Annotated in this window: 56 protein-coding genes and 3 pseudogenes (1 of these 59 running past the window's edge); 46 read left to right on the top strand and 13 right to left on the bottom strand. The window is 67.2% G+C overall.

Going from position 1 to position 55,832, the window contains the following annotated elements:
• From ACI3KS_RS08475 to ACI3KS_RS08450, 6 genes are all read left to right on the top strand, one after another.
• Positions 1–437, top strand: partial view of a dipeptide ABC transporter ATP-binding protein gene (locus tag ACI3KS_RS08475; RefSeq protein ID WP_404917273.1) — the 3' end only. 1,243 nt of this gene lie to the left of the window's left edge; the window shows 437 of its 1,680 coding nt (coding positions 1,244–1,680); its start codon lies off the left edge, out of view; its stop codon occupies positions 435–437.
• A 329-nt stretch (positions 438–766) separates the two neighbouring features.
• Positions 767–2,095 (top strand): GAF domain-containing protein, encoded by a 1,329-nt coding sequence (locus ACI3KS_RS08470; RefSeq protein WP_404917178.1) that lies wholly within the window; start codon positions 767–769, stop codon positions 2,093–2,095.
• Between the two features lie 178 nt (positions 2,096–2,273).
• On the top strand, positions 2,274–3,824 hold the full coding sequence (locus tag ACI3KS_RS08465; protein ID WP_404917175.1) for an aldehyde dehydrogenase family protein: 1,551 nt from the start codon (positions 2,274–2,276) through the stop codon (positions 3,822–3,824).
• A 121-nt stretch (positions 3,825–3,945) separates the two neighbouring features.
• Positions 3,946–4,335 carry a DUF779 domain-containing protein gene (locus ACI3KS_RS08460; RefSeq protein WP_404917173.1) on the top strand — a complete coding sequence of 130 codons (390 nt, stop codon included), beginning with the start codon at positions 3,946–3,948 and terminating at the stop codon, positions 4,333–4,335.
• 92 nt (positions 4,336–4,427) lie between these two features.
• A complete protein-coding gene (locus ACI3KS_RS08455) occupies positions 4,428–4,703 on the top strand; it encodes a type II toxin-antitoxin system Phd/YefM family antitoxin (RefSeq protein WP_404917171.1) in 276 nt (91 codons plus the stop codon).
• Positions 4,700–4,981, top strand: coding sequence for a type II toxin-antitoxin system RelE/ParE family toxin (locus ACI3KS_RS08450; protein WP_404917169.1), 282 nt, complete (start codon positions 4,700–4,702; stop codon positions 4,979–4,981). Before ACI3KS_RS08455 ends, ACI3KS_RS08450 begins: the two co-directional genes overlap by 4 nt.
• A gap of 13 nt (positions 4,982–4,994) precedes the next feature.
• On the opposite strand, the gene ACI3KS_RS08445 is transcribed toward ACI3KS_RS08450, so the two are convergent.
• From ACI3KS_RS08445 to ACI3KS_RS08410, 8 genes are all read right to left on the bottom strand, one after another.
• Positions 4,995–5,771, bottom strand: coding sequence for an ABC transporter ATP-binding protein (locus ACI3KS_RS08445; RefSeq protein WP_404917166.1), 777 nt, complete (start codon positions 5,769–5,771; stop codon positions 4,995–4,997).
• The gene (locus ACI3KS_RS08440) at positions 5,771–6,586 is read right to left on the bottom strand and encodes an ATP-binding cassette domain-containing protein (protein ID WP_404917164.1); all 816 of its coding nucleotides are present in this window, start codon (positions 6,584–6,586) and stop codon (positions 5,771–5,773) included. The genes ACI3KS_RS08445 and ACI3KS_RS08440 overlap by 1 nt, the downstream gene beginning before the upstream one ends.
• On the bottom strand, positions 6,583–7,443 hold the full coding sequence (locus ACI3KS_RS08435) for an ABC transporter permease (RefSeq protein WP_404917162.1): 861 nt from the start codon (positions 7,441–7,443) through the stop codon (positions 6,583–6,585). Before ACI3KS_RS08435 ends, ACI3KS_RS08440 begins: the two co-directional genes overlap by 4 nt.
• Positions 7,440–8,402, bottom strand: coding sequence for an ABC transporter permease (locus ACI3KS_RS08430; RefSeq protein WP_404917160.1), 963 nt, complete (start codon positions 8,400–8,402; stop codon positions 7,440–7,442). Before ACI3KS_RS08430 ends, ACI3KS_RS08435 begins: the two co-directional genes overlap by 4 nt.
• Positions 8,403–8,482: 80 nt before the next feature.
• Positions 8,483–9,976, bottom strand: a complete 1,494-nt coding sequence (locus ACI3KS_RS08425; protein WP_404917158.1) for an ABC transporter substrate-binding protein — start codon at positions 9,974–9,976, stop codon at positions 8,483–8,485.
• 27 nt (positions 9,977–10,003) lie between these two features.
• Positions 10,004–10,702 carry a DUF1684 domain-containing protein gene (locus ACI3KS_RS08420; protein WP_404917156.1) on the bottom strand — a complete coding sequence of 233 codons (699 nt, stop codon included), beginning with the start codon at positions 10,700–10,702 and terminating at the stop codon, positions 10,004–10,006.
• A 257-nt stretch (positions 10,703–10,959) separates the two neighbouring features.
• Positions 10,960–12,081 carry a hypothetical protein gene (locus tag ACI3KS_RS08415; protein WP_404917154.1) on the bottom strand — a complete coding sequence of 374 codons (1,122 nt, stop codon included), beginning with the start codon at positions 12,079–12,081 and terminating at the stop codon, positions 10,960–10,962.
• Positions 12,078–13,049, bottom strand: a complete 972-nt coding sequence (locus tag ACI3KS_RS08410; protein ID WP_404917152.1) for a hypothetical protein — start codon at positions 13,047–13,049, stop codon at positions 12,078–12,080. Before ACI3KS_RS08410 ends, ACI3KS_RS08415 begins: the two co-directional genes overlap by 4 nt.
• 113 nt (positions 13,050–13,162) lie before the next feature.
• Between ACI3KS_RS08410 and ACI3KS_RS08405 the strand changes: the two genes are divergently transcribed.
• Together ACI3KS_RS08405 and ACI3KS_RS08400 are read left to right on the top strand one after the other, a co-directional pair.
• Positions 13,163–13,732, top strand: coding sequence for a GNAT family N-acetyltransferase (locus ACI3KS_RS08405; RefSeq protein WP_404917150.1), 570 nt, complete (start codon positions 13,163–13,165; stop codon positions 13,730–13,732).
• 8 nt (positions 13,733–13,740) lie between these two features.
• Complete coding sequence (locus tag ACI3KS_RS08400; protein ID WP_404917148.1) at positions 13,741–14,082, top strand: hypothetical protein; 342 nt, start codon at positions 13,741–13,743, stop codon at positions 14,080–14,082.
• Positions 14,083–14,097: 15 nt separating this feature from the next.
• Here ACI3KS_RS08400 and ACI3KS_RS08395 read toward each other — a convergent pair whose 3' ends face one another.
• A complete protein-coding gene (locus ACI3KS_RS08395) occupies positions 14,098–14,637 on the bottom strand; it encodes an Lrp/AsnC family transcriptional regulator (RefSeq protein ID WP_404917146.1) in 540 nt (179 codons plus the stop codon).
• A gap of 195 nt (positions 14,638–14,832) precedes the next feature.
• Between ACI3KS_RS08395 and ACI3KS_RS08390 the strand changes: the two genes are divergently transcribed.
• From ACI3KS_RS08390 to ACI3KS_RS08370, 5 genes are read left to right on the top strand one after another with little or no spacing between them, the layout of a single operon-like run.
• Positions 14,833–16,419, top strand: coding sequence for an ABC transporter substrate-binding protein (locus tag ACI3KS_RS08390; RefSeq protein ID WP_404917144.1), 1,587 nt, complete (start codon positions 14,833–14,835; stop codon positions 16,417–16,419).
• An 8-nt stretch (positions 16,420–16,427) separates the two neighbouring features.
• Entirely contained in the window at positions 16,428–17,489 is a 1,062-nt protein-coding gene (locus ACI3KS_RS08385; RefSeq protein ID WP_404917142.1) for an ABC transporter permease, read from the top strand.
• Positions 17,486–18,397: an ABC transporter permease gene (locus ACI3KS_RS08380; protein WP_404917140.1), complete on the top strand. Its 912-nt coding sequence runs from the start codon at positions 17,486–17,488 to the stop codon at positions 18,395–18,397. The genes ACI3KS_RS08385 and ACI3KS_RS08380 overlap by 4 nt, the downstream gene beginning before the upstream one ends.
• Positions 18,394–19,212 (top strand): ABC transporter ATP-binding protein, encoded by an 819-nt coding sequence (locus tag ACI3KS_RS08375; RefSeq protein WP_404917138.1) that lies wholly within the window; start codon positions 18,394–18,396, stop codon positions 19,210–19,212. The genes ACI3KS_RS08380 and ACI3KS_RS08375 overlap by 4 nt, the downstream gene beginning before the upstream one ends.
• Positions 19,205–20,044, top strand: a complete 840-nt coding sequence (locus ACI3KS_RS08370) for an ABC transporter ATP-binding protein (RefSeq protein ID WP_404917136.1) — start codon at positions 19,205–19,207, stop codon at positions 20,042–20,044. The genes ACI3KS_RS08375 and ACI3KS_RS08370 overlap by 8 nt, the downstream gene beginning before the upstream one ends.
• A 1-nt stretch (position 20,045) precedes the next feature.
• Here ACI3KS_RS08370 and erm read toward each other — a convergent pair whose 3' ends face one another.
• Entirely contained in the window at positions 20,046–20,804 is a 759-nt protein-coding gene (gene erm, locus ACI3KS_RS08365; RefSeq protein ID WP_404917134.1) for a 23S ribosomal RNA methyltransferase Erm, read from the bottom strand.
• A gap of 339 nt (positions 20,805–21,143) precedes the next feature.
• On the opposite strand from erm, the gene ACI3KS_RS08360 reads away from it, so the two are divergent.
• From ACI3KS_RS08360 to ACI3KS_RS08295, 14 genes are all read left to right on the top strand, one after another.
• On the top strand, positions 21,144–22,310 hold the full coding sequence (locus tag ACI3KS_RS08360; protein ID WP_404917132.1) for a CaiB/BaiF CoA transferase family protein: 1,167 nt from the start codon (positions 21,144–21,146) through the stop codon (positions 22,308–22,310).
• Positions 22,310–23,098, top strand: a complete 789-nt coding sequence (locus ACI3KS_RS08355) for an HpcH/HpaI aldolase/citrate lyase family protein (protein ID WP_404917130.1) — start codon at positions 22,310–22,312, stop codon at positions 23,096–23,098. Before ACI3KS_RS08360 ends, ACI3KS_RS08355 begins: the two co-directional genes overlap by 1 nt.
• 155 nt (positions 23,099–23,253) lie before the next feature.
• On the top strand, positions 23,254–24,276 hold the full coding sequence (locus tag ACI3KS_RS08350) for a LacI family DNA-binding transcriptional regulator (protein ID WP_404917128.1): 1,023 nt from the start codon (positions 23,254–23,256) through the stop codon (positions 24,274–24,276).
• Positions 24,273–25,196: a carbohydrate ABC transporter permease gene (locus ACI3KS_RS08345; protein ID WP_404917126.1), complete on the top strand. Its 924-nt coding sequence runs from the start codon at positions 24,273–24,275 to the stop codon at positions 25,194–25,196. Before ACI3KS_RS08350 ends, ACI3KS_RS08345 begins: the two co-directional genes overlap by 4 nt.
• Entirely contained in the window at positions 25,193–26,101 is a 909-nt protein-coding gene (locus ACI3KS_RS08340; RefSeq protein ID WP_404917124.1) for a carbohydrate ABC transporter permease, read from the top strand. Before ACI3KS_RS08345 ends, ACI3KS_RS08340 begins: the two co-directional genes overlap by 4 nt.
• A 65-nt stretch (positions 26,102–26,166) precedes the next feature.
• Positions 26,167–27,462, top strand: coding sequence for an ABC transporter substrate-binding protein (locus ACI3KS_RS08335; RefSeq protein ID WP_404917122.1), 1,296 nt, complete (start codon positions 26,167–26,169; stop codon positions 27,460–27,462).
• 58 nt (positions 27,463–27,520) lie between these two features.
• Positions 27,521–28,669, top strand: a complete 1,149-nt coding sequence (locus tag ACI3KS_RS08330; RefSeq protein WP_404917120.1) for an ADP-ribosylglycohydrolase family protein — start codon at positions 27,521–27,523, stop codon at positions 28,667–28,669.
• Entirely contained in the window at positions 28,669–30,039 is a 1,371-nt protein-coding gene (locus ACI3KS_RS08325; RefSeq protein WP_404917118.1) for an ADP-ribosylglycohydrolase family protein, read from the top strand. Before ACI3KS_RS08330 ends, ACI3KS_RS08325 begins: the two co-directional genes overlap by 1 nt.
• A 43-nt stretch (positions 30,040–30,082) precedes the next feature.
• Positions 30,083–31,078, top strand: a complete 996-nt coding sequence (locus tag ACI3KS_RS08320; protein ID WP_404917116.1) for an ADP-ribosylglycohydrolase family protein — start codon at positions 30,083–30,085, stop codon at positions 31,076–31,078.
• Positions 31,075–32,070 (top strand): ADP-ribosylglycohydrolase family protein, encoded by a 996-nt coding sequence (locus ACI3KS_RS08315; protein ID WP_404917114.1) that lies wholly within the window; start codon positions 31,075–31,077, stop codon positions 32,068–32,070. Before ACI3KS_RS08320 ends, ACI3KS_RS08315 begins: the two co-directional genes overlap by 4 nt.
• 34 nt (positions 32,071–32,104) lie before the next feature.
• Positions 32,105–33,007 (top strand): ribokinase, encoded by a 903-nt coding sequence (locus tag ACI3KS_RS08310; protein ID WP_404917112.1) that lies wholly within the window; start codon positions 32,105–32,107, stop codon positions 33,005–33,007.
• An 83-nt stretch (positions 33,008–33,090) separates the two neighbouring features.
• Positions 33,091–33,696, top strand: coding sequence for a TetR family transcriptional regulator (locus ACI3KS_RS08305; protein ID WP_404917110.1), 606 nt, complete (start codon positions 33,091–33,093; stop codon positions 33,694–33,696).
• A gap of 94 nt (positions 33,697–33,790) precedes the next feature.
• Entirely contained in the window at positions 33,791–34,552 is a 762-nt protein-coding gene (locus ACI3KS_RS08300; protein ID WP_404917108.1) for an SDR family NAD(P)-dependent oxidoreductase, read from the top strand.
• A gap of 2 nt (positions 34,553–34,554) precedes the next feature.
• On the top strand, positions 34,555–34,803 hold the full coding sequence (locus ACI3KS_RS08295) for a hypothetical protein (protein ID WP_404917106.1): 249 nt from the start codon (positions 34,555–34,557) through the stop codon (positions 34,801–34,803).
• 94 nt (positions 34,804–34,897) lie between these two features.
• Here ACI3KS_RS08295 and ACI3KS_RS08290 read toward each other — a convergent pair whose 3' ends face one another.
• On the bottom strand, positions 34,898–35,611 hold the full coding sequence (locus ACI3KS_RS08290) for a hypothetical protein (RefSeq protein WP_404917104.1): 714 nt from the start codon (positions 35,609–35,611) through the stop codon (positions 34,898–34,900).
• Between the two features lie 247 nt (positions 35,612–35,858).
• Here ACI3KS_RS08290 and rpsF point away from each other — a divergent pair, with 247 nt between their 5' ends.
• The 9 genes from rpsF to ACI3KS_RS08245 all read left to right on the top strand — a co-directional run bounded on the left by rpsF (position 35,859) and on the right by ACI3KS_RS08245 (position 44,214).
• The gene (rpsF, locus tag ACI3KS_RS08285) at positions 35,859–36,227 is read left to right on the top strand and encodes a 30S ribosomal protein S6 (protein WP_404917102.1); all 369 of its coding nucleotides are present in this window, start codon (positions 35,859–35,861) and stop codon (positions 36,225–36,227) included.
• A gap of 5 nt (positions 36,228–36,232) precedes the next feature.
• Positions 36,233–36,757 carry a single-stranded DNA-binding protein gene (locus tag ACI3KS_RS08280; RefSeq protein WP_404917100.1) on the top strand — a complete coding sequence of 175 codons (525 nt, stop codon included), beginning with the start codon at positions 36,233–36,235 and terminating at the stop codon, positions 36,755–36,757.
• 51 nt (positions 36,758–36,808) lie between these two features.
• On the top strand, positions 36,809–37,063 hold the full coding sequence (gene rpsR / locus ACI3KS_RS08275) for a 30S ribosomal protein S18 (RefSeq protein WP_314426118.1): 255 nt from the start codon (positions 36,809–36,811) through the stop codon (positions 37,061–37,063).
• 11 nt (positions 37,064–37,074) lie between these two features.
• Complete coding sequence (gene rplI / locus ACI3KS_RS08270) at positions 37,075–37,527, top strand: 50S ribosomal protein L9 (RefSeq protein WP_404917098.1); 453 nt, start codon at positions 37,075–37,077, stop codon at positions 37,525–37,527.
• A gap of 699 nt (positions 37,528–38,226) precedes the next feature.
• Positions 38,227–39,603, top strand: coding sequence for a replicative DNA helicase (gene dnaB / locus ACI3KS_RS08265; protein ID WP_404917096.1), 1,377 nt, complete (start codon positions 38,227–38,229; stop codon positions 39,601–39,603).
• A 118-nt stretch (positions 39,604–39,721) separates the two neighbouring features.
• Positions 39,722–41,464: a P-loop NTPase fold protein gene (locus ACI3KS_RS08260; RefSeq protein ID WP_404917094.1), complete on the top strand. Its 1,743-nt coding sequence runs from the start codon at positions 39,722–39,724 to the stop codon at positions 41,462–41,464.
• Positions 41,464–42,219 carry a hypothetical protein gene (locus tag ACI3KS_RS08255; RefSeq protein WP_404917092.1) on the top strand — a complete coding sequence of 252 codons (756 nt, stop codon included), beginning with the start codon at positions 41,464–41,466 and terminating at the stop codon, positions 42,217–42,219. Before ACI3KS_RS08260 ends, ACI3KS_RS08255 begins: the two co-directional genes overlap by 1 nt.
• Positions 42,216–43,481, top strand: a complete 1,266-nt coding sequence (locus ACI3KS_RS08250; RefSeq protein ID WP_404917090.1) for a hypothetical protein — start codon at positions 42,216–42,218, stop codon at positions 43,479–43,481. Before ACI3KS_RS08255 ends, ACI3KS_RS08250 begins: the two co-directional genes overlap by 4 nt.
• Positions 43,459–44,214, top strand: a complete 756-nt coding sequence (locus tag ACI3KS_RS08245) for a TatD family hydrolase (RefSeq protein ID WP_404917088.1) — start codon at positions 43,459–43,461, stop codon at positions 44,212–44,214. The genes ACI3KS_RS08250 and ACI3KS_RS08245 overlap by 23 nt, the downstream gene beginning before the upstream one ends.
• 25 nt (positions 44,215–44,239) lie before the next feature.
• Here the strand turns inward: ACI3KS_RS08245 and ACI3KS_RS08240 are convergent, their stop codons facing one another.
• The gene (locus tag ACI3KS_RS08240; protein WP_404917085.1) at positions 44,240–44,524 is read right to left on the bottom strand and encodes a helix-turn-helix domain-containing protein; all 285 of its coding nucleotides are present in this window, start codon (positions 44,522–44,524) and stop codon (positions 44,240–44,242) included.
• 689 nt (positions 44,525–45,213) lie between these two features.
• On the opposite strand from ACI3KS_RS08240, the gene ACI3KS_RS08235 reads away from it, so the two are divergent.
• On the top strand, positions 45,214–45,588 hold the full coding sequence (locus ACI3KS_RS08235) for a hypothetical protein (protein WP_404917083.1): 375 nt from the start codon (positions 45,214–45,216) through the stop codon (positions 45,586–45,588).
• An 11-nt stretch (positions 45,589–45,599) separates the two neighbouring features.
• Here the strand turns inward: ACI3KS_RS08235 and ACI3KS_RS08230 are convergent, their stop codons facing one another.
• The gene (locus tag ACI3KS_RS08230) at positions 45,600–45,881 is read right to left on the bottom strand and encodes a hypothetical protein (RefSeq protein ID WP_404917081.1); all 282 of its coding nucleotides are present in this window, start codon (positions 45,879–45,881) and stop codon (positions 45,600–45,602) included.
• 321 nt (positions 45,882–46,202) lie between these two features.
• On the opposite strand from ACI3KS_RS08230, the gene ACI3KS_RS08225 reads away from it, so the two are divergent.
• The 9 genes and pseudogenes from ACI3KS_RS08225 to ACI3KS_RS08185 form a co-directional block, all read left to right on the top strand.
• Positions 46,203–46,922, top strand: coding sequence for a TnsA-like heteromeric transposase endonuclease subunit (locus ACI3KS_RS08225; RefSeq protein WP_404917271.1), 720 nt, complete (start codon positions 46,203–46,205; stop codon positions 46,920–46,922).
• On the top strand, positions 46,919–49,042 hold the full coding sequence (locus ACI3KS_RS08220; protein ID WP_404917079.1) for an integrase: 2,124 nt from the start codon (positions 46,919–46,921) through the stop codon (positions 49,040–49,042). Before ACI3KS_RS08225 ends, ACI3KS_RS08220 begins: the two co-directional genes overlap by 4 nt.
• Before the next feature lie 95 nt (positions 49,043–49,137).
• Entirely contained in the window at positions 49,138–50,169 is a 1,032-nt protein-coding gene (locus tag ACI3KS_RS08215) for an AAA family ATPase (protein ID WP_404917078.1), read from the top strand.
• Positions 50,166–50,591, top strand: a pseudogene (locus tag ACI3KS_RS08210) (TniQ family protein); the annotation flags it as partial. The gene ACI3KS_RS08215 and the pseudogene ACI3KS_RS08210, both read left to right, overlap by 4 nt.
• Positions 50,592–51,026: 435 nt before the next feature.
• The gene (locus ACI3KS_RS08205; RefSeq protein ID WP_404917277.1) at positions 51,027–52,169 is read left to right on the top strand and encodes a helix-turn-helix domain-containing protein; all 1,143 of its coding nucleotides are present in this window, start codon (positions 51,027–51,029) and stop codon (positions 52,167–52,169) included.
• 103 nt (positions 52,170–52,272) lie between these two features.
• Complete coding sequence (locus ACI3KS_RS08200; protein ID WP_404917076.1) at positions 52,273–52,812, top strand: type I restriction-modification system subunit M N-terminal domain-containing protein; 540 nt, start codon at positions 52,273–52,275, stop codon at positions 52,810–52,812.
• Positions 52,725–53,693, top strand: a pseudogene (locus ACI3KS_RS08195) (class I SAM-dependent DNA methyltransferase). Before ACI3KS_RS08200 ends, ACI3KS_RS08195 begins: the two are co-directional and overlap by 88 nt.
• 47 nt (positions 53,694–53,740) lie before the next feature.
• Complete coding sequence (locus ACI3KS_RS08190; protein WP_404917074.1) at positions 53,741–54,262, top strand: hypothetical protein; 522 nt, start codon at positions 53,741–53,743, stop codon at positions 54,260–54,262.
• A 280-nt stretch (positions 54,263–54,542) separates the two neighbouring features.
• A pseudogene (locus tag ACI3KS_RS08185) lies at positions 54,543–55,551 on the top strand (IS481 family transposase); the annotation flags it as partial.
• Positions 55,552–55,832 lie beyond the last annotated feature (281 nt).

The raw sequence follows: 55,832 nt of genomic DNA, 5'->3' as shown, positions 1-55,832 counted from the left end.
ACGAGCTGCTCGACGCGGTGCGACTGCCGATGAACTTCGGAGACCGGTACCCGCACGAGCTCTCGGGCGGACAGCGCCAGCGGGCCTCGCTGGCGCGGGCGCTCGCGCTCGACCCGAAGCTGCTGATCGCCGACGAGCCGACCAGTGCGCTCGACGTGTCGGTGCAGGCGAAGGTGCTCGACCTGTTCGTGCAGCTGCAGGCCGATCTCGGCTTCGCGTGCCTGTTCATCAGCCACGACCTCGCCGTGATCGACGCGGTCTCGGACCGGATCATCGTGCTGCAGAAGGGCGTGATCCGCGAGCAGGGCACCACAGCGCAGGTGCTCGGTGCGCCGAGCGACGCGTACACGCAGGAACTGCTCGCCGCGCTTCCGGTGCCGGATCCGATCGAACAGCAGGTCCGCCGCGAGCGGTGGGAGCAGGTGCGCCGGCGCTGAGGGGTTCCGGCATCCTGCGTTTCGACATCCTGCGTTTCGACATCCCGCGTTTCGACATCCCGAGAACAGGTCAACCGCGCGAGATCATGACGATATCGGCTGATTCGTCCGTGTTTCGTGCGGTTGACCTGTTCTCGGCAGGACAGTGGCTCCCCTGGCAGGGGGGCGGCGTGATGATGGATCACAAATGCATGCCGGATGCTCTCGCGGGATGCGTTTTTGATCCATCACGCGCTCTGGCAGGGTGCCGCGGCCGGACTGGCCCCTGTTGCCCGCACCCTCGGGCTTCTACACTGAGGAACGCTCCACATCGATGATCGGAGACCGCCGTGGCTGCGTCGTGGAACACGTCGCGTGACACCCGCCCTGGGGCGTCGCGCCTGCTCATCGAGCGCGCCCACGAAGAGCTCATTGCCGGCAACCTCGACGACAGCCGACTGCAGCAGGTCCGTCCGCTCGTGCGGGAGTCCTGGGAGCGGTCGTGGCGCGGCCGGGTCGGACCCGAGAGCGCGCCCCAACTCGAGCTGGCCGAGGATGAACTCGAAAGGTACCGGCTCACGCATCCGCTGGCCTCGGCCATGGACATGATCCGCGCGCTCCTGCTTCCCGGCTCGCCCGAGGATTCGGAGGTCATCATCGCGATCGGCGATCAGGCCGGCCGCCTGCTCTGGGTCGAGGGCGACCACCAACTGCGCTCCCTGTCCGGCGACATGGGCTTCGTCGAAGGCACGAACTGGGCGGAGGATGCTGTCGGCACCAGCGCTCCCGGCACGGCGCTCGCCCTCGCGGAATCGGTGCAGATCCGGGGAGCTGAGCACTACAACCGCCTCGTGCACCCCTGGTCGTGCAGCGCGGCCCCGGTGCGCGATCCCGAGACTCAACAGGTGCTCGGCGTGATCGACATCACCGGCGGCGACGAGGTCGTCTCGTTGCAGGCGCGGATGCTGGTCGACGCCACGGCCCGCGCGGTCGAGTCCGAGCTCCTCGTGGCTCGCCTCCGGGAGAGGCAGCACGTCTCCCGTGCATTCTCGCCGCCGAAGGCGATGGGGTCGGGCACCGTCCGCGCCGTGCTGCACGTGCTCGGCCGGGATCGTGCGCGGCTCGAGACCGAGACGGAACTGGGCGAGAAGGTCGTCGAGCTGAGCGCTCGGCACGCGGCGATCATGCTCATGCTCGCGATCCACCGGCACGGCCTGTCGGCCGAACGCCTCGCCGAGCTCGTCTACGGAGAGGGCGCCTCGCCCGACACGCTGCGGCCCGAGATGGTACGACTGCGCAAGATGCTCGAGGGCACGGCATCCGCCCTGATCCCCGAATCGCGGCCGTATCGGCTGCCGATGATGTTGGAGACGGATGCTCACGACGTGCTGTCGCTTCTCGATCGGGGGGCGCATCGGGTGGCGCTGACGTCGTATCGCGGTGCGGTGCTGCCGGAGTCGACGTCTCCGGGAGTCGAGGAGTTCCGCGAGACGGTGCGGGCGACGCTGCGCGAGGTGATGCTGTCGGAGGCGAGCCTCGACGTGCTGCTCGCGTACGCCGAGATCCCCGAGGGGCAGAACGACATCGAGGCGCTGCGGCTGGCGCTCGGAATGCTGCCCGCGCGCTCGCCGAAGCGCGCGGGCCTCGTCGCGCGGATCGAACGGCTCGAGCAGAACTGAGACCCTTCGTCTCGCTTCCCGGTTCCTGAGCGAGGAGCGCAGCGACGAGACGAAGGGCGCTCAGGGACCGGGATGCAACTCGACGCAACGTTGCGCACCGGGGTGCAACGTGCGGCGGCATACCGTCGGAGCATCAGCCGCAGAGCATCGGAGCCGCGGCCCGTCGGAGGAGTCATCGATGACCATCGTCGAAGAGCACGTGTCCACCGCTTACGTCGCACCAGGGCAGCCCGGCGCCCGTGCGAACTACCGCCCCCGCTACGGCCACTACATCGGCGGCGAGTTCGTCGAACCGGTGAAGGGCCAGTACTTCGAGAACATCAGCCCCGTCAACGGCAAGCCCTTCACCGAGGTCGGCCGCGGCACGAGCGAGGACATCGACCGCGCCGTCGAGGTCGCGTGGAAGGCCTTCGCGTCGTGGGGCAAGACCAGCCCCGCCGAGCGCTCGGTCGTGCTCAACCGCATCGCCGATCGCATCGAACAGCATCTCGAGGAGATCGCGATCGCCGAGACCTGGGAGAACGGCAAGCCGGTGCGCGAGACGCTCGCCGCCGACATCCCGCTCGCGATCGACCACTTCCGGTACTTCGCCGGCGTGCTGCGGGCGCAGGAGGGCGGCATCAGCCAGCTCGACGAGAACACCGTGGCCTATCACTTCCACGAGCCGCTCGGCGTCGTCGGCCAGATCATCCCGTGGAACTTCCCGATCCTCATGGCGGTGTGGAAGCTCGCCCCCGCGCTCGCCGCGGGCAACTGCATCGTGATCAAGCCGGCCGAGCAGACTCCGGCATCCCTGCTCTTCCTCTTCGACATCATCGGCGATCTGCTGCCGGCCGGTGTCGTGAACATCGTGAACGGCTTCGGCATCGAGGCGGGCGCCCCGCTCGCTCAGCACAAGCGCATCCGCAAGGTCGCCTTCACCGGCGAGACCACCACCGGTCGCCTGATCATGCAGTACGCCTCGCAGAATCTCATCCCGGTGACGCTCGAACTCGGAGGCAAGAGCCCGAACGTGTTCTTCGAGGACGTCGCCCGCTCGACGAGCGACCCGTTCTACGACAAGGCACTCGAGGGCTTCACGATGTTCGCGCTGAACCAGGGCGAGGTCTGCACCTGCCCCTCCCGCGCGCTCATCCAGCGCTCGATCTACGACGGCTTCCTCGCCGACGGGCTCGAACGGGTGAAGAAGGTCGTGCAGGGCAACCCGCTCGACCCCGCCACGATGATCGGCGCGCAGGCGTCGAACGACCAGCTGGAGAAGATCCTCAGCTACATCGACATCGGAAAGCAGGGCGGGGCGAAGCTCCTCGTGGGCGGGGAGCGGGCGGACCTCGGCGGCGACCTCAGCGAGGGCTTCTACGTGCAGCCGACCGTGTTCGAGGGCACGAACGACATGCGCATCTTCCAGGAGGAGATCTTCGGCCCGGTGCTGTCGGTCACGAGCTTCGACGGCTTCGACGACGCGATCTCGATCGCCAACGACACGCTGTACGGGCTCGGTGCGGGCGTATGGAGCCGCAGCGGCGACACGGCCTATCGCGCAGGACGGGCGATCGAGGCCGGGCGCGTGTGGACGAACACCTACCATCAATACCCGGCGCACGCCGCCTTCGGCGGGTACAAGCAGTCGGGCGTCGGCCGCGAGAACCACAAGATGATGCTCGACCACTACCAGCAGACCAAGAACCTCCTGGTCTCGTACGCCGAAGGGCCGATGGGCTTCTTCTGAGTCAGACGTCGGGGGCCCTTCGTCTCGTCGCTGGCGCTCCTCGCTCAGGGACCGGTTCACGATCCGGTCCCTGAGCGAGCGGAGCGAGACGAAGGGCGCACAGCTCCCGAAAGGAGTCACCATGGTCGGCATCGGCACCTACCAGCGCATCGACGTGACGGATGCCGCGGCATCCCTCGTCCGTGATCTCACGGCGCAACACGGCCCGCTCATGTTCCACCAGTCGGGCGGATGCTGCGACGGCTCTGCGCCCATGTGCTATCCGGTGGGGATGTTCCTCACCGGTCCGGGCGACGTGCTCCTCGGCACTCTCGATGTGGGGCTCGAGACGCCGGTCGAGATGTACATGTCCGAGTCGCAGTTCGAGTACTGGAAGTACACGCACCTCACGGTCGATGTGGTCCTGGGGCGCGGTGCCGGGTTCAGCGTCGAAGGCCCGACAGGCATGCGATTCCTGATACGGAGTCGGATGCTGAACGACGCGGAGCTGGAGTACTTCGGGCTCGTCTGACCCGCCGTTCGCGTGCGCCTCCCGGGTCGACGTATGCACCTCGCATCGGCGGCAGCCCTTGATCTGGCCAGATTTCAGGCTAGAATTTCCCCATGCAGACTGTTCCGTTGAGTGAAGCGAAGGACCAGCTCTCGCGACTCGTCGATCAGGTGGAGCGCGAGCACGAGACGATCGAGATCACGCGGCACGGGCGCAGCGCCGCGGTTCTGGTCAGTAAGGATGCTCTCGACTCCCTCTACGAGACCCTGTTCTGGTTGTCCCAGCCCGGAACCGCCGAGGACGTCGATGAGGCCCGGACTCAGGATGCAGCAGGCACTCTGCATAGCGCAGAGGAGACGCTGACGCGATACGGGATCCGTCCCCGGTGACCTGGGCCGTCTCGTTCGCGGATTCTGCATGGCGCGACCTCGACCGGCTCCCGCAGAAGATCGCCCAGGCGATCGTCGAGTTCTCCGTCTTCACCCTTCCGGCGAACCCGTTGCGGATGAGCAAGCCGCTGCAGGGGGACTTCGAGGGTCTTCGTTCCGCACGCCGCGGCGACTACCGGGTGCTGTTCTTCCTCGTGGAACCAGACCGGCTGGTCGTGGTGCGCACGCGTCATCGGCGTGACGCCTACCGCCCGCCGGCGCCAGTCGGCTCGCCGTGATCCGGAAGGCGTCTCAGGGCAGCCGCGGGACGGCGTCGACGAGCGCACGCGTGTAGGCCTCGCGCGGGGAATGCAGCACCGACGCGGTCGTGCCCTCCTCGACCACGCGGCCGTTCTGCAGCACCACGGTGCGGTCGCAGGCGGAGGCGATCGCGGTGAGGTCGTGCGAGACCATGATGAGCGACAGCCCGTGGTCGCGTCGCAGCGAGTCCAGCAGCTCGAGCACCTGCACACGGGTCGACACGTCGAGCGCGCTCACCGGCTCATCGGCCAGCAGTACACGCGGGTGTGAGACGACGGCTCGGGCGATCGCGATGCGCTGACGCTGGCCGCCCGAGAACTCGTGCGGATAACGCCGCGCCGTGTCGGCCGGCAGCCCCACCGACTCGAGAGCTGCGGCGATGCGCTGCTGCGCGTCGGCACCGCTCGCGAGCCGCAGCGACCGCAGCGGTTCGCCGATGATCCGGTCGATCCGCTGTCGGGGGTCGAGGGACGAGTAGGGATCCTGGAACACCGGCTGCACGCTCGCGCGGAAGCGCCGCATCAGCACGCGGCGCTTCGGCAGGCTCAGCGACCCAGAGGCGGGGTGCAGCGGCGCGCCGTCGAACAGCACCTCGCCCTCGTCGGGGCGGGCGAGACCCAGCAGCAGCCGCAGGATCGTCGACTTCCCCGCGCCCGACTCGCCGACGAGGCCCAGAGACGAGCCCTCGTCGACCGAGAGCGAGACATCATCGAGCACCCGCTGCGAGCCGTACGAGAACCCTGCTGCGCGCAGTCCCAGCAACGCCATCAGCCGACCTCCCCATCGGAGGCCGACCCCGCCGGCGCGTCGAGGAATCTGTCGAGCGCACGGGCGCTGACCACGAGCATCCGGGTGTAGTCCTCGGTCGGCGACTTCAGCACCTGCGCGACCGGCCCCGACTCCACGACGAGGCCGTCGCGCAGCACGACGATGCGGTCGACCATGCGCGACACGACCGCGAGGTCATGGCTGATGAACAGCAGCGCCATGCCGCGCTCGGCGACGAGGCGCTCCAGCAGGGCCAGCACGCCGGCCTGCACGGTCACGTCGAGGGCCGTGGTCGGCTCGTCGGCGATCAGCAGCCGCGGCTGCGCGGCCAGGGCGATCGCGATCGCGACGCGCTGACGCTGGCCGCCCGACAGCTGATGCGGATACGACGACGAGATCCGCGGTTCCGGAAGCGCCACCTCGTCCAGCGCGGAGGCGACGGCCGAGCGCAGCGCATCGCCCCGCAGCCCGAGATGCCGCCGCAGCGGCTCGGCGATCTGCCGTCCTACCGTCATCAGCGGGTCCAGGGCGGTGAGCGGCTCCTGGAACACGATCTGCGCGACCGGGCCGCGCAGCGGCCGCAGCTCGGCATCGCGTGCGCCGACGACCTGGTGGCCGTCGAGCAGCACCGATCCGGATGCCGTGAGCGAGGGCGGCAGCAGTCCGGTCACCGCGAGCGAGGTGAGCGACTTGCCCGACCCCGACTCGCCGATCAGGCCGAGCCGCTCCCCGGGTGCGACCGTGAACGACACGTCGCGAACCAGGGCGCCCGAGTCGGAACGCACCGTGAGCGCAGAGACCTCGAGGATGCTCATCGTGACCTCCGCCGTGTGGGGTCGGCGAGATCGCGCAGACCGTCGGCGAGGAAGTTCACGCCCACCACGAGCGCGATGATCGCGATGCCGGGGGCGATCGCGCCCACGGGTGCCGCGAGCACGGTCCCCTGAGCCTCCTGCAGCATCCGTCCCCATGACGCGCCGGGCGGCGGCGCGCCCAGGCCGAGGTACGACAGGCTCGCCTCGGCGAGCACCGCCGCGCCGAACTGCAGTGCCAGGCTCACGGCGAGGGTGGGTGCGATGTTGGGCAGCACGTGCAGGCCGATGACGCCGAGCAGCGAGGTGCCGCTCGTGCGGGCGGCCGTGACGTACTGCTCCTGCAGCACTCGCCGGGTGAGGATGCGGGTGAGTCGCGCGACGACGGCCGACATCGCGAGGCCGATAGCGAGGATGGCCGACCACAGTGACGCTCCCTGGATCGCGACGACGAGCATCGCCAGCAGCAGCACGGGGAACGCGATCACGACGTCGAGTCCGGCCGAGAGCGTGTCGTCGATCCAGGGGCGGGCGAACGCGGCGATCAGACCGATGAGGATGCCGAGCACGGCGGCCAGGGCGACCGAGCAGGTTCCGACCACGAGTGCGATGCGCGCCCCGACCATCAGCTGCGACAGCAAGTCGCGGCCGAGCCGATCGGTGCCCAGCGGATGCGCAGCGCTCGGCGTGTCGAGCCGGCCACCGCTGATGTCCGTCAGCGGGTAGGGCAGCCAGAACAGCGAGACCACGGCGATGACGACGATGATCCCGGTGAGCACCAGGCCGATCACGAGGGTCGCCTTCGGACGGCGCCGCGTCGCGGCGGCGTCCGTGATGACCTGTTCGGCGACGCCGCTCATCGGTTCCCCGAGACACTCGTGCGCAACCGCGGATCGATGAGCCGCTGCGCGATGTCGGCGACGAACCCGACGAGCAGCACGAACAGTGTGCTGACGACGAGGACGCCCTGGATGACCTGGAAGTCATGCTGCTCGATGGCCGACAGCAGCAGGCTGCCGAGTCCCGGCAGGGTGAAGACGCTCTCGACGACGACCGCGCCGAGCAGTGTCGTCGACAGCTCGATGCCGAGCACCGCGACCACAGGAACCGCGCCGTTGCGCACGCCATGCCGCAGCAGCGCCTCGGCCATGCCCGAGCCGCCGGCGCGCGCCGTGCGCAGGTAGTCGCTGCCGATCACATCGAGGGTGGCCGAGCGCACGTAGCGGCTCAGTGACGCGCTCATGACGATCACGATCGTGATGACGGGAAGGGTGAGCGAGCGCAGGGCGTCGGCCGGGTCCTCCCAGTCGTCGCGGGGGAAACCGCCCGACGGCAGGATGCCGAGGCCCAGGGCGAAGATCCACACGAGCACGACTCCGACCCAGAAGACCGGCACGGCGACGCCGAGCTGCGCGAAGCCGGAGAGCGCGACCCCGTACCAGCGGTCGGCCTTCACGGCGGCGGTGATGCCGATCACGAGCGACACCAGCAGCGCCCCGAGGAACGCGATGAGGGTGAGCGGCAGCGTGACGGCCAGGCGGTCGGCGATGTCGGGGCCGATCGGCCGGGAGCTGAGGAACGACTCGCCCAGATCGAAGCGGAGCAGTTGGCCGGCCCAGGTCGCGAACTGCTGCAGCAGGGGCTGGTCGGAGCCGACCTGGGCGCGGGCCGCAGCGATCTGCTCCTCAGTGGCGTTGACCGAGAGCAGCGCGTTCGCGGGGTCGCCTGGCAGCAGTCGCAGCAGCACGAAGATCGCGATCATCGCGACCACGAGCGACACCACGAGGAAGCCGAAGCGGCGGAGCAGATAAGCGGGCATGTCTCAGAAAGCGAGGTCGAGGCGAGGTCGGGGAATGACGAAGGGGGATGCCGACTCACGGCATCCCCCTTCGTGCATCGTCAGGACTTGACGATGTCGTAGGCGAAGAACTGCGAGTTCAGCCCGTTGACCGGGTATCCGCTGAGGTCGCTGGAGGCGACCACGATCTGCGGATACAGGTACAACCATACGCTCGCGGCATCCTGCGCGATCTGCTCGTTGACCTTCTTCAGCAGCTCGGTCTGCTCGTCGACCGAGGCGGCCTGCTCGGCCTCCGAGACCCACTGCTGCACGTCGGCGTTGTCATAGCCCCAGTAGAAGTCGGGGTTGCCGTACCAGACCACGTCGCGGTCGTTCACGTGCTCCTGCAGCGTCGCCTCGAAGTCGCGCTCCTTGTAGACCTTCGTGTACCACTCGTCGGCGCTGATCGTGTTGATCTCCACCGTGATGCCGACCTCGGCGAGCTGCGACTGCAGGAACTCGGCGACAGCCGGGTGAGGGTCGTAGCTGGGGGTGTCGAGCGTGAAGGTGAACCCGTCGGCGTAGCCCGCCTCGGCGAGCTGCTGCTTCGCGAGCTCGACGTCGTACGGGTTCACGTCGGTGAGGTCCTCGTACCAGGGGTCGGTCGGCGGCACCATCGAGCCGATGAGCGTGCCGTAGTCGCCCCAGATCGACTCGAGGAGCTTCTTCGTGTCGATTGCGGAGTAGACCGCCTTGCGCACCAGGGCGTTGTCGAAGGGCGCGACGCGGTCGTTGAACGCGAGCAGCTCCTTCGTGGTCGACGTGCCCTCGCTGATCACGTAGTCGTCGCCCGTGAACTGCTCGAGCGAGTCGGGGCTCTGCACGCTCGTGATGACGTCGATCTCACCCGTGAGCAGCGCGTTGTTCTCGGCCGTCGCGTCGGTGAAGTACGTGAAGACGACCTCGGCGTTCTTCGCCGGCTCGCCCCAGTAGTCGTCCCAGCGCTCGAGGGTCAGGGTCGAGCCCTTCTTCCACTCGTCGAGCGTGTACGGGCCGGTGCCGTCCTCGGACTCGGTCAGGTCGGTGGCCTCATCGTTCACGATCCACACGTAGCTGAGGTTGTAGAGGAACGAGATCGAGCGCTCGGAGAGCGTGAACACGACCGTGGAGTCGTCGGGGGTCGCGATGTCGGAGATCACCGAGAAACTCGACTTGCGGGCCGAGACCGAGTCCTCCGAGGTGACCTGCTCGATGCTCGCCTTCACGTCGGCCGAGGTCAGCGGGTCACCCGAGTGGAAGGTCACGTCGTCCCGCAGCGAGATCGTGTAGGTGAGGCCGTCGTCCGACACCTCGGCGTCGGTCGCGAGCAGCGGCTCGACCTCGCCGTCGTCGCTCAGGCGGTACAGGCCCTCATAGACGTTGCCGGTCAGGGCCTCGGTCACGCCCTGGCCACCGCCCTGCGTGTTGCTGAGGTTGGTCGGCTCGTAGAGCGAGCCGATCGCGATCGTGGCGTCCGAGCTATCGGTGCTCTCGGCGGTGCCCGAGGCGCAGCCGGCCACGAGGGCGACGGTCGCGACGGCGCCGAGGGCACCGAGAAGGCGGGGGGATCTCATGTGTTCTCCAGGGTGAGAGGGCGGGGATCAGGCCGCGTAGATGTCGAAGCCGCCGGTGAAGACGACGTTCTTCTCGCCTGCTCGGATCGGCAGGGGGAAGCGGTTGGATGCCGGCGGGAGTGGGCAGTTGTACTGGGCCGAGAAACCGCACGGCGGCACGAATGCGCGGTTGAAGTCGAGCACGACCGACCCCGCGTCGTCGCGCAGCTCGACGAAGAGGAAGCGGCCGGATCCGTAGGTCTCGGAGCCGTTGGTCTCATCGCCGAAGACGAGCAGCAGCGTCCCACCGTCGTCGAACGCGGCGAGGGTGTATTCCCGGCCGTCGAGCTCGAGGTGGATGTCGCCCGGAACGGCGAGGTCGCGGGTGCCGCCGTTGTCGCGGATGTGCTCGAACGGCACGGTGCGGGCCCCGTCGATCGGGGTGAACCGGCCCTCGAGCACCCACGCGGGGTCGTACTCGTAGGTGTCGATGCGATCGAAGGCGCGGATCGCCGGGGCATCGGCATCCCAGACCCGCAGGCCATGCTCGGTCTCGCCCGAGTCGATGTCCTTGCGCTGGATGGGGGTGATCCGCACGGTCTCGGCCGCCGCGCTCTGCTCGGCGGCGATGTCGGGCGCGGCTCCGGTCCAGCGCGTCTCCACAAGGGCGAGGTTGCCTTCAGGGCCGGTGACGGCGGTGGCGCGGGCGGACTTCCAGGCGTCGTGCTCTTCGTGTGCGGACATCATCTTCCATTCTCTTGCATGCAGCAGGGGTGGCGTTCCAGGCCGCGTCACGCGGTGTAACCCCGCGTGCAACTCCGTGCAACCTTCGTATCGATATATTCATCTCGTCCGCGTGCGGATCGGTCCCCAGCCGAGAGCACGCGAGAGCGGGTCATACCGCCATGCGGAGAGGGCGCGAGCCTTCGCCGGTCCCGAGGGGGGATGGGGGTGGGAAGCTGTTCCCCACACGGCACCCACCCCTACATGAACCCCTCGGACGCTCAGCGGATTCCCGCCATGCGCATCCATCCGAAGATCAACACGGCGATCACCCCCGCGACCAGGCCGATCCACCGAGGTCTCCGTCTCAACCGACGTCCTTCCCGCGCGACCCCGGGCGGGGGAGTGATCAGGACATCGTCGACGGGCGCGTACGCCGAGGAACGCTCGACCCGTGTGGTGGAGTCCTCGTTCCGTTCCCGCTCCAGGAGCAGGCGGTCGTCGCGCCACCGCGCCCACTGGTCGGCCTTGGCGTTCAACGCTCCGACGACGCCGAACAGCCAGGCCCAGGTGGCGGGGTCCAGGGTCGACACCCGGCGACGGGTGTAGAGGAACATCCAGCCGTCGACGATCTCGACGTCGAGCTCGGCACTGTTGTCGATGAATCTCGCCATGACATCGGGAGTGAACAGATAGAGCGCGTCGCGCTCGTATCCTCGCGGGCAGTAGAGCTCGAAGTACTCGTTGAAGTCGCCCTCGAGAGACAGCCGCTGCACGCCACGGAAAGAGACCGGCAGGTTGCTGCCGAAACCGTTGTTGCCCTTCGCATCGAGCACGATGTGCGGCAGTGGGGCGCTGAGCTTCACCGCGACGTACCCCCAGCGATAGGTCGTCGAGCTCTTGCCCCGCTTGACCGTGTACTCGTAGTTCCCGAACTCGACGTGCCGGGGGCGACTGCCGGCGATGATGTCGGTCGCCTCGCGAGAGGTGCCGATGTCGAAGATCATCCCCGGCAGATTCGGGAGGTGCATGCGCTCGGTGTACTGGAAGCCGTTCACCTCGGCGAAGCGCCCGAGTCGCCACCGACGGATCCGCGCCGCCCGCCAGCGCACGACGCCGACGACTCCGACGGCCGCCGCCAGGATCACGGCGCCGACGACGATCGGCGTGAGCAGTGACTCCGCGCGGGCCGCGTTGCGGGACACCCACGGCGTCAGCATCACGCCGAAGGCCATCAGGAGCAGAGCGACCAGAACCACCAGCCCGATGACCGAGAACACCTGGGAGCTTCTGGATACGGTTCGCCGGCTGCGTAGCCCGGCGGCGAATGCGGTCACCGCCTTCGGGTCGACGGGGTCGGTGAGTGGGCGGGCGTCGAACGACGGACCGTGCGGCGTGCTCATCGATTGATGGTGTCGGCGTCCCAGCCGAGGTCGGCGTCTGCCGGGATCGGGAGCGCTTCGAGCCTGTCGTCGGCGCAGAGCTCCGCGATCAGGGCGGCTGTTCCCGCGACCACGGTCGAGTCGAAGTCGACCTCGGTGACGAGGGTCCACGCCCGGTCCTCGGGCCAGAGGATGCTGGGGCTCAGCGCGCTCGGCGCGAAGCCGTGCGCCTCGGCCGGCAGGTCGCGCCACGGCGCGCGCAGAACCCACCCGGGGTCGGCGAACTCCCGGGGTGCGGCAGCGAACAGCACGTGGGCACGGTCGGGCAGTTCGAGGCGGGGTCCCTCGGAGATCTCCCGCGACAGGATGCCTTCCTGCCAGGTCGGCTTGCGGAACGCGGTGTTCAGCGGATCGTGGATGCTGCGCCCGAGCATCGCCTCGTGGTGCGGGTCACCGCCGAGTCCGAAAGACAGCGTGTTCGGTGCGTGACCCAGACCGCCGGTGAGACCGCCCCAGCCGTCCCAGAGCGCGGCGATCCCGGCATCCGGTGTGCGGGTGTGCGCGGCGAGATGCCCGGAGACCACCGCCAGCAGTCCGGCGGGCAGCTGGCCCTCGTCGGGAGACGTGAACTCGCGTCCGTCCGGGGAGAGTCGTGTGCGCCAGTCCTCGCCCGCGGGCGTGCGGACCAGGCTCTGCCACTGCGCGAGCGGGTGCAGGCTCGTGCGGAACGCGGCGGCCACGTCGGCCCAGGTCGCAGGGTGTTCCTCGAACAGATCGATCAGCCGCTGCTGCTCGGCGGCCGGCATCCGCTCCCATTCGTGCGCGGTCGGGACCGCGCCGCCGGGCAGAGAGCGCACGCTCGCCGGGTGGAACACCCTCGCATAGGCCTCGTATCCGCGCGGCACGACGCCGTGCATGCTCGCCCCGAAGAAGCTGTCGATCCGGTCCACCAGCCACGATCCGACAGACGGATCCCCCATCCACTCCATGCGACCACGCTACCCGTGCGGCAGACTGTCGCCATGACCCAGGCATTCGTGACGATCACCTGCGAGACCGGCCGCACCCCGGGTCTGCTCTCGCTCGACCTCGAGTGACGCGGATGCTGTCGCCCGAGTACCCCCTCCGCACCGCGCGGCTTCTGCTGCGCCCGCTCGGCGATGCGGATGCCGAGCCCATGCTCGCCTACAAGTCGGATGCCGAGAACGTGCGGTTCGTGCCGTACGGGGTGCTGTCGATCGAGGACATCCGCGAGCGGTTGCGCACGACGTGGGCGGGGTCGGTCTTCACCGCCGAGGGCGACGCGGTCTGCCTCGGGGTGGAGGAGCAGGGCACGGGCCGGCTGGTCGGCGACGTCGTGCTGTTCTGGCGCAGCGAGCGTGATCGCGCGGGCGAGGTCGGGTACATCCTCGACCCGGCCTTCGCCGGGCGCGGATACGCGACCGAGGCCGTCGCCGCCCTGCTCGATCTCGGCTTCGACGGGCTGGGACTGCACCGGATCACGGCGCGCATCGACGAGCGCAACACGGCGTCGGTCGGCGTGGTCGAACGGCTCGGCTTCCGGCGGGAGGCGCGTCTCGTCGAGAGCAGCTGGTTCAAGGGGGAGTGGGCGACCATGCTCGAGTACGGGATGCTCGCCGCGGAATGGGCGGCTCGAGCGGATCGTCCATAATCGAGATCATGAGCATCCCCTCCCTCGATGGCCGCCGTTTCCGGATGATCTCCTCGACCACCTCGACGGTCGACCCGGATGCGCCCAGCGAGTTCCTGTACCAGGAGCGGGACGGGGCGATCTGGGGCGAGTACTCGGGCGACACCGTCACCTTCGGCCGTTTCGTCGGCACCCGCACCGGAGACACGATCTGGGTGTCGTTCGTGCACGTGCTCGTCGCGGACGGATCCGTGGTCACGGGCGACGGCGAGAGCGAGCTCGAGCTCACCGAGGACGGCCGGGTGCGGCTGGTGGAGCACTACGAGATGCACGGGCTGCCGCAGCTGAGCGTGTGCGAGGAGATCGCCTAGCGAGCTCGGAGCCGCTCAGCGCGGGGGAAGCGCGTCGCGACCGGGTGAGGCCGGCGTCCACCGGGTCATCCCCAGCGGCGCCCCTGCACGGCGTTCCGGAAGATCGACGGGCAGCAGGAACGAGCGTCGGACCACCTCGTCGAGCACGACAACGCTCACCACGGTCCGCACCTCGGGCAGCTGTGCGATGACGCTCGTCGAGAACTCGTGCACGCCGCTGACGTCGACCGCGCGGATCAGCAGCATCGCGTCGTGCTCGCCGGTCGTGATCGCGCACCATTCGACGTCGGGCATCTCGCGCACACGTTCGCGGAACGACTCCCATGCCTGCGGCATGACCGTCACGAACACGAGCGCGGCGATCGAGAGACCGGCCTTGGCCGGGTCGACGCGCGCGCTGAAGCCCGTGATCACCCCGTCCTGCACGAGGGATTCGACCCGCGTGTAGGCGTTGGCGCGGGAGATCCCGACCTTCTCTGCGAGCGCGGCGATCGAGATGCGTCCGTTCTCGCGGAGCGCGTCGAGAATTCTGTACGCGACATCGTCCAGAGGCATGCCTTTTCGTCCAGATTGTGTCGGCTCATCGATGTCGCGGCTGGACATATTTCACCTTTCGGGCGATTCGAAGATCAGTTTACGGGACCGTTACGCACTAGCGATAGACAGATCGTCGCTCATCATGGGAATCTGATCACGGTCGTCCATCTGGATGATCTTCCCGATATATCTTCCTCGTCTTTGGAGGCCGTCATGGTGTCGCGTCGCAGCACCTCGTTCATCGCTCTGGGAGCCGTCTCGCTCCTGGCCCTCGCCGGCTGCTCCGGCGGCAACTCCGCGAACGGCGGAGGCGGCTCCTCGGCCGGCGACTCCCTCGTCATCGACACCGCGTTCTCGATCGAGACCGGCGACCCCGGTCACACCTACGACCCGACCGGCAACATGATCGCGAAGGCGCTCTACGAGACCCTCGTCGACTTCGAGGGCTCCGACGTCTCCACCCCGGTTCCCGGTCTCGCCTCGTGGGAGCAGAACGACACGGCCACCGAGTTCACCTTCACGCTCGAGGGCGACCGGGTGTTCTCCGACGGGTCGCCGATCGAGGCGAAGGACGTCGTCTTCACGCTGCAGCGCATCCAGGGCATGGAAGACGCGAAGCCCAACTTCCTGCTCGGCGGCCTCACGATCACCGAGGTCGACGACAAGACCGTGACGATCAGCTCGGAGACCCCGATCCTGCAGCTGCCCGCGATCCTCGCGAACCCCGCGCTCGGCATCGTCAACTCCGACGTCGTCATCGAGAACGGCGGCGCGACCGACGGCTCCGACTCCGCGCAGAAGTACCTCGACGGCGCATCCGCCGGCTCCGGCCCCTACGTCCTCGACACGCTCGACCTCAGCTCACAGGTCGTACTTACCAAGAACGACGAGTACAACGGCGACGAGAAGGCCGGCTTCGGCCGCGTCGTCGTGCGCAACGTGCCCGAGAGCGCGACCCAGCTCGCCAACCTCAAGGGCGGCGACTCGACCGTCGCGATGGACCTGAACGGCGACCAGGTCGCCGGCATCGGCGACGGCATCACGGTGGACTCGGTGCCCTCCGGCCAGACGATCTTCCTGCTGCTGAACCAGTCGTCGGCGGTCGCCGGAGACCTCGCGAACGTGAAGATCGCCGAGGCGATCCGGTACTCGCTCGACTACGACGCGCTGCTGGAGCTCGCCGGCTCCGGCGCGGTGCAGGCGACCGGCGTCATCCCGCCCGGATTCGAGGGCGCGCTCGAGACGGGTGTCGAGCCGGATGCCGAGAAGGCCAAGGCGGCGCTCGCCGAGGCCGGCTACACCGGTCAGACGCTGAAGCTGCAGTTCCCGAACGACTACCCGGTCGGCGGCGTGGAGTTCACCCCGCTCGCGGAGCGCATCCAGTCGCAGCTGGCGGATGCCGGCATCACCGTCGAACTCGCCCCGCAGCCGTTCGCGACCGAGCTCGACGCGTATGTCAACGGCACCGAGGGCTTCGGCCTGTGGTTCTGGGGACCGGACTACGCGGACTCCGCGAACTTCCTGCCCTTCGCGCCCGGCCTGAAGGTCGGACTCCGCGCCGGCTGGGCCGCCGAGGCGAACCCCGAGATCGCGGGCATCGCCGCCGAGGCCGCCAGCGCGACGGATGCCGACGCCCGCACCGCCGCGTTCACCTCGTTCGCCGAGGCCATGCAGGAGCAGGGTCCGTTCGTGCCGCTCATCGTGCCCGGCCGCAACATCTCGTCGGCCGACTCCGTCACCGGCGCCGTGTACAACTCGGTGTGGGAGATGGACATCGCCGAGATCACTCCCGCGGGCTGAGGTCTCTCGTGACGACGGTGGCGGTGCGGAGCCAGGCCCGCAGACGCAGGTCCCCGCTGCTCGGGTACCTGATGCGCAGGCTCGGCACCTCGCTGCTCCTGCTGATCGGGGTCACGATCGTGACCTTCGCGCTCACGAACCTCGTGCCGGGCGACCCCGTGTCGGCGGCGCTCGGTGAGGGAGCATCCCAGAACCCGGCGACGCGCGATGCGTTCATCCGGGAGCACGGGCTCGATCAGCCGCTGATCGTCCAGTACTTCATCTACATGGGGAGCCTCCTGCGTGGAGACCTCGGCACGTCGCTGGTGACCGGACGCCCGGTCACCAGCGACCTCGCCACCGCGGTGCCCGCGACGATCGAGATCGCGATCGCCGCGATCATCCTCAGCCTCGCCGTGAGCGTCGTGCTCGGCACGCTCGCGGCATACCGCCGGGGGCTCGTCACCGACCAGGTGATCAGGGTCGTCACGCTCGTCGGCCTCAGCGTGCCCACGTTCTGGCTCGCCCTGGTCAGCTTCTACATCTTCTTCCTGCAGCTGCGCATCGCGCCGGGCTCTGGGCGCATCTCGCCGGCGATCACCCCGCCGCCGCGCGTCACCGGCATGTACACGATCGACTATCTGCTGAACGGTGACGGGGTCGGCTACTTCGACGCCCTCGCCCACCTCGCGCTCCCGGTCATGGTGCTGTCGCTCGTGACGATCGGTCTGCTCACCCGGTTCATCCGCACCTCGGTGCTCGAGGTGCTCGGCAGCGACTACGTCAGGGCCGCACGTGCAAAGGGTCTGCCCTCGCTGCGCGTCATCCTCGACTACGTGCTGCGCGGTGCGTCGCTGCCGATCCTCACGGTCGTCGGCGTCGCGTTCGGCTCGCTGCTGTCGGGAACCGTGCTCGTCGAGTCGGTGTTCGCCTGGCCGGGGCTGGGAACCTACGCGTACAACTCGGCCGCGAATCTGGACCTGCCCGGCATCATGGGCGTCGGCCTCGTCGTCGGCATCATCTACCTCGTCATCAACTTCGTCGTCGACCTGCTCTACGGCGTCCTGGACCCGAGAGTGAGGATCGCATGAGCCGCATCGACTCGGCATCAGGTCCCTGGCGATTCCGGTTCCGCTGGCCGCGCGCATGGCGCACCCCGCTGGGAGTGATCGGCACGGTCATCGCCCTCGCGTGGGTCGTCATCGCCTTCACTGCCCAATGGTGGGTCCCCTTCGACCCGAACGCGCAGAAGCTGCCGCGACTGCAGCCGCCGGGCATCGACACCCTGCTCGGCACCGACGGCAACGGCCGCGACATCTTCTCGCGCCTGATGACCGGAGCGACCGTGAGCCTGCCGCTGGCGCTCTCGCTCGTGATCGCCGCGCTCGTCATCGGCACGGTCATCGGCGCGCTCGCCGGCTACTTCGGCGGCTGGGTCGACGAGACGCTCATGCGCATCACCGATCTGTTCATGGCTTTCCCGACCGTCATCCTCGCGATGGTCGTGGCGGCGTCGCTCGGACCGTCGCTGTTCAACGCCGTGATCGCGGCGATCGTCGTGTCGTGGCCGCAGTACTCCCGGGTCACCCGCAGCATCGTGCTCGGTCTGCGTGGTCAGAACTACGTCATCGCGGGGCGTCTGCTCGGCCACTCGCCCGTTCGCACGCTGTTCGTCGACATCCTGCCCAACATCGCCGGTCCCGTGCTCGTGCTGGCCACACTCGACATCGGTGCGGCGATCCTGCTGCTCTCCGGACTGTCGTTCCTCGGCCTCGGCGCGCAGCCGCCCACGGCTGAGTGGGGGTCGATGATCTCGGCGGCGATCCAGAACTTCGACGCCTGGTGGCTGGGAGTCTTCCCGGGGCTCGCGATCCTCACCGTGGTGCTGGCCTTCAACTTCCTCGGCGACGCGATGCGCGATGTGCTGGATCCGACTGCGGAGATGACGCACGAGAAGCAGGCGGAGCACCAGGCAGATGCGAAGGGGGTCGTCGCATGACCGCCACCGGCAGCACCGCGCAGGGCCCGACCGCGCTGAGCATCCGGGATCTGACCATCGACATCGGTCGCCCGCTCGTGCGGGGCGTCTCGCTCGACCTCGAGGCCGGCCGCATCCACGGTCTGGCCGGTGAGTCCGGATCGGGCAAGACCCTCACCTCGCTCGCCGTTCTGGGTCTGCTGCCGCGGCAGGCGAAGACCGGCGGCTCGATCCGGCTCGGCGACGACGAGCTCGTCGGGCTCGGACGCCGCGGTCTCAACCGCATCCGCGGACGCCGCGTCGCCATGGTCTTCCAGGACCCGTCGGCCTCGCTGCACCCGCAGCTGCCGGTCGGCCGCCAGCTCACCGACCACATGCGCGTGCACCTCGGCCTGCGCGGCGAGGCGGCACGCGCCCGGGCGATCGAGCTGCTCGAGACGGTGCAGGTGCCGAACCCGGCCGACGCGCTGAAGCGCTACCCGCACCAGTTTTCGGGCGGTCAACGGCAGCGCATCGCGATCGCGTGCGCCCTCGCCTGCGATCCCGAGGTGCTGCTGGCGGACGAGCCGACCACGGCGCTCGACGTGACCGTGCAGGCCGGCATCCTGCGGCTGCTGCGCGATCTCGCCACCGAGCGCCGGCTCGCCGTGCTTCTCGTCACTCATGACCTGGGCGTCATGAGCGCGATCGCCGACGAGGTGGCCGTGATGAAGGACGGCCTGATCGTCGAGCACGCGGATCGCGAGACGCTGTTCCGCGACCCGCAGCACGACTACACCCGGATGCTGCTCGCAGCGCTGCCCGGATCCCGACTCGAGGAGGACGACCATGAGTGAGGCTTCGGTCCTCGAGGCGAGCGATGTCGTCGTCCGCTACCCCGGGAACCCGCCGGTGGTGGCGGTCGACGGGGTGTCGCTGAGCGTCGGCGCGGGCGAGACCGTCGCGCTGGTCGGCGAGTCCGGCAGCGGCAAGTCGAGCCTCGCCCGCGCGGTCGTCGGCATCGAGAAGACCGCCGGCGGCACGGTGCTGTTCCGCGGCGCGCCGGTGGCGCCGCTCGGCATCCGCCGCCGCCCGCTCGCGCTCACCGGCATCCAGATGGTGTTCCAGGACCCGTCGACGTCGCTGAACCCGCGGCGCCGCATCGGTGACCAGATCGCCGACGGCATCGCCACGGCGCGGGCGCGCGGAGCCGAGGGCTCGACGCCCGAGGAGTGGCTCGAGAAGGTCGGACTGCCGACCGCGGCGACCTCGCGGTTCCCGCACCAGTTCTCGGGAGGGCAGAAGCAGCGCATCGCGATCGCGCGCGCACTCGCCGCCCGCCCGTCGCTGCTCGTGGCCGACGAGCCGATCTCGGCGCTCGACGCCTCGACGCAGACCAGCGTCGCCGGGCTCATGCGCGACCTGGTCGCCGAAGCGGGAGCGGGGATGCTGTTCATCTCGCACGACCTCGCGGTCGTGCGGCGCATCGCCGATCGCACGTTCGTGATGTTCGCCGGCCGGGTGCTCGAGTCGGGCCGCACGGATGCGCTGTGGGCGCAGCCGCAGCATCCCTACACGCGTGCGCTGCTGGCGGCCATCCCCGAGCCCGACGGGGCGGGGCGCATCCCCGCGGCCCCGTCGGCGGACGAGCGGATGCTGTGGTCCGAGGTTCCTCCCGTCCTCGGCTGAGTCACCGCCGCAGGGCGTGCCACAGTGATGCCCATTGGCGCGCGTCGAGGTCGCGGGGCAACGCGCGCGTGGCCTCCACTCGCGCGACGGCGGCGGCCGCTGCCGCCCTGTCGACGCGCGCTGCACCCTGAACGATGCGGTCGAGCCGACCGCCGCGACCCGAGAAGACCGCGCGGACGAACGCCTCGTAGGCGCGTCGATCGGCGTGCGGCACGAGTGGTGACCCGCGGCGCGTGATGGTGAGGATGCCGCCGTCGACGCTCGGGCGCGGCGAGAATCCCCAGCTCGGCACCCGGCCGTGCAGGCCGAAGGTGAACCACGGCGCCTGCTGCGCGGTCATCAGGGTGTGGCCGCCGATGCCCGCTCGTTTGCGGGCGACCTCCCACTGCGTGATCAGGATCGCCTCCTCCCACCGCGGCTCGGCGAGGAGCCGCCGCAGGATCGGGGTCGTGAGGTGGAACGGCACATTGCCGACCACCGTGGGTGTGCGCACCGGATGCCGCAGTGCATCCGCATGCACGACCTCCACGTCGGGCAGGGCGGCGCGCAGCCGGCGCACCCGGTGCTCGTCGATGTCGATGGCCGTGAGGGTGCGGCCGGTCGCCGCCAGATGCCGCGTCAGGGCGCCGTCGCCAGAGCCGAGCTCGAGGATGGGGCCGTGGGTGGCGCGTACGAGCGCCATGACGGTGCGGATGGTGGGGGTGTGGGTGAGGAAGTTCTGGCCGAGTTCGTGTCGGCCGCCGTGCAGAGAACGAGACATGAGCGTGCTCCTGATGTCGGTGGAGCACCCCGGGAGGCGGCGTGAGGGTACGCGAAAGCGCCCGTCCGAGGTGCAGAGGATCTCGGAGGACGGCGCGCTTCTGCGAGCGTGAGCGGGCGCGCCGTCAGGCGCGGCGGTCGCGGAAGGTGAAGAAGAAGCGCCCCGTCACGGGCACGCTGTTTATTGTTCCCACGGGTGACAGGCTAGCAAAGGCGCCGACACCCGCGTCTCGGTCGGGCCGTCGATGCGGGGCTGCCGCCACGCTCCGGCTGTGACTATCATGTCCCGGTGTCGGGCCAGGAAGATCTGAAAACGTTTCCAACGCCTCCGCTCGAGGGGGTGCGCGTCCTCGATGTGTCGACGCTATTCGCCGGGCCGCTCGCGGCGACATTCCTCGGCGATTTCGGTGCCGATGTGATCAAGGTCGAGCATCCGCGGAGGCCCGATGCGTCTCGGGGCCACGGCCCGCAGAAGGACGGCGTCAACCTGTGGTGGAAGACGCTGGGGCGCAACAAGCGCACTGCGACGATCGACCTGGGGCAGCCGTCGGGAGCGGAGGTGCTGCTGCGTCTGGTCGCCGATGCCGATGTCATGATCGAGAACTTCCGACCGGGCACGCTCGAGCGCTGGGGGCTGTCGCCTGAGCAGTTGTTCGCGGCGAACCCCCGCCTCGTGCTCGCGAGGGTCACGGCCTTCGGGCAGTTCGGACCCTACTCCGCGCGCCCGGGGTTCGGCAGCCTCGCCGAGGCGATGAGCGGTTTCGCGGCTCTCACCGGCGACCCCGATGGGCCGCCGACGCTGCCGCCGTTCGGCCTCGCCGACGGCATCGCGGCACTCGCCACCTCGTACGCCGTGATGGCCGCGCTGCGCGGAGCAGAGCGCGACGGTCACGGCCAGGTCGTCGACATGGCGATCATCGAGCCGATCCTCATGCTGCTGGGTGGCCAGATCACCGCCTGGGACCAGCTCGGTCTGGTGCAGCCGCGCACCGGCAACCGCTCGGTGAACAACGCCCCTCGGAACGTGTACCGCTCGCGCGACGACGTGTGGCTCGCGGTGTCGACGAGTTCGCAGTCGATCGCCGAGCGCGTGATGCGGGTCGTCGGACGTGCCGAGCTGATCGAGGAACCCTGGTTCGGGTCGGGGCACGAGCGGGCGCTGCACGCCGATGAGCTCGACGCCGCGGTGCAGAGCTGGATCGGCGCGCACGACTCGGCCGAGGTGATCGCCGCCTTCGAGGAGGCATCCGCAGCGATCGCCCCCGTATACGACGTCCGGGGCGTGGTCGAGGATCCGCAGTACCGGGCGCTGGGCACGGTCGTGCGTGTGCCCGACGATGAGCTGGGCGACGTGGCGATGCAGAACGTGCTGTTCCGACTGTCGCGCACACCGGGATCGATCCGCTGGGCCGGGCGTCCCCACGGCGCGGACACGGAGGCGGTGCTGCACGATGCCGGATACGGGGATGCCGAGATCGCCGACCTGCGCGACGCGGGAGCGGTCTGATGCCCCGCACCGGTCTGTACGTGCCCGGCGATCGCCCCGACCGGTTCGACTCAGCAGAGCGCAGCGGTGCAGAGCTGGTCGTGTTCGACCTCGAGGATGCGGTGTCGGTCGAGCGCAAGGCAGCCGCGCTCGACGCCGTGCTCACCCGGCTCGGGGGTGCGCCGATGGATGCCGCGGTGCAGGTGCGGGTGAACGCCGGGGCCGATGCAGAACTGCGGGCCCTCGCCGCACTGCCGCCGGTCGTCGGCATCCGTCTGCCGAAGGTCGAGACGGTGGACGACGTCGAGCGGGCGGCCGCGCTCGCTCCGGGGAGGCCGCTGACCGCGCTGCTGGAATCGGCACGGGGGGTCCTGAACGCGTTGTCGATCGCCGAGCATCCCGCGGTCACCGCGTTGGCGCTCGGCGACAGCGACCTGCGCAGCGAGCTCGGCGGTGGTGAGCCGGTGATCGATCATGCGCGTCTGTGCGCGCTCTATGCGGCCAGAGCGGCCGGACTCCCGCCGCTCATGGCGTCGGTGTACCCGGCGATCCGGGATCTGGACGGGCTCGCCGCCGACACGCGTCGTGTCGCCGAGCTCGGTCTGGTGGGGCGCATGGCCGTGCATCCGACGCAGCTCGCAGTGATCGCCGCGGTGTTCGCCCCGGCCGAGGCCGATGTGAGCTGGGCCGAGGAGGTGCTGGCCGCGCTCGCGCGCGGCGGAGTCGCCACGCTGAGCACGGGGGAGATGGTCGACGCCGCGATGCGGGGGAGGGCCGAGAGCATCATCGCCGCGCGCGGACAGGTGTGACGCGCGGCATCCGACGACGCTCTGCCACGGCATCCGCCATCACCTCTTGACAGCCGCAGGCCATGCGCCTACATTTCCTGCAGCCCAACCAGCGTCGATTTGGAAACGTTTCCACGATCGGTCTCTGGAAACGTTTCCACTCAACGAGGAGAACCATGGGAACGAAGCCGACACTGCACGAGGTCGCAGCCGCCGCCGGCGTCTCGCTCGCCTCGGCATCGCGGGCGCTGACCGGACGGTCCGCGAGTCCCGAGATGATCAGGAAGGTCCGTACCGCAGCGAAGCGCATCGGATACCTCCCCGATGCGACCGCCCGATCGCTCCGTCTCGGCGGCCACCGTCAGGTGGTGTTCGCCGTCGACGACATCGGCAACCCGAACTACGTGCAGATGCTGCGCGCGATCGAGCAGGAGCTCGGCGAGACGACCCGCATCAGCGTCTCGGCGACCGGCCGCCGGCCCGACCAGACCGTCGAGCTGGTGCGGATGCTCAGCCTCGGGGCGGGCGACGGACTCATCATCTCGCCGCTGAGGGTCACCCCCGCGCTGCGCCAAGCGCTCGCCGACACCGTCGTGCCGGTCGTCGTGATCGGCACCCTGCACTCCGAACTCGGCATCGATACGGTCTTCGTCGACTCCGCGGTCGCGGTGGGCATGGTCGTCGACCACCTCATCGACCTCGGACGCACCCGCATCGGCATGATCCACGGCCCCGGCAACACCAACCCGGGTGCCGCCCGCCGGGCAGGTTTCGTCGCGGCGGTGCAGAGGCACGCCCTCTCCCGCCCCGACGAACTGCAGACGACGGCCCTCGACTTCACCGTCGGCGCCGGCGTCGAGGCCGCCGAGCGACTGCTCGCTGCGACCCTCGACGAGGGCCTCGCGATCGACGCGATCGTGTGTGCGAACGACCTCATCGCGATCGGCGCGATCGACGCCCTGCGTCGCCGGGGCCTGCGCGTGCCCGAGGACGTCGCGGTCACCGGAATCGACGACACCGAGCTCGCCGCCCTCTACAGCCCGCCGCTCACCTCGGTGTCGCTGCAGTCCGAGCGCCGCGGCCGCATCGCGGCCCGGATGCTCAGCGAACGCTTCGCCGACCCGAGCCGCCCGCCGCGCAAGGAGACGGTCGAGGCCACCCTCGTCATCCGGGCATCGACGGTCGGAGCCGTAGCATGAGCGCGCCCGCGGTCGCCGCGCCGCGTAAGCCGGGCGGCCTCGCGCGCAGCAGGCGCAACGAGGCGATCGGCCTCGTCGTCCCCACGCTCATTCCGATCCTCGCGCTGAGCGTCGTCCCGCTGTTCATCGGCGTCGCGACGGCCTTCACCGACTCGCGTCTCGCCCGCAACAACGAGGCGAAGTTCATCGGGTTCGAGAACTTCATCAGCCTCGGCTCCGACGTGCAGTTCTGGCAGTCCTTCGGGATCGGCATGATCTGGGCCGTGACGGTCACGGCTCTCCAGGTCATCGGCGGGCTGTGCCTCGCGCTGCTGCTGAACACCGATCTGCGCTTCCGCGGGATCACGCGCGTGCTCGCCCTCATCCCGTGGGCGATGCCGCCCGTGGTCGTCGCCGTGATGTGGCAGATGATCTACTCGCCGACCAACGGCCCGCTGAACTGGCTCATCGAGGCACTCGGCGGTCCCGCGAACATCAACTGGCTCGGCGACTTCGGACTCGCACTGCCCGCCGTGATCCTCGTGGGCGTCTGGGTCGGGATGCCGCAGAACACGGTCGTGCTGCTCGCCGGACTCCAGCAGGTGCCCGGCGAACTGCTCGAGGCCGCCGCCGTCGACGGGGCCGGCGCCTGGCGCCGATTCGTCAGCGTCACGCTGCCGGCGCTGCGACCGGTGATCTTCTCGATCGCCAGCCTGAGCTTCATCTGGAACTTCAACTCCTTCGGCATCGTCTACGTGATGACCGAGGGTGGGCCCGGCGGCCGCACCATGCTGCCGATGCTCTTCACCTACCTCGAAGCGTTCAAGACGCGCAACACCGGCGGGGCCGCGGCGATGGGCGACGTGATCGTCATCTTCCTGATCCTGATCCTGGTGATCGCCCTGTGGCGCCAGTTCCGCCCCGAGAGGAGCGCACGATGACTCAGATCACCGAGACCCGCAACGTGGTCACGCTCAACGCGACGAAAAAGCAGCGCCGTGCCGCTGGAATGAAGGCCAAGAAGCCTCTCGTGCGCATCCTGCAGTACATCGCGCTCGCCGGGTTCCTCATCTTCCTGGGGTTCCCGCTCCTCTGGCTGATCTCGACGGCCTTCAAGTCGTCGGCCGAGATCAACTCGCTCGCGGTCAACCTCTTCCCGCTGCAGCCGACGCTCGACAACTTCGTCGCAGCCCTCGAGCGTCAGGGGCTCATCCGGGCGGCGGGCAACAGCCTGCTGGTCGCTGTCGCGACGACGATCGTCGTCACGCTGCTGTCGATCCCCGGGGCCTACGTGATGGCGCGCTACCAGGGCAAGCTGCGCACGATCGGGGTCGGCTACATCCTGGTCAGCCAGATCTTCCCCGTCATCCTCGTCGTCATCCCGCTGTTCTTCATCCTCCGATCGCTAGGACTCGTCGACTCGCTGCTCGGCCTCGTGATCGTCTACTCGGTGTACACCCTGCCGTTCTCGCTGTGGATGCTGCAGGGCTACGTCGCGGCGATCCCGTACGACGTCGAGGAGGCGGCATCCATCGACGGGGCCAACAAGGCACGGACGCTGCAGCGCATCGTCTTCCCCCTGCTGATGCCCGGCCTCGCGGCCACCGCGATGTTCAGCTTCGTGTCGGCCTACAACGAGTTCTTCTTCGCGCTCGTGCTGCTGCAGTCACCCGAGCAGTACACCCTGCCGATCGCGCTGAGCACCTTCATCGGCGGCGAGGGCAAGGTCGCGGTCGGCCCGCTGGCCGCCGGCGCTCTGCTCTCGAGCATCCCGAGCATCGTGTTCTTCACGCTGCTGCAGAAGCGGCTCGCGGCGGGCATGCTGTCCGGCGCCGTGAAGGGCTGACATGAACCGGACCACCACCCGCACCACCACAGAGATCCAACCCACCACAGAGAAAGAGGTATGAAGTGAAGAAGCTTCATCGCGCATCACTCGCGGTCGCCGCAGCGGCCGTGACGGCGCTCACCCTCGCGTCCTGCTCGCAGGGCGGCGGCGACACGACCGACGACACCGGCGACGGCGAGCCGGTATCGATCACCTTCCAGTCGTTCTCCGATCAGCCGGCCGCCATCGAAGCGACCAAGGAGATCGTCGACGCCTGGAACGCCGACAACGCCGACATCCAGGTCGAGATCGTCCAGGCTCCGACCGACAGCCTCGACGACAAGCTGACGACCCAGTTCGTCGGCGGGGTCGCACCCGACATCATCCACTACGAGGTCCTCGGCATCGTGCCCTTCGCCCGCGACGGCTACATCGCCGACCTGAGCGATCTCCTCAGCAAGGACACGATCGACGACATCGACCCCGGTGTCCTCGAGTCCGTCACCGTCGACGACCAGATCATCGGCGCCCCGACCGAGCTGCAGACCTACGTGGTGTTCGCGAACAAGACGCTCCTCGAGAACGCCGGCGTCGAGATCCCGACCGGTGACTCGATGACGTGGGACGAGCTCGCCGAGATCGCCGCCGCGACCACCGCCGGCGATGTCCATGGCATCACCTGGGGTCTGAAGAGCCCGACCGCGGCGTTCATGAGCCTCGGGATGGGCTTCGGCTCGCAGTACTTCACGGGCGAGGGCGAGGACATGAAGGTCGACGTCAGCGACTCCGACCTCGAGGTGCCGAACCGCGTGCGCGAGATGATCGTCGACGGCTCCGTCGACCCGATCGGCGTCACCCAGTCCGGTTCCGACGTGCTGGCGACCTTCTACGCGGGCAAGGCCGCGATGACGGTGCAGGGGTCGTACCAGGTGGCGAACATCGCCACGGACGCACCGGCCGACATGGACTGGATCGTGCTGCCACCGCTCGCGGGCTCCGAGGGGGCGGTCCAGGCCGCGAACCCGCAGACGCTCTCGATCAACATCGACTCCGAGCACCAGGAGCAGGCGGCGAAGTTCCTCGACTACTTCATGCAGACCGACAACCTCGTGAAGATGAACATCGCCGACGGGCTCATCCCGACGACCGTCTCGGCTCGCGAGGCCCTCGCCGAGCAGACGGCCGATCAGAACGGATGGCCCGAGATCGTGAAGTCGGCCGAGGGACTCGACGGCCCGGTGTTCCTGCAGGCCAACGGCTTCGTCCGGTGGAAGGACACGGTCGCCACTCCCGCGTTCCAGAAGTTCCTGGGCGGCGAGACCGACGACAAGGCCCTGAAGTCCGAGCTCGACGACGGCTGGGCACAGGTCAACGGTTGACGACGATGGGGGCGGATGCCGCAGCATCCGCCCCCATCCCATGAGGGAAGGACACACCATGACCTGGATTCGCGAACGCACGGCCGCCGTGCTCGCAGGGTCGGCCATCGGCGACGCCCTGGGCGGAGCCGCCGAGGGGTTCAGCCCCGACAAGATCAAGGAGCGCTACGGAGGGCGCATCACCGGCATCGTGCCGCCGTACCACCTGGACTGGCAGACCGCTCGACCGGTGAGCCCGTACCACAAGGGTGACGGCCACATCACGGATGACACCCTGATGACGCAGGCGCTGATCCGCGTCTACGCCGAGCGCCGCGACCACATCGACGCCTTCGCTGTGGCCGAGCTGCTCGTGCCGCTGCTGCAGACCGAGATCCGCTGGATCCCGGAGCTCGAGCGCGAGTCGATCCTGCTGCAGCGCATCTTCCTCGCCGAGAAGTGGCTGGTGACCCGTCTGCAGTACGGGCACATCGACCCCCGTGAGGCGGGCGTCGGCAACGTCGTCAACTGCGGTGCTGCCATGTACATGGCCCCGGTCGGCATCGTGAACGCGGGCAACCCCCGGGCCGCGTACACCGAGGCGATCGACATCGCCGGTGCGCACCAGTCGAGCTACGGCCGTGAGGCAGCCGGCGTGTTCGCCGCGGCGGTCGCGGCATCCGTCGCCGTCGGTGCGACCGTCGACTCCGTGATCGACGCCGCGCTGCGTGTCGCTCGCGACGGCACGGCCGCGGCGATCAGAGCGGTCGTCGACGCCGCTCGGGCGCTGCCGGCCGACGCCGACGACGATGCGATCGGTGCGGCGCTGCGCGCGGCGATCCGTCCGTTCGACACGGTCGGCGACGCCTATCGGGAACCGCTCATGGACGCCAGGGTGCCGTCGCGCACCAAGTCGATCGAGGAGTTGCCGGTCGCCCTCGGGTTCCTCGTCGCCTACGAGGGGGCGTTCCTGCCCACCGTGCTCGGGGCGGTGAACTACGGCCGCGACTCCGACTCGATCGCGTCGATGGCCGGCAGCGTCGCGGCGGGACTCGGTGGGCGCGAGGCGATCCCGACCGACATGCTCGACACGATCGCGGCCGCCAGCCGGGTGGACTTCGACGAGTACGCCGCGCTGCTGTCGGACGTCGCCGAGGACATCATGGCGAAGGACGTCGAGCGCGCGGAGGCCGACGTGCGTCGGGTGGCCGTGCTGCGGGAGGCGTGATGCGGCTCACCTGGGCCCAACCCGAAGACCTCGTGCCGCACGAGATCGTGCAGGCGCGCGCCGAGGGCAAGGACGTCGACGCGATCGCCGCACGCTGGCAGGCCGCCGGCGGTGGACTCGACCCGGTGCGCGGAGGGGCGACCCCGGATGCCGCATCCGACGAGCTGCGCGCGCTGGCCCGCGCCCTACTCGTCGAGCTCGACGAAGTGCCGACGCCGTCGCCCGACCCGCAGGACTGGGCGGGCGTGCGCGTGCTGCTGAACGCTCTGCCCGCACCGCTGCCCGTGCCCCGCGACGACGTGCTGCTCGACCGGATCCACGGCGCGTGGGCCGGTCGCTCGGCCGGCTGCCTGTGGGGCAAGCCGGTCGAGAAGATCCCGCGACAGGGCGTCGAGGAGATCCTGCGGTCGACGGGCCGCTGGCCGCTGGAGGATTACTTCACGGCCCGCGGTCTCGCTCCCGAGGTCGCCGCACGGTGGCCCTGGAACCGGCGATCGTCGGTGAACTCGCTGGTCGAGAACATCGACGGGATGCCGGAGGACGACGACCTCAACTATCCGCTGCTGAACCTCCGGGTGCTCGAGACGGCGGGCCGAGGCTTCACGACCGAGGACATCGCGCAGGCCTGGCTCGCCGACCTCCCCGCGGGGCGCACGTTCACGGCCGAGCGCATCGCGTATCGCAACCTGCTCGACGGCTATCGTTCCGATGAGGCCGGCCGGGTGCGCAATCCGTTCCGCGAGTGGATCGGCGCGCTCATCCGGACCGATGTCTACGGATGGATCAACCCGGGCGACCTCGCCGAGTCGGCCCGGCAGGCGTGGACGGATGCCCGACTCAGTCACACCGGCAACGGCCTGTGGGGTGCGATGTGGGCGGCCGCGCTGACCTCGGCGTCGCTCGTCGCGGCATCCGTCGACGAAGTGCTCGACCTCGCAGCCCGTGCGGTGCCCGCCGGCACCGCGCTCGCCGCGGCGATCGCGCACGGTGCGGACCTCGGTCGCTCGTCGACCGAGGACGCGGCCGCGCTCGACGAGCTGCACGCGACCTACGGGCACCTGCACTGGGTGCACACGGTCAACAACGCCGCACTCATCGCATTCGCCCTCGCCCGCAGCGGCGGCGACTTCGTCCGCGGGGTCCCGCTCGCGGTGATCGCCGGATGGGACACCGACTCGGCCGGCGCGACCGTGGGCTCGGTGCTCGGCGGCCTCGCGGGCCGTTCGGGCCTGCCCGCCCGATTCATCGATCCGCTCCGCAACCGCATCGCGACGAGCCTCCCCGGCCTCGACGGTGTCGCGATCGATGACCTGGCCCGTCGCACCGTCGACCTGGCCCGTCGCACCGCCGACCTGCTGCCCGCCCGCTGATCAGACCCCCAGACCTGACTCGCCCCCAGAGACAAGGACCCCCATGACCTCTCCCACCCCGAGCCTGAAGGACCGGGCCCGCGGCTCACTCGCCGGCCTTGCGATCGGCGATGCGATCGGCCGCCCGGTCGAAGGCTTCTCCGCCGCCGAGATCCAGGCGGCACACGGCCGCGTCACCGGCTATCTCGACCCCGAGCCGGCCGGCAGCGACGACACGGAGTACGCGCTGCTCACGGCGAAGACCATCCAACGCGTCGGCACCGGCGCCACCGCCGACGATTTCGCACAGACCTGGATCGACGACGTGCTGCCGCAGGCCGACGACTTCAAGGGCGGCGGCTTCAGCGAGATGGCCGCGATCGACAATCTCCGACGCGGCATCCGTCCTCCGCTCAGCGGCGACACGATGCACGGGTGGAGCGATGGACTCGCGATGCGTGTCAGTCCGCTCGGCATCGTCGCCGACGGCGACGCCGATCTCGCCCGACGTCTGGCCGAGGCCGACGGCGCGGTGAGTCACACGACCGAGGGCATCTGGGCCGGGGTGGTGGTCGCGGTGGCGGTGACGACGGCTCTCACCGGAGCGGATGCCGCCGCCTGTTACGACGCCGGACTCCGAGCGATCCCCGCCGACAGCTGGACCGCGCGCAACCTGCGCGACGCCCGTGACCTCGTGAACTCCGGTCTCGACCACGACGCCCTCGCGCTGGCACTGCACGATCGGCTGGCGGTCGTCGACTACTTCTGGGCCGATCTCGCCCCCGAAGCGGTGGGTCTCGCGATGGCCTCGGTGCTGCAGGCCGAGGGCCGCGCGGCCGACAGCATCCTGTTCGCGGTCAACATGGGACGCGACGCCGACACCACGGCCGCGATCGCCGGCTGCATCGGAGGGGCGATCTCGGGGATAGACGACCTGCCAGACGAATGGGTCGCGGGGCTGCGCCCCGTGGTCGGATCGTGCATCCGCTCGATGGCCAGCATCCATCCGCTGGATGCCGCCGACACCCTGACCCGCATCGTCGAGGAGGCGCGCGCATGACCACCCCCGTGATCGACCTGTTCACCCGCGGCATCACGGCGGGCGAATCGGCCTCGTCGATGAACGCCGATTTCCGCGTGTACGCGCTGCCGCCCAAGCGGGTCAACCGCGTGCGCATCCTCGCGAAGCTCGGCGACGACGATCGCACCACCACGGTTCCTCGTCCGTTCACCCACGCGGCTCCGCCGTCGACCCTGCACCCCGGCGCGGGGGAGAACCTCGAGTGGTTCGCGTTCTCGGCCCGTCAGCAGTCCCGCGATGCGGGCCTCGACGAATGGCGCGAGCTCGCCGACCTCGAAGCCGACCCCGAGTCGGGCCTGCGGGCGCGCATCGGCACGAAGCTCGCACTGCAGAACCTGCGTCGCGGTCTCGAGCCGCCGCAGTCGGGTCACGACAACGCCCACTACTTCGACGACATCGCGACCGTGCGGGCACTCGCCGCCGTCGCGGCGCATCCGGCGTCCGCGGCACTCGAGGCGGCAGAAGCGGATGCCGAGATCACGCACGCCCTCGACGGGGTCTGGTGCGCGCGGGCGTCGGCGGCGCTGTTCGCCGCGCTGCTGGCGGGAGCCGACGCGGCGGATGCCGTGCGACTCGCGGTCGAGGAGCTGCCGGCCGACACCTGGAGCCGCCGGATGGCGGCGACCTCGCTGCAGGTCGGTGCCGAGGCCTCGGGTCCGCTCGATCGAGCGCGCCGGTTGAGCACGCAGGTCGGCGACTGGGTCTACAGCTACCCGATCGCCGCGCCCGAGACCTTCGGGTTCCTGCTCGCGCACGTGGCCGCGGCCCGCACCGCCGACGACCTGATGCTCGGTGCGCTCGCCCAGCCGCGGAATGCGGCGAGCCTGCCCGCGCTGGCCGGCGCCGCGGCGGCCGCTCTGTTCGGCGAGGAGTGGATTCCCGCGGGGCTCGAGGCCGACGGCATCCGGCTCACCGGTCTCGGCATCCCTGCGCTCGCCGGCCTCACCGTCGGCGAGGCGATCGCAGGATGATGGGTCGCACACACCCCTCGGAAGGCTTCCTCACATGAGCGTGATCGTCATCGGCAGCGCCAACCTCGACACCGCGGTCTCGGTGGATCGTCATCCGGGGCCGGGGGAGACCCTGCTCGCCCGCGATGCCGTGAGCGGAGCGGGTGGAAAGGGTCTCAACCAGGCTGTCGCGGTGGCGCGCTCCGGCGCCGACACCTGGTTCGTGGGCGCGGTCGGCGGCGATGATGCCGGGCGTCGGCTGCGCGATGTGCTGCTCGACGACGGGGTGCGGCTGCGCGTGGGGGAGTCGGCCCGTCCGACCGGCACCGCGTTCGTGATGGTCGCCGATGGCGGCGAGAACGCGATCGTCGTGGTGCCGGGGGCCAACGGAGACGAGTCCCTGCTGCGACGCGAAGCGGATGCCGCGGTGGCGGAGCTCGCGCAGGGCGACGTCGTGCTCGGTCAGCTCGAGATCCCGCTCCCGGTGGTCCGCTCGGCCTTCCGCGGGGCGCGCGACCGGGGAGCGACGACGATCCTGAACGCGGCTCCGAGTGCTGCTCTTCCCGACGGCCTGCTCGATGCGGTCGACATCCTCGTCGTGAACCAGCACGAGTGCCTCGATCTCGCCGGCCCCGAATTCTCGGATGTCGAGGCGGCGGCGTCCGTCCTCGCCGCGACGGTGCCGACCGTCGTGGTCACCCTCGGCGAGGAGGGTGCGCTGCTGCACAGCGGCGGAGCGGTCCAGCGGGTGGAGGCGTTCCCGGTGGACACCGTCGACACCACGGCCGCCGGCGACACTTTCTGCGGGGCGCTCGCCGCCCGCCTGGCCGCCGGAGACGACCTGCAGGTCGCGGTGCGATTCGCCTCGGCCGCGGCGGCCCTGTGCGTGCAGCGTGCGGGGGCGTCGGCATCCGCTCCGACCCTGTCGGAGATCCGGGAGTTCCTCGCCGGGCGCTGAGACGACGGAAGGGGTCACGGCCGCACTCCGCATTTGACATACCGACCATGCGGTTTTATGTTTGACGTGATGGGAGGTGTCGGATGACTGGTCGCACGGCAAAGGGCGAGGACACTCGTTCCAGCATCCTGCAGGCCGCGACGGAGGTGTTCGCGCGGCGCGGTTACGCGGGCACGCGGATGGAGGATGTCTTCGAGGCGGTCGGACTCACCAAGGGGGCGGTCTACTTCTACTTCCCATCGAAGGAGAAGCTGGCACGAGCGGTGGTCGAGCATCACAAGCAGAGGTGGCTGGCGCTGGGGCAGGAAGAGGTGGCGCGTCACGACGACCCCCTGACCCAATTCCGCCGTCTCGCGAACCTGCTCATCACCCTGTCGGCCTCAGACGCGGCCGGCTGGAGCATCGTGCGACTGGCGGATCAGCTTCCGGCGACGTCCGACGAATCGGAGTCGGTTGCCGGGAACCCGATGACCGAGTGGATCGACCTCATGGCGGACATCATCCGCCGCGGGCAGGGGGTGGGGGTCTTCGCGAAGATCCATGCGCCCGCCGATCTCGGATTCATCGCCGTGGCCGCCTTCGACGGACTGAAGACCACGACGGATGCCGTGGCTCCTGGCGACTCGGATGAGTTCCGCCGTCGGGCGGAGATCCTCGTCGGCGCCTTGGAAAGCGCCCTCATCGGTTAGGGCGCTTCCGCGCATTCGGTGCTTCCGCGCTTTCGCGCGTGAAGCGCATAGTTCTGATCAAAAAATAAACCATCTATGCGGTTTGGAGATAATCATGCACACGCTCATTACCGGAGCTTCGTCCGGAATCGGTGAGGAGTTCGCCCGGCAGTTCGCGGCTCGAGGCCACGACCTGGTGCTCGTCGCCCGCTCACGCGACAGATTGGAGGATCTCGCCCGAGAACTGCGCGCGATGCACTCGATCCAGGTGTCCGTCGTGCCGCTCGACCTGGCAGAACCCGGCGCGGCGACCACGCTCCGCGAAACCACCGAACGCCTCGGGGTGGAGATCGACACGCTGGTCAACAACGCCGGTTTCGCCGCCCACGGCGACGTCGTCGACGCAGACCCCGCCAGGCTCGCCGCGCAGATCCAGCTCAACTGCGGCACCCTCGTGGGCATCACCGCCGCCTATCTCGGCTCCATGAAGGAGCGCGGAAGGGGAACGGTGATCAACGTCGCCTCCACCGCCGCCTTCCAGCCCATCCCTCACATGGCCGTCTACGGCGCGACCAAGGCCTTCGTGCTCTCGTTCACCGAAGCCCTCTGGGGTGAGACCCGCGAGCTCGGCATCCGAGTCCTCGCCGTCTGTCCCGGCGCCACCGACACCGCCTTCTTCGAGGTGGCCGGAGAAGCTGCCGCAGCCGGATCCAAGCGCACACCCCGGCAGGTCGTCGCGCAGGCACTCCGAACCCTCGGCGGCACCAAGTCGAGCGTCGTCGACGGTGCGGCGAACGCGCTCGTCGCCAGAGTCGCCGCACGCCTCCTTCCCAAACGAGCCATCATCGCCATCGCTGAACGCAGCGTCAGGCCCTGACCATGAACCAGGAACGACACACGATGGCGAAGATCCCCGAAGACGTGCTCAACGGCCTGTCCTCGCCCACGGCGTCCGGTGTGGTCCTTCACCTCGGAGCCGACGGAACGACGCTCCGCACTCTGCAGGATCCCCGGGGCGACACGTTCGGCATCACCACGGCGGTCCAGCGAGACGACTGGCTCTATCTCAGCACTGCGTCCGGTGGAATCACCGGCATCCACCGGGTCCGTCTCGAGCCGACGCTCTGAGGTCGCCGCTCGCTCTGCGGACGTCGCCGAGAGTGACACCGAGGGGGTGGGTCCGGTGTGATGCCGGACCCACCCCCTCGGTGTCAGATGACGCTCAGAGCGGAGCGACGATGTCCTGCTTCACGTCCCACTCGGTCACGACCACGGAGACCTCGACCGACTGCTCGCCGACGGCGGCGGAGGTCGTCGTCGCGAGGTTCTCGTAGTCAGCGGTGAGCTCGAACACGGCGTCGACCGAAACCCCCTGCTGCTCGACCGTGCCCGAGACGAGATAGACCGGCTTGCCCAGACGCTCGCCGGTTCCGGTGACGGTGAACTCGCCGGACAGCGCCGCGGCGACGGACATCGGGTCGGTGGTGCTCGCAGTCTCGGCGCCGGCGCTCAGGCCGGCGACGATCGGGTCGCTCGAGTTGACGTCGGCGACCTGCCACTCGCCGCTGCCGGACTTCACCCAGGCGTCCGAGCCGATCACGATCAGCGAACCGAGATCGCTCGAGGTCTCGATGGCCTTCTCTGCCGGGTTGTACTTGGCGGTGCTCTCGATGCCCATGACCGAGGTCGTGGCCGCGTAGCCCGCGATGCCGTCGAGCGATGCGGTGATGCAGGCCCCCAAGACGGAGCCTTCGATCGTCTCGCCCTCGGCGAGCTCGGGGCAATCCGATGAGGGCGCCTCGGCCGCCTCGGACGGAGCGGAGCTCGCGGCGGAGTCGGGCGATGTCGACGGCTCAGTCGTCGAGCCGGCGGAGCATCCGGTGAGCAGGACGGCGGCAGCGAGGATGACGCCGGCTCCCAGTGTGTTGACGCGCATCGCGTCCCTCCTTGCGTGTTCGTGCGTGTGGTCGTTCGTGGACGGGGCCGACGGCATTCGTCGGCTCCGTCCAGTCTGTCCCCGGTGCGCAGAACCGCGAGGATGCGGCACAGAGCTTCATCCGGTAGGCTGTCCAGGTTGTCTGCCTTCCGGCGCCCATTCGGGGCACTCGGGCGGACGACGTGTTAACACCCTCCTGCTTCCGGGAAAGTCCCGGAAGCCGTTCTAGTCCGAAGGAGGTGGGTAAGTGACGCACCAGTACGAACTCATGGTCATTCTGACCCCCGAGATCGACGAGCGCACGGTCGCACCCACGCTCGACAAGTTCCTCAAGGTCATCACCAACGACGGTGGCTCTGTGGAGAAGGTCGACATCTGGGGCAAGCGCCGTCTCGCTTACGAGATCCAGAAGAAGAACGAGGGCATCTACGCCGTCGTCAACTTCACCGCTACCAGCGAGGCCACGCAGGAGCTCGACCGTCAGCTGAAGCTGAACGAGACGATCATGCGCACCAAGGTGCTGCGTGCCGAGGAAGCTCAGGCGATGATCGCTTCCGAGGCCAAGCGCGCCGAGGAGAAGGCCGCCCGCAAGTCCGCCAAGGCAGCGAAGGCGTAAGTCTCATGGCCGGCGAAACAGTCATCACCGTGGTGGGAAACCTCACGGCCGACCCCGAGCTGCGTTACACGCAGAACGGACTGCCGGTGGCGAACTTCACCATCGCATCGACGCCTCGCAACTTCGACCGTGCAGCGAACGAGTGGAAGGACGGCGAAGCGCTGTTCCTCCGCGCATCGGTGTGGCGCGAGTTCGCGGAGCACGTGGCAGGTTCGCTGACCAAGGGCATGCGTGTCATCGCGCAGGGCCGTCTGCGTCAGCGCTCCTACCAGGACCGCGAGGGCCAGCAGCGCACCGCGATCGAGCTGGAGGTCGACGAGATCGGCCCCTCGCTGCGGTACGCGACCGCTCAGGTCACGCGTGCGGCGTCGAACGGCGGCGGCTTCCAGGGTGGCGGGCAGGGCGGCGGGCAGCAGGCCCGTCCCGCGCAGCAGCAGGTGTCGGAGGAGCCGTGGTCCACGCCCGGCTCGTCGACCAGCGCTGACGCGTGGAGCACGCCCGGCAGCTTCGGCGACGACACCCCGTTCTGATTTCAGGATCTCCGGATGCTTCGGCATCCGGTTCATAACTAAGGAAAAACTATGGCTGGAAAGTCGAGCGGCGACCGCCGCAAGCCGCGGAAGGGTGGCAAGCCCACCGCTCCCGCGAAGTCCATCCGCGTCGGACTCATTGACTACAAGGACGTCGCGACGCTTCGCAAGTTCATCTCGGAGCGTGGGAAGATCCGCGCTCGCCGCATCACGGGTGTCTCCGTGCAGGAGCAGCGTCTGATCGCCAAGGCGATCAAGAACGCTCGCGAGATGGCTCTTCTGCCGTACGCCGGCGCTGGACGCTGAGGGGTACCGACATGGCAAAGCTGATTCTCACGAACGAGGTCTCCGGGCTCGGAAGCGCCGGTGACGTTGTCGAGGTCAAGAACGGGTACGCCCGTAACTTCCTCATCCCGCAGGGCTTCGCTACGGCGTGGACCCGCGGTGGCGAAAAGCAGGTCGCTTCGATCCAGGCTGCTCGTCAGGCTCGCGCGATCCACGACCGCGACGACGCCGTGGCGCTGAAGAACTCCATCGAGGGCACCAAGGTCCGTCTCGCCGTCAAGGCGGGCGCCCAGGGTCGCCTCTTCGGTTCGGTCAAGACCTCCGATGTCGCCGACGCTGTCGCGGCCGCCGGTCTCGGCTCGATCGACAAGCGCAAGGTGCAGATCTCGTCGCCGATCAAGTCGACCGGTGAGCACGAGGCCACGGTTCGTCTGCACGACGACGTGACCGCTGTCATCACGCTGCAGGTCGTCGCCGCCAAGTAAGGCACGACGCTCTGGAATGCCCCCTGTCCTTCGGGACAGGGGGCATTCTGCGTGTCCGGGGGTTCGGCCGCGTCTGCGGCTCCCGGGGACACTCGGATTCAGGAGGAGAACACGCGCTCGGGCTGAGGCCCAGGCCGAGGTTCTCAGCCCGAACGTGAGAACCCAGCCCGAACGCGCTGCTCGGTCGCGAGCGGGTCGCGTCAGAAATGCGCGGAGCAGCGCTCGACCCTACTCTCGATATACCGGCGTGTCCAGAACTTTTCGCCCGGTCCTCGGCGCGTTTCCTGATGAGTCGCCACGTGACGCGCCCGATGAAGATTCGACTTGACTTTCCCCAGGTTCTGCACATCCAGCGAAGCTGTGGAGAAACCTTAAACGCCGACTTGAACCCCATTTCCATCCACAGGGTGGGGAAACGGTAAATACCTGTTCAAAGGTGGAAACTTGAGGTGAACGGAAAGTACTCCACCGACTTATCCACATGGGTTCTGCACAGACACTCCGGACTTGTTCGCACAGTTTCCACAAGGTTATCCACAGGCCGTGTTGCGTGTGGATAAGAGCGCTCGTAGCGTGGTCGAGCGACCCGATGTCGGTGGTGCCTGGTCTACTGCCATGAGGGGCCGGGTCGGCCCCTGACACCTAGACACCGCGATCTCCGCGGCCGTCGAGACGGAACGTCGCAGCGAAGGGAGCAGCGTGTCGATCGCCGACATCTCCGAAGAGCGCCTCGGTGGAGCAAAGCGCCAGCCGGAGCGCACCCCTCCGCACGATCTGCTCGCCGAGCAGAGTGCGCTCGGTGGAATGCTGCTGTCGAAGGATGCCGTCGCCGACGTGATCGAGTCGCTCAAGGGCGCCGACTTCTACATCCCGAAGCACGAGCTGATCTTCGAGGCGATCCTCTCGCTCTACTCCCACGGCGAGCCGACCGACGTGGTCGCCGTGACCGACGAGCTCATCAAGACCGGTGAGCTGAGTCGCGCCGGTGGCGCTGACTACCTCCACTCGCTCACCTCGATCGTGCCGACCGCCGCGAACGCCGGCTACTACGCGGGCATCGTCTCGGAGCGCGCGATCCTCCGGCGGCTCGTCGACGCGGGCACGCGCATCGTGCAGCTCGGCTACGACGGGCAGGGCGATGCCACCGACCTCGTGAACAATGCGCAGGCCGAGATCTACTCGATCACCGGGTCCGAGACGGCTGAGGACTACGTTCCGCTGCAGACCGCCGTCGACGCGGCGATCGAGGAGATCGAGGCGGCCAACGGGCGCGACGGGTCGATGACCGGCGTCCCGACCGGGTTCCGTGAGCTCGACGAACTCACCAACGGCCTCCACGGCGGTCAGATGATCGTCGTCGCGGCGCGACCTGCGATGGGTAAGTCGACGCTGGCGCTCGACTTCGCGCGCGCCGCATCCATCGGCCACAATCTGCCCTCCGTCTTCTTCTCGCTCGAGATGGGCAAGAGCGAGATCGCGATGCGTCTGCTCAGCGCCGAGGGCCAGATCCCGCTGCAGAACATGCGCAAGGGAAATCTCGACCCGCGCGACTGGACGACCGTCGCCGCGACGCGTGGTCGCATCAACGACGCGCCGCTCTACATCGACGACAGCCCCAACATGACGCTCGTCGAGATCCGGGCGAAGTGCCGCCGGCTCAAGCAGCGCGAGGGCCTGCGCATGGTCATCATCGACTATCTGCAGCTGATGACGTCGGGCAAGCGCGTCGAGTCGCGTCAGCAGGAGGTCTCGGAGTTCTCGCGAAGCCTCAAGCTCATCGCGAAGGAGCTGCAGGTCCCCGTGATCGCGCTGTCGCAGCTGAACCGTGGTCCCGAGCAGCGTCAGGACAAGAAGCCCGCGATCAGCGACCTGCGTGAGTCGGGATCGATCGAGCAGGATGCCGACATGGTGATCCTCCTGCACCGCGACTCGGTCTACGACAAGGACGTGCGCCCGGGCGAGGCCGACCTCATCGTCGCCAAGCACCGTAACGGTCCGACCGCGACGATCACCGTGGCCTTCCAGGGTCACTACTCGCGCTTCGCCGACATGGCTCCGGGCGGCGACTTCAATTAGACCCACTGTAGGTTCCGCGTGAACATGGCAAAATCCACCGCCAGATGGCAGGCAGTTGGCGGTAGTGCCAAGTGCGGCGGACGGCAGTAGCGAATAACAAACGCCAAAGGGGGCGACGATGGGGGCTTCGCGCTATCTGTTCGACGACAATCCAGCGACCCAGGATCTGACGGGTCTTCGGGCGGTTGCCGTGGCGATCTCGAACGTGGTGGTGGACCAGCGTTTCGATACGGTCACCGTGGGGCTCAACTCGCCTTGGGGCGGTGGAAAGAGCACGGCGCTCAACTTGATCGAGACTGAGCTTCGCAACCGAGATGACGTAGTGGTTGTTGTGATCGACCCGTGGGAGTTCGTTGATTCAGGGGATCCCCGGGGAACACTCATCAGTCGGGTTCTCGAGGGGATCGCGATCGAGCTTGATCGTAGACACGAACAGGCAATGGCCACGGGCACCAAAGAGAAGCTTGCCGACGCGGCCGTTGACCTCATCTCCAAGCTGAACGCTCTGCGCCGGCGGGTTTCCTGGAGCAAGGTGGCGCAGGTCGCGATCAAGTCAGCGGTGACGCTCACTCCCGATCTTGGCGGTCTCGTGGACGCACTTACGCCTGAGCCAGAGAAAGAACCTGCGGCGAAGGGTATGCGCGGCTTCCGGGGCGACTTCGGCGCCTTGCTGACACAGATGAGCGGGTGCCGCGTCGTTGTGCTGATTGATGATCTAGATCGATCGCTCCCAGACGATGTGCTCGGAGCGCTGGAGGCCATCAAGCTGTTTCTCAGCGTGAGAGGTATGGCATTCGTGATCGCAGCGGACGACGAGTTCATCCGCGAGAGCCTTCGGGGTGCGCTGGATCGTCACGGAGGAGGCCGCGGACGCTTCGCCGATCGGTATACCGAGAAGATCGTGCAACTCCCGTTTACGTTGCCGCGGCTGTCGGCGGCGGACGCCGTCGCGTACCTGGCGGCGTTGTTTGTACAAGCTGAGGCAGGTAAAGATGTTGCGGTGGCCGTGGCGGAGACGGCATCAGCGCGGCGGGTTAAGGGTGAGGTGCCGTATGTGGCGCCGAACATGCACAAGTCCATGCCGACCGACGAGCATATTCGGCTCGCCAATCAGATCGTGCGGGGTATGAGCAGTTCGAGGCGTGAGACTCCGCGGCAGTTGAAGCGCTTTCTGAACAGCTTCGCGGTCCGTGCGGAGATGCTGGGGACACAGTTCGAGGGGTTCCCCGTAGACATTCTGATGAAGCTCTGGCTGCTCGAGCAGAACTATCCTCATCAGTTCCGTGACCTTGTAGGAGTGAGCGAAGAGCAACGCACGCAGTTGCTCGCGGACTGGGAGGCGGATTCGGAGTCGGTACCTGCGGAGATCGCTGCGTGGGCGAACGAGCCTCCGAGGGCGTCTGATGTCGTCGAGTGGGTCGATCGGTACGTGTCTTTCGCGACGGCGACAGTAGCGACCTTGCAGTCGGCGGCTGTGCTGGACGACGGGCAGAGTCTGCATCTTGCTCAGCTCATCGACACGAGCAGTGTCCTTCGGGCAGAGGCTATCGAGCGGATTGTGGGTATGCCCTCGACTGGTGATGAAGATGTTGCACGACATCTTGCTACAGCGATCGTGGGAGATCGATCGGACCAGGCTCTGGAGACGCTGCAGACGCTCGCGGTGAAGCGACCGGATCTGCGGGCGGCGATGAGTGAGGCCTTGCTTGATGACTTCGTTCTCCGTGCGCTTTCCGCCCAGCACATTCCGTGGCTCACTGCTTCCTTCCCCGAGGTGCTCACGACGCTTCGCGATCGACCCGGAATCAGCGGAGAGCTGCTCGCCGCGATCGACGAAGAGACGATAGGAGCGACCCTCTGATGGGAACCTCGAGCGCTTTTGGAGGGTCGGGTGCCTGGTCGGATACGGTTGGTTCGCTCTATGACGCGGCGGATTCTCTGAATAGCGGAGCGACCGAGGTACCGGGTGCGGTCATGTCAGCGCTCGGCAAGGCGCTGTCGCGCGGAGACAAGCGCGGTAAGTCCTACAATGTTCGAGATCTCCTTCAGTCGCGTCGCGGCGTTGGGGCATCCGCGTCGGGCGATGGGCGCGATGCGGGGGGCGCGCCGCTCAGTCGGCAGGCGGCACGGGGCTCGCTCGTTCTGGAAGCGCTCGCCTCCATCGAGGTGGGCGAGGTTCCGCATCTCGTTGAATACGGGCTCGACTTCTCCTCGTTGGAAGGGCTTACCGGCATCCGGCTTTTCACGGAGCTGATGGGACTCATCCTGGGGCCAGCCTCCCACCCCGACGACGCCGCATTGCGGCAGGCTCTTCTAGCCACCATGCGCTCCGATGGGCAGGGCGCGGGCGGTCCGCTCGCGGACACCATCGGCCGATTCGTCACTGAGCTCGCTTGGCGTACCACCGTCGTCCAACTGACCACGAGCGAGCGACGAACATCGGTTGCCGGCAACGCTCTTGTTCAGTTGGAGCAGCGGGTGAAGACGTACATCGGAGGGAAGGTTCGACAGATCGCCGGCCAATTGATGGCTGCCACCCCCCAGGCGGTCGCGGACTTCGCATCGAGTCTGGCCGCAAAAGCCTGCCGCGTGTTCGGGAAAGGGGATCCGCAGTGACCATGCATCAGATCGAAGTACTTCCCGCGGGAACGAACTCGCATCGTTCCGGCATCACTCTGGAATGGCCACGCTCGGCGTCGGCCGGGGCGAGTATCTCGTCGTCGCTGATGTGGGACCTCGGGGAGTTTGCGGCAGCGCCCGCCGTGGCGCGAGACTTGTACCGCATCACCGCGGCGGCGTACCTCGCGGACACTGCCGTCCCGAAACCCTCAGTCTCCCTCCACCGCAACATGGACCTGGTCGTGCATGTGGAGGACCCGGGCCCGTGGAGCAGCGGCGGGCTGACCAGCGTCGCCGATATCCTGCATTGGTTGACCGGCGACGCATGGACGATCAGCGTGAAAGTCGCGAATGCCACGCTTCCACTGGCGGTTGCGGAGCTCGCTACCCGTATACAACTCCTGTCCGGTGGTCTGGACTCGCTGTGCGGTGCTGTGATCGGACTCCGTGACATGGATGTCGATACGCGGTTCGTGGGGCACCGGGACGCGTCCAAGGCGGTGCGGCACGCACAGAACACGATCGCGAATGCGCTCGGTGACTACTCCTACGACCGCCATGAGCTGTTCATTCGAGACGGCGCACAAAGGAAGAACCACGGTCCGCGTTCACGCTCCTTAATGTTCATGGCATTGGGGGCGATGACGGCGGCGGCGCACTCGGCCTCCGAACTGTGGGTGCCTGAGAACGGGTTCACGAGCATCAACCCACCGCTGGACGCTGGCCGAGGCGGAACGCTGACGACCCGTTCGACTCACCCTTACACGTTTAAATTCGTCAACGAATTGCTCGAGTCCTTGAATATCAACGTCATGATGCGGAATCCCTTCTCCGCCATGACGAAGGGGGAGCTCGTGGTGGCGGCGGCGCCTGAACTGCTCAGCTCCTCATTTCTGTCGTCGACCTCGACATCGTTCTCCTGCGCGAAGGGAGGAACGCAGTTCTATCACGGTGATTCCAACCACAATTGCGGACTTTGCGTCGCGTGCGTGGTGCGACGTGGCGCGTTCTTCGGAGCGGAGGCGACAGATCCCACTCTCTACGACAGCGAATTGCTCAGTGGAGACGACCTGGCTGCTTTGGTGAAGCACCGCTGGCGCGACCTGGTTACGCTCCGCGACGCTCGCGTAGCAGGGATCGACGACGATGCCGTCCTGAGCTCTGCTCTCTGGCCGTCGGATACGGACTTTGATCAGGTACTGGGCTTAGTTGCGCGGGGGCTGGCAGAGTTGAGTCGTGTTCCCCTTCCCGCTCCTTGATTGCCATGCCCACATTGCCCCCGACGTGACGGCGGCACAGGTCGGTACCCTCAAGGGGGCGCAGATCTTCGCAATGACCCGGACGCTCGACGAGTTCAAGGCTGCCCGCACCAATCCGCAAACCGGCCTGCTATGGGGGGTCGGCGTTCATCCAGGTGTTCCCGCAGCACTGAGCCAGTGGTCACACCGGCGATTCGCTGCTGCGGTGGAGCAGGCAGTGCTCATTGGTGAGGTGGGGCTCGACCGTCGGGGGGACGACGCGACTCAACGAGTCATCTTCGAGGACATCCTTCGCAACGCGCCCGCCGCCCTGATATCGGTCCATTCGACGGGTCGTGCACGCAAAGTCGTGGAGCTGGTCGAGAAGAACCCGCATCCTGGGGTCATGCTGCATTGGTTCACGGGAGCGCCTGACGATATTCAGAGAGCTGCCGCGGCCGGGTGTTTCTTCTCGATCAATGCCGCGATGACCGACGAGCAGATGACTGCGCTTCCGCTGGATCGTGTCCTCCCCGAGACCGATTTCCCCGCCTCTCGATCCCGCACGGGCGCTAAGGTTCCGGGTGACATCATCGCACTGGAGAAGAAGGTCGCCAGGCTCACGCGGCAGTCGCTGCCCGAGGTACGGCGTCGCTGGTACCGCAACCTCTCGACGCTCGCGGAACGCGCGGACGTGCAGCAGAAGCTTCCTGTGGGCCTGCAGCAGCTGATCTCGGTTGCCCGGACCGGTTAAGTGCGAACTCGGGCGGCTTTGTCCGTCAGCGCGTGCGAAGGTCCGGGGGGTTGTCTGGGATCAGCTGGTCCACGGAGACGGCGAGGACCTGTGAGATCGCAATCAGCGTCCGCAGCGTCGGGTTTGCCGGATGGCCGGGCCTCGACTCGCCCTTCTCGTACTTCTGGTAGGTATAACGGGTGAGGCCAGAGCGGTAAGCGACCTCTTCCTGGCTGAGGCCAGCACGCTCGCGTGCGGAGCGAAGCGTGGTCGCGAAGCGCTGGGAGTAGCGGCTCCACTCCTGCTCAGTCGCTTCGTTCCGACGGGTCACCTTCTCAGCGTGCTGAAGATGGCGCCGCGGTATGGCCTAATCGGTATGGCATAATTTGGGAGGCCATACGAAACAATCCTTGCTCCCCGGACGTCCTCCGCTGCTCCTGCACGTGTGCTGCCCTTCTCGACGACAGCCGGTCGCATCTCGGGAGAGGCCCGTGCGTGCGATCGTGATTGAGATGGTGGCGGTGGGACCCGATCCCAACCCGATCTGGTGGAGAGGAATCGACTCGCCGGCTCCGGCTTCCTGGGCGTACGTCTTCGAAGACTTCACTGGCGAAGACACGGCGGAGTCGTGGGCTCTCGCCGCGGCGGTCTTCGTCGCGCAGACCCGTCGCCGGACAGGGCGGGGCCCGACATTCGCGGAGTTGTTCGCGCACCTCCTACCGGACACGTGTGGGTTGCCGGCTCCATTTCCGCCAGGTTTGGAGTTCATGGAGCGGCGTCGTGCCATCGCGGGGTTTCGGGGGCATGTCGCAATCGAGTGGCGACGCCGCAACATGATCGCGTGGGATTCCGGAGTGATGCGAAGCCTGCGCGTGGGTCGAGCTTTCAGAGAGCGCTCTCGATCGTGGCAAGGATCGCGTGAGGAACGAGAGCGGCAGAGGTGAACGTAGCGATGTCTGACGCCAGCAGCAGACTCGACGTCGAGGTAGTCAAAGGCCAGGTTGCGCTAGGGAGGCCCGCATGAACGACGAGTATCCGCCGAGCATCCGGAAGATCGTCGAGCGCATCGATCCAGGCTGGCCTCCGACTATCGATGTCAACGCGGGCTGGTTCTCGCTTCTCGAGCGGCTAGATGCGACGCTCGCCGAGCTCGCGCCGAACTACCGTGTGCAGCAAGTCAAGTCGAAGTTCGGATCGCTTAGTTTTTCCGCGAGCCCGTCGGATGACCCGTACGACTACAACGAGGCGTTCAACGAAGCGATCCGGGCTGCGGAGTGGGCCAGCATCGAGGTATGCGAGGTCTGCGGCGCTCCGGCGAAGCAATACGCGATCCGCATGTGGGTCTGGACGGTATGCAACAAGCACGCGGACGAGCTGCGGTCGAAGTCGGAGTAACCGTTGGTGCGCTATGCGTACTGGCGGGCCGCGTCCCACCAGGGGTTCTCGTTGATGACGTGCGGCCGGGTGCGCTCACCTGGTGCCGTACCCACGAACGTGATGAAGTCTGCATCCCTGAGCTTCCTCATGAGCGACGTCACGATGCTGTTCGGAAGTCCAGTTCGCTCGACCAGCAGCTTCGCTGAGAACTCGCCGTCGATGCGCACGATCTCGACGACCAGGTCGAACATGTGGCTGTTCCCGAAGAACAGCTTTGACTGGTCTGTCGATAGCGCTGCGGTCGTGGTCATGTAGCGAGTTTCCCACATGTCTGTGACATCGCTTTTGGTCCGCCCGATATTGATTCAGTTGAACTATACGAATATCGGGCTATGCTCGGAGCAGGTTCTAATGAACGTCATATTCACTAGACCGTATAGCGTGAATCACGACCCGCTTTACGTGGTTACATGTCAATAGTAATAGCCTTCCGAATACGAACGTTTATTTCGTCTGAAATGAACTCGTCGATAACCTTCTAGCGATCGCATCGTGGATCGTATGACCAGTTCCACATCCCGCGAAACGCGATCCCGAGAGCACGAAGCTCGACGCTTCGACCGGTGCCGCCGATGACCGCGGCGACACTCATCCGAGCGCGGCTCCAGTCGAGCGAGGAGGTGGCGGTTCCGCTATCCGAAGTCGGTTCCCGGCATCTCACCGACATCCGTCCGTGGCGTACGTTTCGCTGGTATCGCGGGCAACGGCACCTCCCCGGCACCTACTGGTCCGCGCGGATGGAGGCGCCGGTCGGCTACGAGTCGCGCCTCGAACTTGCCAACCTGATCTTGATGGACTTCGCTCCTGACGTTGAGTCGATTGTGTCGCAGCCGTTCCTCCTCGAAGGGTGGGACGGGGAGCGGATTCGTCGTCATGTGCCCGACTACCTGCTGCGTCTCAGAGATGGAGGCATCCGGGTTGTGGACGTCAAGCCTGCGCATCGACTCGTCGTGCCCAAGGTTCGAGAATCACTCGACTGGACGAGGCGTTTGATGGCGGTGCCCGGCTGGGAGTACGAGATCTGTTGTGAGCCAAATCCGACACTCCTCGCGAACGTTCGGTTCTTGAGCGGTTTTCGCTGGGCCGACCGATTCGAGGAAGCGGAGGTCGAGAGCGCTCGACGCGTCGTAGATGCACCGATGGGGTTCGCGGCGGCGGTGCGGCAAGCTTCGCAAGTGCTCGACAGCCGCGCTCGCGCTCGAGCAGTGGTGCTTCACCTCCTGTGGCGACGGTCTTTCGAAAGCGACCTCACGCGAATGCTCGACAACGACAGTGAGGTGGTGCCGGCATGACTACCTCGCACGTCTTGCGCGTCAACGCGCCTATCATCTTCGATGGCTCCCGTTACATGATCACCGAGATCCTCGACACCGCGGTCGTGCTCCGTGGTGCGGAGGGACACTATCGGCGCGTTGAGATCGTGGACCTGCTGCGTCCTCTTTCTGATGGCGGACGTGCTCGACTCGTCGATTCGGAAGCCCGGGACGATGCCGGTGAGCGCGGGATTCTTTGGACGGGTGCGTCACAGAAGGCACGCGAAACCGCGCGCGAACGCGCCGCGCACATTCGTGAGGCCCTCACGGGGTATCGCTCGGGTGACGCCACCACGGCGTTGCCGAATGAACCAAGGCCGGAGTATGACGTTCACAGGAGTCGAGGAAGCCGCGTGAGAGCGAAGGCGGAGGAGCTGGGGGTCAGTCAGCGAACGCTTGAGCGGTGGATCGGCGAGTATCGTGCGTCCGGCGAGTTCGGCCTTGTCGACAAGCGGCATACGACGACGGATGGCTTGGCCCCGAGTATCGACGCACGGTGGCTGTCGATGGCGAAACTCGTACTCGACGAGCAGATCAGCGAGCCCAAGGTCACCAAGGCGATCGTGATGGCACGAATCGAGGCACGGCTCGCGAAAGTCCATGGCGTGGGGGAGGTTCCCGGTCCCGGTCGGAGTACGGCGTACAAGGCGTTGAGAGCGTTGGATCGTGGGCGCAGCACATTTGAAGGGTCGACGAAACGCAAGCGCTCAAATGCCAACCGGCCCCAGGGAGCGTACGGGCAGATCCTCGCGACCCATCCGGGGGAGTACGTCTTGATGGACACAACTCCGCTGAACGTGTTCGCGCTCTCGCCAGTCACCGGGAGGTGGACTTCCGTTGATCTCACCTTCGCGATGGACCTCTACTCCAGGTGCGTGCTCGGCATGCGGTTGTCGCCCGGGTCGACGAAGTCGGTCGACGTGGCCAGTGTGTTGGTCGAGTCCCTGTACCCGTTCGAGCGGCCAACGGCGGAGGAGAACCCCTCGGGCCGGTGGCCCTACCATGGCGTGCCGAAAACGCTGATCGTAGATCCGGATCGTGTGGCCGTGGCGGGCCGATTCATGCCGCCGCCGACCATGCCGCAGTGCCTTGTCACTGACCACGGGAGCGCATACGTCTCTGAGCATGTCACGAGCGCTTGCGCGCGATTGGGTATCTCAATCCAACCCGCTCGTGTCTATACGCCGACAGACAAGGGTCCGGTCGAGAGGTTCTTCCGCACGCTCGATTCACTGCTCCAGGAACTGCCCGGCTACAAGGGAGCCGATGTTGCATCTCGTGGACAGGACCCAGAGTCGGAGGCTGTCTACACTCTGCCTCAGCTCGAACAGATCATCAGGGAATGGGTGGCCACGGTCTACCACGTGCGGCCGCACGCCGCGCTTTCGGACCCGGGGATGTTCGGCATGAACATGAGCCCAGCGGAGCGCTATTCGCAGGGGTTGGCCGTGATCGGTGAGCTGCGGATTCCACGCAACCGCAACTACCTCCTTGAGCTGCTGCCGGTGGCGAAGCGGCAGTTCAACCATTACGGGGTTGAGCTCAACGGCATCCGGTATCGCGGCGAGATTGTCGCGAAGTACAGAAATCGCACCCGTGGCATCGACGGGGACGTGCTCTGGCCGTTCTCCTATGATCCGGATGACGTGCGCCGGATCTACTTCCGCGATCCCGAAGACGGTATTTGGCACGTATTGCACTGGCAGCTGAAGGGTGCCCAGTCGGTGCCGTTCAGCTCCGAGGCGCTCGAGCACGCCAAACGCCTTGCTCTGGAGCTCGCCGACGGAAAGAGGCCTGATGTCGATGCGGCGGCCGCCAAGCTGCTGGCCGATTGGGGCGCCGGCCGCGACCTCACTCCGACTGAGCGGCGAGTGAGTGCGCGCTTGGCGGCGCAGCTCGCTGAGAACCATCGGGGCGATGAGGGAACATGGTCGCTTCGGACCGTGCAACGCATGCTCGGCAACGACAAGAGCGACTGGCGCCAAGACGAGCCCGCGGTCGATGTATCGCCCGTTCCGATGAGTGGAGACGATGACGACGATGACGAGTTGCTGGCCGACTACGTGTTCGGGGACGACGAGCTCATGGAGATGATGTGACCACCGCTCAGCCGCTTCGCGGCAGCTTCTCGACGTACGAAAGCTGGAACCGATTCACGGAACGCGTAGCTCGGAAGACTCCTGAAAGACTGACCATGGCACAGCTCGCCGCGCTGAGCGAGAGTTCTCGGATCGCCTACGACCAGCAGCGTCGGGAATGGCACGCGAACATCGTCCTGAGGTCAGAGCAAGTCGACCGACTGCATCAGGATCTCCTCGACATCGTGGACAGCAATCTGCAGGACTCCGACCGCGTCAAGAGCGCGGCGGCGATCGACGCGCCACCGACGATGGGCAAGACGACGGCGCTGCGCATGTTTGGGCGCGACTTCCACAGACGTCGAATTGCCGAAGTTGGCGAGTACCTCGATCCGGGCGCAGAGACGACGCGGCACATCCCGGTTTGTCATGTCACGCTGGTCGGCAAGCCGACGATCAAGGCGCTGCATCAACAACTACTCGGGTTCTACGCCCATCCCAGCGGCCGGAGCGAACTCCGACAGGCACTCTCGCTGTCCCGGGATCTCGCACGCGCGGCGGCGGATTGCATCGCGCGGCATGACACACGGCTCATCATCATCGATGATCTGCACTTTCTCAATATGCGCACCAACGACAGCATTCAGGTCGCCAATCAACTCAAGTGGCTTGCCAACGAGTACGACGCGACGTTCGTCTTCGCAGGGGTGGCGCTGAGGGAGAGCGGGCTGCTGAGAGAGGGGCGCACCGGACAGGATGCTGCGTTAGCGCAGACGTTTCGCCGGTGGACCGTTCTCGGCATGACCAGCTTCGCGCTGCGGACTCAGGCCGACAAGCGCGAGTGGGCGCGACTGATGGGATCGTTGGACAAGGTGGTGGTGCTTTCGAACGGGCACCCTCGGATGATTCAAGACCTATCGACCTACATCTTCGTGCGTACTGGCGGCAATATCGGGTCGCTGATGGATCTCATTCGCCGCGGTACGAGCAGGGCGATCCGCACCGGCCACGAGAAACTCGACCGCGAATTGCTTGATTTGATCCGACTGGATGAGGGAGCCGAATCGGGACGCGCAGATCGCGAGAAGAAGCTCAATCGACTGCTGAAGCGCGAACTGGACGAGGGCTCGGAAGCAGAAGCCGCATGACGACGGGGGAGTTGCGCCGGCTCCCGTTCGTCCTTCATCCGCTCCCTGACGAGCCCTTCGGCTCGTGGTTCGAGATGATGGCCGCAACGTTGAGGACGCCCTGCGGAGAGTTCGCCCGCGCGCTCGGGCTGTTACAGCATTCTCGCGGGTCGCTCGGAAGCACGTCGTGGTCTGTGCACCTTAACGACCAGCAGATCGAGAATCTAGAGCGGACGACCGGTCTGACCCGGAGTGCGCTGAGGGCCACAACACGAGAAGGCTTTGCCTCGAACGGCATCCAGTACGACCGTGGTGGCGCGATTTCACGCTTCGGCCCGGTTGCCGGGAATTCAGGTCGGTACTGCCCGGAGTGTCTTCGCGATTCAGGTGGGCGCTGGCGACTGACATGGCAGTTCTCGTTCGGGTTCGCGTGCGTGCGTCATCAATGCCTCCTCGTCGACGCATGCCCATCGTGCCGAAAGCCTGCCTATCGCACCTCACTTCCACGTCGGCTCGTGCCGACGCCCGGTACCTGCCGCAATCCGATTGGACACTTCGCCAACGGAACCGTTGAGCGCTGCGGCGCGGACCTTCGTGGCGCTGTCGCCGAGCCAGTCGACGTGGCCGATGAAGTGCTGGAATCGCAGCGACTCATCATGCGCGCTCTCTCACGCCCACGAACCGCTGAGGCAATCTGGGCAGGTGGAGCGCAGCCGGCCGCGCGTGTGCTCAGCGATCTTCACTTGCTCGCGCGATACGCGCGTCGGAGCATGCGAGACCGAGAGGATCACGGTACGCCTGCGTCCGCGGATCGTGACGACGTTGCCGGACTCGCGTCCACTTATACGATCGCGACCAGGGCGGTGCACGATCCGCCATTGCTCGAAAAGCTGCTCAGAGAGAACGTCAACCACAACACAACGTATAGCGGGCTTTCGCCACAGCTGCAATCGGCGATCGCAGCTGCGCGAGGGATGAAGCGTCGTGCCACGTTCGTGCTTCAGACGGGTTTTGACGGGAGTGACCCTGCGGAGCGGGCGGCGAAGATCCCGGCGCTGCTATGGGCGGACTGGACTGACCATCTTGCGCCCCGCCGCATCGATCGACCGATCGCAGCGTTGGCCCTATCTGCTGCCATCGTGCTCGCTGGCAGCAGACTCACGCACGCCGCGGCCCTGCGGCTGCTTGACGGAGACGCGCCGCGTCGAAGAGTTACCAACGTGATGCGCTCGCTTGGAGCACGAAACGCTGAGTCCGATACGTTGCCGGCCATCTTGCTGCTGGCCGAGTATCTCGACCAGACCGATACTCCAGTTGACTACGCTCGTCGACGCGAGATCGACTACTCGGACTTACTGCAACCCGACGAGTGGGAATCAATTGCGATCGCCGAGAATGTTCACTCCGGTCTTCCGCGCAGAGCGATTCTCGCTCGCGCATACGTGCATCGCCTGTTGAGCGGCGACAGTGCGCAGCGCCTTGCATCCCGGAACGGTGGGTCAGAGCTGGTTAGCGACTCGGAGATCGACGTCTTCGCGGGCGAAGCACCCGTGCGTGTGCGAATGGCGCTAGAAGATGCAGGGGCCGCGTATCTTGCCCGTGTCGGGATAGATGAGCCTGCCAACTGGTGTCCGAACCCGCGCGTGCTCGGCATTGAGTCGTTCGAGGGTCGTGGAACAAGTGACACCGGCGTGTGGAGTGAGCGGCGTCCTGTCCGCGGCGCCCACAGTGGTGAGAGAGCGACAGCCATCGCCGCTGCAAACGACGAAGGGCTTTCGATACGCGCCACTGCGGTCAAGCTCGGTGTCTCACGTCAGACGGTCGCTCGAACGCGAGAGGCACGGGGCATCTCCGCGAGGGTGGGTCGACAGCCACAGTTTCACTTGGATGTCGAATGGCTGCGCCAGGCGTATCAGATCGAACAGCGGAGTGCGGCGAGCATCGCTCGCGAGGTCGGTTGCAGCCCCACGACAATCCTGAGGCAGCTCCGCGCGGCGGCGGTGGTGCGCGGCGCTGTATAGCTTGCGACTTCGCGTGCGCACCGCGTCACGATTCGCGTTCCGTGCGCCAGGATAGGGAGACGAGGCCCGACCGGTCTCGTCGAGCTGTCAGTAGTCCCCGCCGTTGGTCAATCACGTCACCTTCATCTGGAACATCGCAGAGTCTCTGCGTGGGCCGTTCAAGCCCGCGGAGTACGGATCGGTTGTCCTTCCATTCACGGTTCTCCGACGTCTGGATGCCGTGCTCGCGGAGACCAAGTCGAAGGTGCTGAACGTCGCGAAGGCGACGGAATCGATGCCCGACATGCTGCGGCACCTCCGACTAACAGAGGCTGCGGGCCACCAGTTCTACAACACGAGCCCGTTCGACTTTGCCAAGCTCGTCGCCGGCCCACAGGACCTGCGCGCTAACATGTCGGCGTACCTGGCCGGTTTCTCGGAGAACGTGCGCGATATCTTCGAGCGCTTCGAGTTCGACAAGACGCTCAACAAGCTTGCCGAGAAGAACAAGCTCTACTCCGTGACGAGAAGTTCGCGCAGGCAGACTTCCATCCGAACGTCGTCAGCAACATCGACATGGGCCTCATCTTCGAGGAGCTCATTCGGTGGGCGAACGAGCGGTCGAACGAGACCGCCGGCGACCATTACACCCCGCGCGAGGTGATCGCGCTCATGGTGCAGCTGATCTTCGCGCTCGACGATGACGCACTCTCGAAGCCGGGGGTGGTTCGTTCGATTTACGACCCGACCGCGGGGACGGGCGGAATGCTCTCCGTCGCCGACGAGTAATTGCGTCGCATGAACCCGGGTATCCAGCTCAGCCTTTATGGGCAGGACTACAACGACGCGTCCTATGCGATCTGCAAGGCGGACATGGTCATCAAGGGCCAGGACGTCGACAACATTGCACTTGGCGACACCCTCACGGAAGACGCCTTCGAAGACAAGAAGTTCGATTATGGGCTCTCAAACCCGCCGTTCGGTGTCGACTGGAAGGACCAGCGCACCTACGTCGACGAGGAGCATGCGAGGCTCGGCTTCAACGGCCGATTCGGCCCGGGTACGCCTGCGGTCAGCGACGGCGCAATGCTGTTCCTCCTGCACCTCGTCTCCAAGATGCGGAAGAAGGAGGACGGCGGCTCGCGCGTCGCGATCGTGCTCAACGGGTCGCCGCTGTTCGCTGGTGGCGCAGGCGGCGGCGAATCGAACATCCGCAAGTGGCTGCTCGACAACGACCTCGTCGAGGCGATCATCGGCCTGCCCAAGGACATGTTCTACAACACCGGCATCTCCACGTACATCTGGGTGCTCAGCAATCGCAAGACCGACGAGCGCAACGGGCACGTGCAACTCATCGACGGGCGCGAGATGTTCACCAAGCTCCGCAAGGGCCTCGGGTCTAAGCGTAACGAACTCTCAGCGAAAGACATCGAGACCATAGTCGGGCTGTACGCCGGTTTCGAGGACGGTGAGTACTCAAAGATCTTCCGAAACGAAGATTTATTCTATCGAACTCTGCAAGCAACGCACGCTTGCGCATCGTAGGCACCCGCAATCTCGTCGACGCAGCCCGGCAGGCTGGTACGTCCCGGATGGCCGCCGAGAGCATCTCCTGGGTCTACTCCTCTGGAACCGACCTCGCCGGAGAGGCCGAGCCGCTTGATCCTGACCCCGCCGAGCCCAGGCATACGACAATCGCCGCGGTGACAGCGCTCGAGTCTGCCGTAAGCGAGATCCCGGAGCATGTTGTGCTGCGGTTTGGTCAGCTCTGCGGACCAGACACCTGGTACTCCCGCGACAGACGCTACGGCAAGAATGCACGAGCCGGTCACTTGCCAACCACCGAGACCGTGACGTCCTTCATCCACACCACTGATGCTGCCCACGCGACCCTCCTCGCGCTGGGGTGGTCGACCGGGATCTGGAACATCGTCGATGACGAGCCCGCGGCCGGGCACGAGTGGGCACCACTGTTCGCGGCCGCAGTCGGCGCACCCGAGCCCAATTCCTCGGACTCGGGCAATATCGGTCGCCCCGTATCGAACGCGCGCGCCCATGACGCCGGTCTCGTTCTGCAGTACCCGAGCTGGCGCGAAGGTTTCAGCACCCTGTGAGGCCAGCATTCCGTCCCGGAACCTGGCGACAGGCCGCCATCACCTACATGGGAGTCCTGCCCGTCAGCCTGGTCCTCAACTTCGTCCTGGCCCCACTCACTGACCACTGGCCCCGGCTGGCAGTCGTCGTCTTCAACGCTGCCGTCCTGGTCGCAGCACTGAACTGGGCGTTATTGCCCGCACTACACCAGGTCACACGAGGATGGGCCACTCCTCGGGCCCCAACCGGCACCATGCCGACGTTGCACCGTCACGAAGATGTGGACACGGGGACCCAGGAATGACGCACCGCAACGCACCACTCACCCCGGAAGGCCGCAAGCGGCTTATCGAACGCTGCCGGACTCGCCCGGTCGCGCATGTCGCGGCCGAGATGGGGCTCTCCCGGGCAACCGCGTCGAAGTGGGTAAACCGTTATCGCCGCCACGGCGAGCTCGGCCTCCACGACCGCTCCTCAGCCCCGCACCGGCAACCCACAGCGACGCCCGGGCCGCTCATTAGCCGGATCGAGACGATGCGGCGCGAAAACAAATGGTCAGCTAAGCGGATCGCGTTCGAGCTGGAGCAAAGCGGGACCGCAGTAAGCCGCCGCACGGTCACCCGGCTGCTGGAACAGATGGGCTTGAATCGGCGCCGCTTCATCGACCCGGACGGCGAGAACAACCGCGAACCGCAGAAGATCATCGCCGTCCGCCCCGGTCACATGATTCACATCGACGTCAAGAAAGTAGGGCGCATCCCGGATGGCGGCGGATGGCGGCGGCTGGCGGGTGCACGGCCGCGGCAGCGAGCACGCGAAAGTCGTCGATCGCACCAAAAAACGTGGCACGAGAACCGGATACGTGTATCTGCACTCCGCGAGCGACGGTTACTCCCGGCTCGCCTACACCGAAGCGCTCCCAGACGAGAAAGCCGTCACGGCCGTCAGGTTCCTTGACCGCGCGCGCACCTGGTTCCCCGCTCATGGCATCACGCAGATTGAACGGATCGTGACCGACAACGGTGCCTGCTACCGCGCGAACGCCTTCCGTGACGCCATGAATGAGAGCCGACACCAGAGGATCGCACCCTACACACCGAGGCACAACGGCAAAGTCGAACGGTACAATCGCATCCTCGCCGAAGAGTTCCTCTACGCCCGCACCTGGCACTCAGAAGCCGAGCGAGCTGCGGCCCTCGAGGTCTGGAACCGCCACTACAACTACCACCGACTCCACGGCGCACACGATGGACAACCACCCGCATCCGCGGCGCCGAGCCGTGTCAACAACATCCTGGCCTCATACACCCAGTTGCTCGCGGTCGCCTTCTTCGGCTACTTCACGGACTATGCGACCAAGGGCTTCGTCGTCGGCCGCGGAGGGTGTTAGCTGCGCTAGAGACGAGAGGAGGCTGGGAAGTGGGCTGGGCTTGGTCGCGTGGCGCTCGGGCTGGAGCGCGCAACTGAACCGCCCTGGGTTTCGTTCCGTTCCTTTATCGAGAGGATGGGAACATGCCCGCGAAGTATCCGGAAGCGTTCAAGGACCGTGCGGTCCGCATGGTGTTGGACAGGCTCGAGGCCGATGAGGAC

This window comes from Microbacterium sp. ZW T5_45 (genome assembly GCF_044987415.1).
Taxonomy (GTDB): domain Bacteria; phylum Actinomycetota; class Actinomycetes; order Actinomycetales; family Microbacteriaceae; genus Microbacterium.
This window is presented reverse-complemented; position numbering and strand designations above follow the sequence as displayed.

What these genes read in the sequence shown, in the direction of transcription:
- ACI3KS_RS08235 (WP_404917083.1), top strand. Translation starts at nt 45,214, where the DNA reads ATGAACGACGAGTATCCGCCGAGCATCCGGAAGATCGTCGAGCGCATC.
- ACI3KS_RS08460 (WP_404917173.1), top strand. Translation starts at nt 3,946, where the DNA reads ATGGTCGGCATCGGCACCTACCAGCGCATCGACGTGACGGATGCCGCG.
- ACI3KS_RS08465 (WP_404917175.1), top strand. Translation starts at nt 2,274, where the DNA reads ATGACCATCGTCGAAGAGCACGTGTCCACCGCTTACGTCGCACCAGGG.
- ACI3KS_RS08290 (WP_404917104.1), bottom strand. Translation starts at nt 35,611, where the DNA reads ATGCGCGTCAACACACTGGGAGCCGGCGTCATCCTCGCTGCCGCCGTC.
- ACI3KS_RS08220 (WP_404917079.1), top strand. Translation starts at nt 46,919, where the DNA reads ATGACTACCTCGCACGTCTTGCGCGTCAACGCGCCTATCATCTTCGAT.
- ACI3KS_RS08340 (WP_404917124.1), top strand. Translation starts at nt 25,193, where the DNA reads ATGACTCAGATCACCGAGACCCGCAACGTGGTCACGCTCAACGCGACG.
- ACI3KS_RS08395 (WP_404917146.1), bottom strand. Translation starts at nt 14,637, where the DNA reads ATGCCTCTGGACGATGTCGCGTACAGAATTCTCGACGCGCTCCGCGAG.
- ACI3KS_RS08330 (WP_404917120.1), top strand. Translation starts at nt 27,521, where the DNA reads ATGACCTGGATTCGCGAACGCACGGCCGCCGTGCTCGCAGGGTCGGCC.
- ACI3KS_RS08350 (WP_404917128.1), top strand. Translation starts at nt 23,254, where the DNA reads ATGGGAACGAAGCCGACACTGCACGAGGTCGCAGCCGCCGCCGGCGTC.
- rpsR (WP_314426118.1), top strand. Translation starts at nt 36,809, where the DNA reads ATGGCTGGAAAGTCGAGCGGCGACCGCCGCAAGCCGCGGAAGGGTGGC.
- ACI3KS_RS08300 (WP_404917108.1), top strand. Translation starts at nt 33,791, where the DNA reads ATGCACACGCTCATTACCGGAGCTTCGTCCGGAATCGGTGAGGAGTTC.
- ACI3KS_RS08415 (WP_404917154.1), bottom strand. Translation starts at nt 12,081, where the DNA reads ATGAGCACGCCGCACGGTCCGTCGTTCGACGCCCGCCCACTCACCGAC.
- ACI3KS_RS08320 (WP_404917116.1), top strand. Translation starts at nt 30,083, where the DNA reads ATGACCTCTCCCACCCCGAGCCTGAAGGACCGGGCCCGCGGCTCACTC.
- ACI3KS_RS08425 (WP_404917158.1), bottom strand. Translation starts at nt 9,976, where the DNA reads ATGAGATCCCCCCGCCTTCTCGGTGCCCTCGGCGCCGTCGCGACCGTC.
- ACI3KS_RS08435 (WP_404917162.1), bottom strand. Translation starts at nt 7,443, where the DNA reads ATGAGCGGCGTCGCCGAACAGGTCATCACGGACGCCGCCGCGACGCGG.
- erm (WP_404917134.1), bottom strand. Translation starts at nt 20,804, where the DNA reads ATGTCTCGTTCTCTGCACGGCGGCCGACACGAACTCGGCCAGAACTTC.
- ACI3KS_RS08370 (WP_404917136.1), top strand. Translation starts at nt 19,205, where the DNA reads ATGAGTGAGGCTTCGGTCCTCGAGGCGAGCGATGTCGTCGTCCGCTAC.
- ACI3KS_RS08230 (WP_404917081.1), bottom strand. Translation starts at nt 45,881, where the DNA reads ATGACCACGACCGCAGCGCTATCGACAGACCAGTCAAAGCTGTTCTTC.
- ACI3KS_RS08430 (WP_404917160.1), bottom strand. Translation starts at nt 8,402, where the DNA reads ATGCCCGCTTATCTGCTCCGCCGCTTCGGCTTCCTCGTGGTGTCGCTC.
- ACI3KS_RS08215 (WP_404917078.1), top strand. Translation starts at nt 49,138, where the DNA reads ATGGCACAGCTCGCCGCGCTGAGCGAGAGTTCTCGGATCGCCTACGAC.
- ACI3KS_RS08410 (WP_404917152.1), bottom strand. Translation starts at nt 13,049, where the DNA reads ATGGAGTGGATGGGGGATCCGTCTGTCGGATCGTGGCTGGTGGACCGG.
- rplI (WP_404917098.1), top strand. Translation starts at nt 37,075, where the DNA reads ATGGCAAAGCTGATTCTCACGAACGAGGTCTCCGGGCTCGGAAGCGCC.
- ACI3KS_RS08405 (WP_404917150.1), top strand. Translation starts at nt 13,163, where the DNA reads ATGCTGTCGCCCGAGTACCCCCTCCGCACCGCGCGGCTTCTGCTGCGC.
- ACI3KS_RS08455 (WP_404917171.1), top strand. Translation starts at nt 4,428, where the DNA reads ATGCAGACTGTTCCGTTGAGTGAAGCGAAGGACCAGCTCTCGCGACTC.
- ACI3KS_RS08305 (WP_404917110.1), top strand. Translation starts at nt 33,091, where the DNA reads ATGACTGGTCGCACGGCAAAGGGCGAGGACACTCGTTCCAGCATCCTG.
- ACI3KS_RS08190 (WP_404917074.1), top strand. Translation starts at nt 53,741, where the DNA reads ATGGCCGCCGAGAGCATCTCCTGGGTCTACTCCTCTGGAACCGACCTC.
- ACI3KS_RS08325 (WP_404917118.1), top strand. Translation starts at nt 28,669, where the DNA reads ATGCGGCTCACCTGGGCCCAACCCGAAGACCTCGTGCCGCACGAGATC.
- ACI3KS_RS08390 (WP_404917144.1), top strand. Translation starts at nt 14,833, where the DNA reads ATGGTGTCGCGTCGCAGCACCTCGTTCATCGCTCTGGGAGCCGTCTCG.
- ACI3KS_RS08400 (WP_404917148.1), top strand. Translation starts at nt 13,741, where the DNA reads ATGAGCATCCCCTCCCTCGATGGCCGCCGTTTCCGGATGATCTCCTCG.
- ACI3KS_RS08255 (WP_404917092.1), top strand. Translation starts at nt 41,464, where the DNA reads ATGGGAACCTCGAGCGCTTTTGGAGGGTCGGGTGCCTGGTCGGATACG.
- ACI3KS_RS08445 (WP_404917166.1), bottom strand. Translation starts at nt 5,771, where the DNA reads ATGGCGTTGCTGGGACTGCGCGCAGCAGGGTTCTCGTACGGCTCGCAG.
- ACI3KS_RS08375 (WP_404917138.1), top strand. Translation starts at nt 18,394, where the DNA reads ATGACCGCCACCGGCAGCACCGCGCAGGGCCCGACCGCGCTGAGCATC.
- ACI3KS_RS08280 (WP_404917100.1), top strand. Translation starts at nt 36,233, where the DNA reads ATGGCCGGCGAAACAGTCATCACCGTGGTGGGAAACCTCACGGCCGAC.
- ACI3KS_RS08345 (WP_404917126.1), top strand. Translation starts at nt 24,273, where the DNA reads ATGAGCGCGCCCGCGGTCGCCGCGCCGCGTAAGCCGGGCGGCCTCGCG.
- ACI3KS_RS08260 (WP_404917094.1), top strand. Translation starts at nt 39,722, where the DNA reads ATGGGGGCTTCGCGCTATCTGTTCGACGACAATCCAGCGACCCAGGAT.
- ACI3KS_RS08380 (WP_404917140.1), top strand. Translation starts at nt 17,486, where the DNA reads ATGAGCCGCATCGACTCGGCATCAGGTCCCTGGCGATTCCGGTTCCGC.
- ACI3KS_RS08420 (WP_404917156.1), bottom strand. Translation starts at nt 10,702, where the DNA reads ATGATGTCCGCACACGAAGAGCACGACGCCTGGAAGTCCGCCCGCGCC.
- ACI3KS_RS08225 (WP_404917271.1), top strand. Translation starts at nt 46,203, where the DNA reads ATGACCGCGGCGACACTCATCCGAGCGCGGCTCCAGTCGAGCGAGGAG.
- ACI3KS_RS08315 (WP_404917114.1), top strand. Translation starts at nt 31,075, where the DNA reads ATGACCACCCCCGTGATCGACCTGTTCACCCGCGGCATCACGGCGGGC.
- ACI3KS_RS08295 (WP_404917106.1), top strand. Translation starts at nt 34,555, where the DNA reads ATGAACCAGGAACGACACACGATGGCGAAGATCCCCGAAGACGTGCTC.
- ACI3KS_RS08355 (WP_404917130.1), top strand. Translation starts at nt 22,310, where the DNA reads ATGCCCCGCACCGGTCTGTACGTGCCCGGCGATCGCCCCGACCGGTTC.
- ACI3KS_RS08310 (WP_404917112.1), top strand. Translation starts at nt 32,105, where the DNA reads ATGAGCGTGATCGTCATCGGCAGCGCCAACCTCGACACCGCGGTCTCG.
- ACI3KS_RS08440 (WP_404917164.1), bottom strand. Translation starts at nt 6,586, where the DNA reads ATGAGCATCCTCGAGGTCTCTGCGCTCACGGTGCGTTCCGACTCGGGC.